Annotated in this window: 53 protein-coding genes (2 of these 53 running past the window's edge); 22 read left to right on the forward strand and 31 right to left on the reverse strand. The window is 71.2% G+C overall.

The genetic code is table 11. The features are described 5' to 3' along the window. The 3 genes in view from MUY14_RS05320 to MUY14_RS05330 are tightly spaced (at most 19 nt apart) and all read right to left on the reverse strand, a layout consistent with a single transcriptional unit that may run on beyond the window. A protein-coding gene (locus MUY14_RS05320; RefSeq protein ID WP_247021385.1) for an enoyl-CoA hydratase/isomerase family protein crosses the window boundary here: on the reverse strand, window positions 1-91 show its 5' end (the start). 650 nt of this gene lie to the left of the window's left edge; 91 of the gene's 741 nt are visible here — the first part of the coding sequence; the start codon lies at window positions 89-91; its stop codon lies beyond the left edge, outside the window. A gap of 19 nt (window positions 92-110) precedes the next feature. After that, window positions 111-1,037 (reverse strand): ABC transporter permease, encoded by a 927-nt coding sequence (locus MUY14_RS05325; protein WP_247021387.1) that lies wholly within the window; start codon window positions 1,035-1,037, stop codon window positions 111-113. Next, window positions 1,034-3,895, reverse strand: coding sequence for an alpha/beta fold hydrolase (locus tag MUY14_RS05330; RefSeq protein WP_247021389.1), 2,862 nt, complete (start codon window positions 3,893-3,895; stop codon window positions 1,034-1,036). The genes MUY14_RS05325 and MUY14_RS05330 overlap by 4 nt, the downstream gene beginning before the upstream one ends. A 305-nt stretch (window positions 3,896-4,200) precedes the next feature. Between MUY14_RS05330 and MUY14_RS05335 the strand changes: the two genes are divergently transcribed. The 3 genes from MUY14_RS05335 to MUY14_RS05345 are packed head-to-tail and all read left to right on the forward strand — an operon-like array spanning window position 4,201 to window position 7,776. Next, on the forward strand, window positions 4,201-5,163 hold the full coding sequence (locus tag MUY14_RS05335; protein ID WP_247021391.1) for a TerC family protein: 963 nt from the start codon (window positions 4,201-4,203) through the stop codon (window positions 5,161-5,163). Between the two features lie 40 nt (window positions 5,164-5,203). After that, window positions 5,204-7,144, forward strand: a complete 1,941-nt coding sequence (locus tag MUY14_RS05340) for a S9 family peptidase (protein WP_247021393.1) — start codon at window positions 5,204-5,206, stop codon at window positions 7,142-7,144. After that, window positions 7,144-7,776, forward strand: coding sequence for an HAD family phosphatase (locus tag MUY14_RS05345; protein WP_247021395.1), 633 nt, complete (start codon window positions 7,144-7,146; stop codon window positions 7,774-7,776). Before MUY14_RS05340 ends, MUY14_RS05345 begins: the two co-directional genes overlap by 1 nt. Here MUY14_RS05345 and MUY14_RS05350 read toward each other — a convergent pair. From MUY14_RS05350 to MUY14_RS46775, 4 genes are all read right to left on the reverse strand, one after another. Next, window positions 7,758-8,414: an RES family NAD+ phosphorylase gene (locus tag MUY14_RS05350; protein WP_086861703.1), complete on the reverse strand. Its 657-nt coding sequence runs from the start codon at window positions 8,412-8,414 to the stop codon at window positions 7,758-7,760. The genes MUY14_RS05345 and MUY14_RS05350 overlap by 19 nt on opposite strands. A gap of 51 nt (window positions 8,415-8,465) precedes the next feature. Continuing rightward, on the reverse strand, window positions 8,466-9,047 hold the full coding sequence (locus MUY14_RS05355) for a DNA-binding protein (protein WP_247021397.1): 582 nt from the start codon (window positions 9,045-9,047) through the stop codon (window positions 8,466-8,468). A gap of 355 nt (window positions 9,048-9,402) precedes the next feature. After that, window positions 9,403-10,380, reverse strand: coding sequence for a LacI family DNA-binding transcriptional regulator (locus MUY14_RS05360; RefSeq protein WP_247021399.1), 978 nt, complete (start codon window positions 10,378-10,380; stop codon window positions 9,403-9,405). 125 nt (window positions 10,381-10,505) lie between these two features. Then, window positions 10,506-11,663, reverse strand: coding sequence for a helix-turn-helix domain-containing protein (locus MUY14_RS46775; RefSeq protein ID WP_281506260.1), 1,158 nt, complete (start codon window positions 11,661-11,663; stop codon window positions 10,506-10,508). Window positions 11,664-11,820: 157 nt separating this feature from the next. Between MUY14_RS46775 and MUY14_RS05370 the strand changes: the two genes are divergently transcribed. After that, entirely contained in the window at window positions 11,821-12,279 is a 459-nt protein-coding gene (locus MUY14_RS05370) for an MmpS family transport accessory protein (protein ID WP_247021401.1), read from the forward strand. Window positions 12,280-12,321: 42 nt separating this feature from the next. Beyond that, window positions 12,322-13,068, forward strand: a complete 747-nt coding sequence (locus MUY14_RS05375) for an ABC transporter permease (RefSeq protein WP_247021403.1) — start codon at window positions 12,322-12,324, stop codon at window positions 13,066-13,068. Here MUY14_RS05375 and MUY14_RS05380 read toward each other — a convergent pair. The 3 genes from MUY14_RS05380 to MUY14_RS05390 are packed head-to-tail and all read right to left on the reverse strand — an operon-like array spanning window position 13,052 to window position 16,073. After that, on the reverse strand, window positions 13,052-13,738 hold the full coding sequence (locus tag MUY14_RS05380) for a histidine phosphatase family protein (RefSeq protein WP_247021405.1): 687 nt from the start codon (window positions 13,736-13,738) through the stop codon (window positions 13,052-13,054). The genes MUY14_RS05375 and MUY14_RS05380 overlap by 17 nt on opposite strands. Window positions 13,739-13,748: 10 nt before the next feature. Beyond that, complete coding sequence (locus MUY14_RS05385) at window positions 13,749-15,632, reverse strand: Na+/H+ antiporter (RefSeq protein ID WP_247021407.1); 1,884 nt, start codon at window positions 15,630-15,632, stop codon at window positions 13,749-13,751. A gap of 33 nt (window positions 15,633-15,665) precedes the next feature. After that, the gene (locus MUY14_RS05390; protein ID WP_247021409.1) at window positions 15,666-16,073 is read right to left on the reverse strand and encodes a nuclear transport factor 2 family protein; all 408 of its coding nucleotides are present in this window, start codon (window positions 16,071-16,073) and stop codon (window positions 15,666-15,668) included. Between the two features lie 55 nt (window positions 16,074-16,128). On the opposite strand from MUY14_RS05390, the gene MUY14_RS05395 reads away from it, so the two are divergent. Beyond that, entirely contained in the window at window positions 16,129-17,514 is a 1,386-nt protein-coding gene (locus MUY14_RS05395) for a carboxylesterase/lipase family protein (RefSeq protein WP_247021411.1), read from the forward strand. Between the two features lie 312 nt (window positions 17,515-17,826). Here MUY14_RS05395 and MUY14_RS05400 read toward each other — a convergent pair whose 3' ends face one another. The 5 genes from MUY14_RS05400 to MUY14_RS05420 form a co-directional block, all read right to left on the reverse strand. After that, the gene (locus MUY14_RS05400) at window positions 17,827-20,898 is read right to left on the reverse strand and encodes a glycosyl hydrolase 2 galactose-binding domain-containing protein (protein ID WP_247021414.1); all 3,072 of its coding nucleotides are present in this window, start codon (window positions 20,896-20,898) and stop codon (window positions 17,827-17,829) included. Window positions 20,899-21,016: 118 nt separating this feature from the next. Beyond that, on the reverse strand, window positions 21,017-22,249 hold the full coding sequence (locus tag MUY14_RS05405; protein ID WP_247021416.1) for a hypothetical protein: 1,233 nt from the start codon (window positions 22,247-22,249) through the stop codon (window positions 21,017-21,019). Window positions 22,250-22,293: 44 nt separating this feature from the next. Then, the gene (locus MUY14_RS05410) at window positions 22,294-22,674 is read right to left on the reverse strand and encodes a YchJ family protein (protein ID WP_247021418.1); all 381 of its coding nucleotides are present in this window, start codon (window positions 22,672-22,674) and stop codon (window positions 22,294-22,296) included. 67 nt (window positions 22,675-22,741) lie between these two features. Beyond that, complete coding sequence (locus tag MUY14_RS05415; RefSeq protein WP_247021420.1) at window positions 22,742-23,452, reverse strand: hypothetical protein; 711 nt, start codon at window positions 23,450-23,452, stop codon at window positions 22,742-22,744. Between the two features lie 53 nt (window positions 23,453-23,505). Continuing rightward, window positions 23,506-24,198 (reverse strand): hypothetical protein, encoded by a 693-nt coding sequence (locus MUY14_RS05420; RefSeq protein ID WP_247021422.1) that lies wholly within the window; start codon window positions 24,196-24,198, stop codon window positions 23,506-23,508. Between the two features lie 209 nt (window positions 24,199-24,407). Here MUY14_RS05420 and MUY14_RS05425 point away from each other — a divergent pair, with 209 nt between their 5' ends. Next, window positions 24,408-25,313 (forward strand): hypothetical protein, encoded by a 906-nt coding sequence (locus tag MUY14_RS05425; protein WP_247021424.1) that lies wholly within the window; start codon window positions 24,408-24,410, stop codon window positions 25,311-25,313. Window positions 25,314-25,356: 43 nt separating this feature from the next. Here MUY14_RS05425 and rnhA read toward each other — a convergent pair whose 3' ends face one another. Further along, window positions 25,357-25,818, reverse strand: coding sequence for a ribonuclease HI (gene rnhA, locus MUY14_RS05430; protein WP_247021426.1), 462 nt, complete (start codon window positions 25,816-25,818; stop codon window positions 25,357-25,359). 87 nt (window positions 25,819-25,905) lie between these two features. Between rnhA and MUY14_RS05435 the strand changes: the two genes are divergently transcribed. The 5 genes from MUY14_RS05435 (at window position 25,906) to MUY14_RS05455 (ending at window position 29,484) form a co-directional block, all read left to right on the forward strand. Further along, complete coding sequence (locus MUY14_RS05435) at window positions 25,906-26,613, forward strand: Crp/Fnr family transcriptional regulator (RefSeq protein ID WP_247021428.1); 708 nt, start codon at window positions 25,906-25,908, stop codon at window positions 26,611-26,613. 102 nt (window positions 26,614-26,715) lie between these two features. Continuing rightward, window positions 26,716-26,892: a hypothetical protein gene (locus tag MUY14_RS05440; protein ID WP_247021430.1), complete on the forward strand. Its 177-nt coding sequence runs from the start codon at window positions 26,716-26,718 to the stop codon at window positions 26,890-26,892. A gap of 210 nt (window positions 26,893-27,102) precedes the next feature. Beyond that, window positions 27,103-28,068, forward strand: a complete 966-nt coding sequence (locus MUY14_RS05445) for a hypothetical protein (protein WP_247021432.1) — start codon at window positions 27,103-27,105, stop codon at window positions 28,066-28,068. Window positions 28,069-28,075: 7 nt separating this feature from the next. Continuing rightward, complete coding sequence (locus MUY14_RS05450; protein WP_247021434.1) at window positions 28,076-28,681, forward strand: hypothetical protein; 606 nt, start codon at window positions 28,076-28,078, stop codon at window positions 28,679-28,681. A gap of 20 nt (window positions 28,682-28,701) precedes the next feature. Further along, window positions 28,702-29,484 (forward strand): DUF1684 domain-containing protein, encoded by a 783-nt coding sequence (locus MUY14_RS05455; RefSeq protein ID WP_247021436.1) that lies wholly within the window; start codon window positions 28,702-28,704, stop codon window positions 29,482-29,484. Here MUY14_RS05455 and MUY14_RS05460 read toward each other — a convergent pair. From MUY14_RS05460 to MUY14_RS05475, 4 genes are all read right to left on the reverse strand, one after another. After that, a complete protein-coding gene (locus MUY14_RS05460; RefSeq protein WP_247021438.1) occupies window positions 29,481-29,966 on the reverse strand; it encodes a hypothetical protein in 486 nt (161 codons plus the stop codon). The two genes, MUY14_RS05455 and MUY14_RS05460, sit on opposite strands and share 4 nt — an antisense overlap. Window positions 29,967-30,087: 121 nt before the next feature. Beyond that, a complete protein-coding gene (locus MUY14_RS05465; RefSeq protein WP_247021440.1) occupies window positions 30,088-31,317 on the reverse strand; it encodes a hypothetical protein in 1,230 nt (409 codons plus the stop codon). 25 nt (window positions 31,318-31,342) lie between these two features. Next, a complete protein-coding gene (locus MUY14_RS05470) occupies window positions 31,343-32,164 on the reverse strand; it encodes a restriction endonuclease (RefSeq protein ID WP_247021442.1) in 822 nt (273 codons plus the stop codon). Between the two features lie 3 nt (window positions 32,165-32,167). Beyond that, window positions 32,168-32,845: an MBL fold metallo-hydrolase gene (locus tag MUY14_RS05475; protein WP_247021444.1), complete on the reverse strand. Its 678-nt coding sequence runs from the start codon at window positions 32,843-32,845 to the stop codon at window positions 32,168-32,170. 110 nt (window positions 32,846-32,955) lie between these two features. Between MUY14_RS05475 and MUY14_RS05480 the strand changes: the two genes are divergently transcribed. Together MUY14_RS05480 and uvrA are read left to right on the forward strand one after the other, a co-directional pair. Beyond that, a complete protein-coding gene (locus MUY14_RS05480; protein WP_247021446.1) occupies window positions 32,956-34,161 on the forward strand; it encodes an acyltransferase in 1,206 nt (401 codons plus the stop codon). Between the two features lie 76 nt (window positions 34,162-34,237). Beyond that, complete coding sequence (gene uvrA / locus MUY14_RS05485; RefSeq protein ID WP_247021448.1) at window positions 34,238-37,099, forward strand: excinuclease ABC subunit UvrA; 2,862 nt, start codon at window positions 34,238-34,240, stop codon at window positions 37,097-37,099. 4 nt (window positions 37,100-37,103) lie between these two features. Here the strand turns inward: uvrA and MUY14_RS05490 are convergent, their stop codons facing one another. Next, entirely contained in the window at window positions 37,104-37,637 is a 534-nt protein-coding gene (locus tag MUY14_RS05490; RefSeq protein ID WP_247021450.1) for a fibronectin type III domain-containing protein, read from the reverse strand. 221 nt (window positions 37,638-37,858) lie between these two features. Here MUY14_RS05490 and MUY14_RS05495 point away from each other — a divergent pair, with 221 nt between their 5' ends. The 4 genes from MUY14_RS05495 (at window position 37,859) to MUY14_RS05510 (ending at window position 40,226) form a co-directional block, all read left to right on the forward strand. Further along, window positions 37,859-38,362, forward strand: coding sequence for a hypothetical protein (locus MUY14_RS05495; RefSeq protein WP_247021452.1), 504 nt, complete (start codon window positions 37,859-37,861; stop codon window positions 38,360-38,362). 147 nt (window positions 38,363-38,509) lie between these two features. Beyond that, window positions 38,510-39,061: a sigma-70 family RNA polymerase sigma factor gene (locus tag MUY14_RS05500; RefSeq protein WP_247025062.1), complete on the forward strand. Its 552-nt coding sequence runs from the start codon at window positions 38,510-38,512 to the stop codon at window positions 39,059-39,061. After that, window positions 39,058-39,777: an anti-sigma factor gene (locus tag MUY14_RS05505; protein ID WP_247021454.1), complete on the forward strand. Its 720-nt coding sequence runs from the start codon at window positions 39,058-39,060 to the stop codon at window positions 39,775-39,777. Before MUY14_RS05500 ends, MUY14_RS05505 begins: the two co-directional genes overlap by 4 nt. Next, window positions 39,774-40,226, forward strand: coding sequence for an SRPBCC family protein (locus MUY14_RS05510; protein WP_247021456.1), 453 nt, complete (start codon window positions 39,774-39,776; stop codon window positions 40,224-40,226). Before MUY14_RS05505 ends, MUY14_RS05510 begins: the two co-directional genes overlap by 4 nt. Window positions 40,227-40,232: 6 nt before the next feature. Here the strand turns inward: MUY14_RS05510 and MUY14_RS05515 are convergent, their stop codons facing one another. Further along, entirely contained in the window at window positions 40,233-41,657 is a 1,425-nt protein-coding gene (locus MUY14_RS05515; protein ID WP_247021458.1) for an MFS transporter, read from the reverse strand. A 105-nt stretch (window positions 41,658-41,762) separates the two neighbouring features. Here MUY14_RS05515 and MUY14_RS05520 point away from each other — a divergent pair, with 105 nt between their 5' ends. Further along, window positions 41,763-42,155, forward strand: coding sequence for a helix-turn-helix domain-containing protein (locus MUY14_RS05520; protein WP_247021460.1), 393 nt, complete (start codon window positions 41,763-41,765; stop codon window positions 42,153-42,155). A 99-nt stretch (window positions 42,156-42,254) separates the two neighbouring features. Here the strand turns inward: MUY14_RS05520 and MUY14_RS05525 are convergent, their stop codons facing one another. Then, window positions 42,255-43,601 (reverse strand): cation:dicarboxylate symporter family transporter, encoded by a 1,347-nt coding sequence (locus MUY14_RS05525; RefSeq protein WP_247021462.1) that lies wholly within the window; start codon window positions 43,599-43,601, stop codon window positions 42,255-42,257. A gap of 150 nt (window positions 43,602-43,751) precedes the next feature. Here MUY14_RS05525 and MUY14_RS05530 point away from each other — a divergent pair, with 150 nt between their 5' ends. The 3 genes from MUY14_RS05530 (at window position 43,752) to MUY14_RS05540 (ending at window position 48,099) form a co-directional block, all read left to right on the forward strand. Further along, window positions 43,752-45,326, forward strand: a complete 1,575-nt coding sequence (locus MUY14_RS05530) for a sensor histidine kinase (protein WP_247021464.1) — start codon at window positions 43,752-43,754, stop codon at window positions 45,324-45,326. Continuing rightward, on the forward strand, window positions 45,323-45,991 hold the full coding sequence (locus tag MUY14_RS05535) for a response regulator (protein ID WP_247021467.1): 669 nt from the start codon (window positions 45,323-45,325) through the stop codon (window positions 45,989-45,991). Before MUY14_RS05530 ends, MUY14_RS05535 begins: the two co-directional genes overlap by 4 nt. 359 nt (window positions 45,992-46,350) lie before the next feature. Then, a complete protein-coding gene (locus MUY14_RS05540) occupies window positions 46,351-48,099 on the forward strand; it encodes a M64 family metallopeptidase (RefSeq protein WP_247021469.1) in 1,749 nt (582 codons plus the stop codon). Here MUY14_RS05540 and MUY14_RS05545 read toward each other — a convergent pair whose 3' ends face one another. From MUY14_RS05545 to MUY14_RS05580, 8 genes are all read right to left on the reverse strand, one after another. Beyond that, complete coding sequence (locus MUY14_RS05545) at window positions 48,100-49,473, reverse strand: beta-N-acetylhexosaminidase (RefSeq protein WP_247021471.1); 1,374 nt, start codon at window positions 49,471-49,473, stop codon at window positions 48,100-48,102. A gap of 1 nt (window position 49,474) precedes the next feature. Then, window positions 49,475-50,329 (reverse strand): carbohydrate ABC transporter permease, encoded by an 855-nt coding sequence (locus MUY14_RS05550; protein ID WP_247021474.1) that lies wholly within the window; start codon window positions 50,327-50,329, stop codon window positions 49,475-49,477. Beyond that, entirely contained in the window at window positions 50,320-51,267 is a 948-nt protein-coding gene (locus tag MUY14_RS05555; RefSeq protein ID WP_396126752.1) for a carbohydrate ABC transporter permease, read from the reverse strand. Before MUY14_RS05555 ends, MUY14_RS05550 begins: the two co-directional genes overlap by 10 nt. Then, window positions 51,267-52,550, reverse strand: coding sequence for an extracellular solute-binding protein (locus MUY14_RS05560; RefSeq protein ID WP_247021476.1), 1,284 nt, complete (start codon window positions 52,548-52,550; stop codon window positions 51,267-51,269). The genes MUY14_RS05555 and MUY14_RS05560 overlap by 1 nt, the downstream gene beginning before the upstream one ends. 79 nt (window positions 52,551-52,629) lie before the next feature. Next, entirely contained in the window at window positions 52,630-53,757 is a 1,128-nt protein-coding gene (locus MUY14_RS05565; protein WP_247021479.1) for a lactonase family protein, read from the reverse strand. Between the two features lie 48 nt (window positions 53,758-53,805). Next, window positions 53,806-55,194: a GntP family permease gene (locus MUY14_RS05570; protein WP_247021481.1), complete on the reverse strand. Its 1,389-nt coding sequence runs from the start codon at window positions 55,192-55,194 to the stop codon at window positions 53,806-53,808. Continuing rightward, entirely contained in the window at window positions 55,191-56,786 is a 1,596-nt protein-coding gene (locus tag MUY14_RS05575; RefSeq protein WP_247021483.1) for an amidohydrolase family protein, read from the reverse strand. The genes MUY14_RS05570 and MUY14_RS05575 overlap by 4 nt, the downstream gene beginning before the upstream one ends. Continuing rightward, window positions 56,786-57,071, reverse strand: the final stretch of a protein-coding gene (locus MUY14_RS05580; protein WP_247021485.1) for an amino acid deaminase. 1,022 nt of this gene lie beyond the right edge of the window; 286 of the gene's 1,308 nt are visible here — the last part of the coding sequence; the start codon falls outside the window, past its right edge; the stop codon is at window positions 56,786-56,788. Before MUY14_RS05580 ends, MUY14_RS05575 begins: the two co-directional genes overlap by 1 nt.

Raw genomic sequence — 57,071 nt, forward strand, 5'->3', positions numbered from 1 at the left:
CGCGGCACGAGTCCGTGTCGAGGGTGTTGCCGCCGCCGTGGTCGATCCGCAGCACGGCGATGTCGTGGTGGCTCTCCAGCTTGATCGGCACGCGCCCGACCGTACCGGCTTCAGCTCGTGATGTCCTTCCGGGCGAACCGCCGTCCGGCGTAGAGGAAGAACACCGTTCCGTAGATGACCGCCGAAAGCAGGCCGCTCGCCAGGTTCGTCCAGTCGACGTCGGTGGAGATCAGGTCCATCCACGAGAACGCGTAGTGCGTCGGCAGGTAGTTGCGCAGGCCCTCCAGCGCCGTGATCTGGTCCAGGATCTGCGACAGGATCGCCACCAGCACCGCGCCGCCGACCGCGCCCAGTGGGGCGTCCGTCGACACGCTCAGCGCGAGCGCCAGGCCGGCCACCCAGGCCAGCTGCAGGATGATGTACACAGTGGACAGTGCGATGGCCAGCAGGCTGTCGCCGAACGAAACCGCGTCGCCGGTGGGGCTGATCGCGTCGCCCGCGCCGTACCAGAGCACGCCGACGCCCAGTGCTACCAAGGGCAGCAGCACCAGCGCGGACGCCGAAAGCAGCCCGGACACGATCGCCTTCTGCCGCAGCACGCGCCGCCGCGGCACCGGCACCGACAGCAGGTACTTCAGGCTCGACCACGACGCCTCGCTCGCGATCGTGTCGCCGAAGAACAGCGCCACGATCATCGGCAGCAGGAACGTCCCCGACACGAACAGCGCCAGCACGACGAAGTTCGGCGCGGACGCGGTGGCCAGGTCGACGAACCCGCCGCTGCGCCGGTTCGGGTTCGACTGCCCGGCCTCGAACGCGAGGACCAGGATGAACGGCAGGATCGCGACGAACCCGAGCAGGAACTGCGTGCGCCGCCGCTTGAGCTGGCGCCGCAGCTCGACGCCGAGCCGCAGCGTCCGCCGGGCGCTGTAGCCCTCGACGGCGCCGTCCGGCCCGACGCCGGCGTGTTCGGCCGAAGCGACGTCGCTCAGCTCGTCCAGCGCGTGCGGGTCGGTGTGCACCCCGGAATCACTCACGACTCTTCTCCGACCAGTTGCAGGAACGCGTCTTCCAGCCGGCGCCGGGGCCCGGCCTGCTCCACCGCGACGCCGGCGCGCACCAGCGCGGCGACGCCTTCGGCCCGCGGCAGCACGCCGAGGTTCGCGTGCACCAGCTCGCCCTCGACGTCGACGTCGGTGACGCCGCTGAGCGCCTTGAGCGCGGCCGCGGCGGCCGCCGGGTCGTCGACCCGGAACGTCGCCTCGCCACCGGCCGCGGCCAGCTCGCCGACCTCGCCCGAGGCCACCAGCGAACCGCGGTGCATGACCACGACGTGCGTGCAGGTCTGCTCGACCTCGGCCAGCAGGTGGCTGGACACCACCACCGTGCGGCCGGTCGCGGCGTACCGCTTCAGCACCTCGCGCATCTGGTGGATCTGGGGCGGGTCGAGCCCGTTGGTCGGTTCGTCGAGCACCATCAGCTCCGGCAGGCCGAGCATGGCCTGCGCGATCGCGAGCCGCTGCCGCATGCCCTGGCTGTAGGTCCGCACCCGGCGGTCGACGGCCGAGCCGAGCCCGGCGATCTCCAGCGCCTCCGCGAAGTGCGCCTTGTCGGCAGGCCGCCCGGTCGACGCCCAGTACAGCGCCAGGTTCTCCCGGCCGGACAGGTGCGGCAGGAAGCCGGAGCCCTCGACGAACGAGCCGATCCGCGAGAGCACCGGCGCGCCGCCGGTGATCTTGTGGCCGAAGACGCGGATGCTGCCTTCGGTCGGCGTGATCAGGCCCATCAGCATCCGCAGCGTGGTCGTCTTGCCCGCGCCGTTCGGCCCGAGCAGGCCGAGCACCTGGCCCGGTTCGACGCGGAAGGAGAGGTCCTTCACCGCGACGAACCCGCCCGGGTACTGCTTGCGCAGCCCTTCGATGACCAGCGGTGTCGTGGCCAGCTCGGGGTCGACGTCGGTGGCCCGGCGCCGGCGCAGCGCCGCGAAGAGCACCGCGGCCAGGCCGATCGCCAGTGTCACGCCGATGCCGGCCAGCTGCCCGACCGGGGCCGGCGAGCCGACCGACGTCCCGGGCACCACCGGCACGGCCAGCGCGGTGCCGCTCGCCAGCGCGATCCGGAACACCGCGGGCGAGGCCGGGGCCGCGAACGCCTGGTCCGTCGTGCCGACGACGAGCCGCAGCGAGTGGCCGCCTTCGATCGGGCGGACGACGCCCGGCAGCGTCACGGTGACGTCGACCGGCGTGCCGTCGGCGGGCAGCCCGCTCACCCGGAACGGGGCGATCGCGTTGGCGGGCAGCACCCGCGAACCGTCCTGCCCGACGTCGTAGAGCTTCGCGAACAGCACCGCGTCCGGCTGCGGGTGGGCCGGGTCCGCGGCGACCCGCAGCCGCACGGTGGACGAGCCGCTGACGACGACCTGGCTGTCGACCGGGGCCGTGGTGAACTGCGCGGCCTGGCCCGGCGGGTCGTTGCTGAAGAGCGCGCCGAGCCGGGCGGAGCTGCTCGCGACGCCGTTGAGGCCGGGGATGCCGCTCACCGCCGCCGGGTTCGCGCCGGCCGGGCGCACCACCGCCTGGGCGGGACCGGACATCGCCAGCAGCCGCCGCTCGGTCGCGGGGCCGGTCAGGCCGGGGTAGGTGCCGGCGTTGACCGTGCGGACCGACGGCGTCCCGTTGGCGCGCAACGTGCCCTGGACGTCGTAGCTGAAGCCGGTGCCCGGGTCGCCGCCGTTGACCGCGGTCCACAGGAAGTCGCCGATCTTGGCGCGCAGCTGCGGGCCGGGCTTGCCGCCGTCGTGGCCGCCGGTGTACCAGACCGTCTTGACCTTGCCGCCCGCCGCGGTGATCTGCCGGGCGCTGGCGTCGGACTGGTCGAGGCCGAACAGCGTGTCGCTTTCGCCCTGCACCAGCAGCGTCGGCACGGTGATCTTGTCCGTCACGGACGCGGGGGACACGCGGCGCAGCAGGTCGACGCTCGCCTGGCTCGCCTGCCCGGTGGTGCCGAGCTCGGTGTAGGCGCGGCAGACGGCGGCGGTGAAGCGGCCGCACGGGTCGGCCGGGCCGCCGCGGGGGCCGCCGCCCGCACCCGGGGGCGCCGCGGGGACGGCGGCCGCGGCTCCGGCGGCGCCGGCGGTGCTCGTGTCGGTCTCCTGCCCGGCTTCCGGCGCTTCGGCCGACGGCGACCCGCTCGACGCGGCGCCCGAGCCCGCCGAGAAGAAGATCCCGGCCCAGCTCTTCTTGAACACGCCGTCGGTGGCGAACGCACCGGCCGCCGGGGTGCCCGAAGCCGCCGGCCCCGGCGTGGCCGCGTTCGGGACCAGGCCCTGCGCTAGGTCGTTGTAGGTGATCACCGGGGCGATCGCGTCGACGCGCTTGTCCGTGCCGGCCAGCAGCAGCGAGAGCGCGCCGCCGTAGGAGGCACCGGTGACCGCGACCTTCGGGTCGCCGTTCGGATCGGTCGTCACCTGGTGCTGCGCGACGAGCCGGTCGATCAGGTGGCTCGCGTCGGCGACTTCGCCGTCCGGGTCGTTGAGCCCGATCTTGCCGGTGCTCTTGCCGAACCCGCGCGCGGACCACGTCATCACGACGAAGCCCTTCCGCGCGAGTTCGCGGGCGTCGTCGGCGACGCTGTTCTTGTCCCCGCCGAAGCCGTGCGCCAGCAGCACCGCGGGCGCGGGCACGGTGGCGGGGAGGTAGGTGGTCGTGTCGATCTTGACCTGCTCCGCCGAGCCGGGGGCGGCGGGCAGGTCGATCAGCGCGTCCTGCGTGGGCACCGGCGCGGGTGCCGCGGGCCGCGTGATCCAGAAGACCGCGCCGGCGGCCAGGACCACGACGACGGCGGCGAGCGCGGTGAGGCGGGCTCCGCGGGTGCGCGGGAGCGGGATTCGGGGCACGAAGAGAAACTATTCGAGGTTTGCTGAGAGTGCTCCGCGTGGTTCACAGCGATCACACGCCAGGAGACCACCTGGTGGACTGAAGTGACCGAAATTACAGGACCAACCCGGTGACGTGCGGCGTTCCGGCTGGCGTTCGGGTGGGGGTAACCGGCAGACTGGAACGGCTGTGAGGGGAGTATTCCTTCGCGGCGGTGTCGTCAGCACGGTGGCCCTGCGCCCCCGGCACCGTCGGCCGGTGTTTTCACCGGCGGGAGAGACCTCCGGTTAGTTGCTCATGCGCACTATCCGGAGGTTCTGGTTCCATGACTGTCCCCCTGTGGCTGTGGATCGCCACGATCGGTGGCCTGCTCGCGCTCATCGCGCTCGACCTGGTCATCGTCGATCGCAAGCCGCACGAAGTGACCACGGGGGAAGCCGCTCGCTGGGTCATCTTCTACGTCTCGTGCGCCGTGCTCTTCGGTGCGGGCGTGTGGATCTTCGCCGGGCACGACCCGGGCGTCGAGTTCTTCACCGGGTACATCACCGAGTACTCGCTGAGCGTCGACAACCTGTTCATCTTCATGATCATCATGGCGTCGTTCAAGGTGCCCGCCATCCACCAGCACCGCGTGCTGCTGGTCGGCATCCTGCTCGCGCTGGGCTTCCGCAGCATCTTCATCGCCATCGGCGCCGCGCTCATCGAGCAGTTCGTCTGGGTCTTCTTCCTCTTCGGCGCGGTGCTGGTCTGGACCGCGGTCAGCATGCTGCGCGGCAAGGGCGAGGACGAGGAGTACCACGAGAACGCCGTCACCCGGCAGGTCCGCAAGATCGCGCCGGTGACCGACGACTACCACGGCCACCACTACACGGTGAAGCTCAACGGCAAGCGGATGATCACGCCGATGCTGCTGGTGATCGTGGCGATCGGCTCCGCGGACCTGCTGTTCGCGGTCGATTCGATCCCGGCGATCTTCGGCATCACCCAGGAGGCGTTCCTCGTCTTCACCGCCAACGCGTTCGCGCTGATGGGGCTGCGGCAGCTGTACTTCCTGCTCGGCGGCCTGGTGACGAAGCTGGTCTACCTGACCTACGGCCTCGCGGTGATCCTCGCGTTCATCGGCGCGAAGCTGTTCCTGCACGCCCTGCACGAGTACCACGTCGTGCCGGACTGGCTGGACATCAACAACTGGATCTCCCTCGGCGTCATCATCGTGGTGCTGACGGTGACCACGGTGGCCAGCCTGGCCAAGGCCCGGCGCGACGAGCGCAAACAGGTCGCCGCCTAAGTCGTTCGCAGCGCTAAAGATTTCCGGTACGGTCGGGGGCGTGCGCCCTGCCGACATCGAAGACCTCGTCGTCCCCGGCCGTCCCGCCCTGCGCGGAAACCTGCTGCTCACCGCGCTGAGTCAGCCCGACCTGAAGGCGAACGCCGCCCGCGGCGAGCTGCGGCGGGTGTCGCTCGACGGCGGCGAGTCCGCGTGGACGCACGGGCCGCGCGACTCCGCCCCGGCGATTTCGCCGGACGGGCGCTGGGTGGCCTTCCTCCGCGCGGGGGAGGGCAAGGGCGCCGACGGCAGCCCGCAGCTGCACGTGATGCCGTCCGACGGCGGGGAGGCGCGGCGGCTGACGTCGCTGCACCTCGGGGCCGGTGAGCCGGTGTGGGCACCGGACTCGCGGCGGATCGCGTTCACCGCGCGCGTGCCCGACGCCGGCCGCTACGGGACCGAGGACGCCGACGGCGAGACCCCGGAGCCGGCCGCCGAAGCCCCGCGCCGGATCACGCGCATGGACTACCGGCTCGACGACGTCGGCTTCGTGCGCGATCGCCCGCAGCGGCTGTTCGTCGTCGACGCGGCCGGGCCCGCCGAGGCGCCCGAGCCGCTGACCGGCGCCGGGTTCGACGCGAGCAACCCGGTCTGGACGCCCGACGGCACGCGCGTCGTCTTCATCGCGCCGCCGGAGTGGGGTGCGGAGGAGACCGACTTCCGCGACGTCTACGCGATCTCCGCCGAGGGTGGCGAGCCCGAGGTCCTCGTGCGCGCCGACGGCTACTCCGAGCGCCCGGCGTTCGGCCCGGACGGCACGTTGTTCTACTTCGGACAGTCCTTTGCGGAGCACCGCGAAGCCGGGATGACCGGACTCTACGCGGCGAAGCCCGAGTTCGGCGCCGGCCCGGTGAAGGCCCGCCGGCTCACCGACATCGAGACGGTGGACTGCGAATCGTCGGCGGGAGCCCCCGCCCCGCGCGGTGCCGACGTGCTCGTGGCCGTCCGCAACCGCGGCGCGGTAGAGCTGCGCGCGGTCGCCGTCGACGCCGTCGACGCGCCGCTGGCCGACCTGCCGGTGGTCTACGCCGACCGGACGGCGCTGCGGTCGTTCGCGCTCGACGGTTCGGTGCTGGCCGCGGTGATCGCGACGCCGTCGACCTCGGGTGAGGTCGTGCTCCTCGGCGACGGCGGGCCTCGGGTGCTGACCGACTACTCGAAGCCGTTGCGGGACAAGGGCATCCGGCCGATGATCGAGCTGGAGACGACCGCGCCGGACGGCTACCCGGTGCACGGCTGGCTGGTGCTGCCCGAAGGCGAGGGCCCGCACCCGGTGCTGCGCGTGGTGCACGGCGGCCCCTTCACCCAGCAGGAGTGGGCGGTGTTCGACGAGGCCCAGGTGTACGCGGCGGCGGGCTACGCCGTGGTCGTCGGCAACCCCCGCGGTTCGGCGGGCTACGGCCAGACCCACGGCCACGCGATCACCCACGGCTTCGGCACGGTCGACGTCGACGACGTCCTGGCCCTGCTCGACAAGGCGCTGGAGCGCCCGGATCTGGACGCCTCCCGCGTCGGCGTGATGGGCGGGTCGTACGGCGGTTTCATGACGAGCTGGCTGGCCGCCCACCACGGCGAGCGCTTCAAGGCGGCGTGGAGCGAGCGCGCGGTCAACGCGTGGGACTCGATGGTCGGCAGTTCCGACATCGGCTACTTCTTCGTCGACGCGTACATCGGGTCCGATCCCGAGGTGCAGCGCGACCGGTCGCCGCTTTCGCACGCGGCGAAGATCGAGATCCCGTTCGCGGTGGTGCATTCGGAGCACGACTGGCGCTGCCCGCTGGAGCAGGCGGAACGGATGTTCGTGGCGCTGCGGCGCGCGGGCGCCCCGGCCGAAATGCTGCTGTTCCCGGGCGAAGGCCACGAGCTGACCCGGTCGGGCCGTCCGCGGCACCGGGTGCAGCGCTTCGAAGCGGTCCTGGAGTGGTGGGCCCGGCACCTGTAGTGCGCGGCCTGGTCTGCTTCGACGTCGACGGCACCCTCGTGCCCGGCACGACTTCGTGCGCGTGGGTGGCCGCGGTGCTCGGGCACGAGGCCGAGCTCCGCGCGGCCGAAGCGGCGTACGACGCGGGCCGGATGAGCAACCAGGAGGCGTCGGTGATCGACGCCCGCGGCTGGGCGGGGCACACCGAAGCCGAGGTCCTGGCTCGGCTCGAAACGCTGCCGCTGGTCGCCGGGATCGGCGAGACGGTGGCGTGGTGCCACGACCACGACCTCCGCCCGATCCTCACCACGCTCGCGTGGGCGCCGGTGGGCCGGATGCTGGCCCGGCGGTTCGGGTTCGACGCGTACTGCGGCCCGGTGCCCGAAGCGGTCGGCGGCCGCTACACCGGCGAGGTCGCCGAGCACCTGGACGAGTACGGCAAGCGGGACTTCGCGCTGGCCCAGGGCTTCGCGCCGGAGCTGTGCGCCGCCGTCGGGGACAGCCGGTCCGACCTGCCGCTGTTCGCCGCCGCCGGGCTGAGCATCGCCTTCAACGCGGCACCCGCGGCCCGGGCCGTCGCGACCCACGCCGTGGACTCCGGCGACCTGCGGGCGGTCGTGCCGCTGCTGGAGCGTCAGTTCAGCAGCGTGTAGTTCAGCTCTTCGCAGACCCGGCCCAGCGGGACGTCGAGACCCGGGTGGTCCAGCGGGAGCAGCACGTCCGGCGCGATCGGCAGGGCCGCGCCCGCCGGCGGGTCCCACAGGCAGATCGCCGGGTCGCCCGAGTCCATCGAGGAGCGGTACCAGAGGCCGTCGAGGTCGCTGAACGCGCCGCGGATCGCGCGGGCCCACGCCTGCGTGAGCTTCTTCGGGCCGCTCGAGATCTCCTGGGAGGCGCCCACCCGCGTGGGCCAGAGGCCGGTCAGGTCGAGCAGGCGCAGCGTGCGCGTCGGGCGGACGACGACCAGGCGGGGGCCGCGCGTGCGGCGGTCCACCGTCGAGCTGGTCTGGAAGACCTCGGCGATCGACGTGCGGACCGTGAGGCCGAAGTAGAGGACGCCGTTCGCGGGGTCGGTGACCGGCGCGCCGCCGCGGCCGGGCGGCTGCTGGTCGAACCGGCCGTGCGGGAGCGGGCCGGTGTAGCGGAACGAATTCCACTGCTGGGGGTGGTTGCCGTGCGCCGTGAAGATCCGCACCAGCCTGGTCGCGGGCTGGACCGTCACCACGTCGTCGGCGCGGTTCAGCTGCCGGACCAGGACGGATCGGGCGGGCGGCAGCGGTAGCCGGGCCATGGGTCGGGGGTGGTCCGTCCTTGTCGGTGATCTTGCTCGGGGAGGTCCAGCCTAGAGTGGCGAGCCGAGCGTGGCGATGAGGCGGGCGACGTGGTCCGGATCACCCCCGGACAGGAGCCACTGGCGAGGGGTCGCCGCGTGGTCGTTGATCACCAGGTCGGGTTGCGGTGTGCTCATGAAGGCGGCGACGACGAGCGCGGGCTGGTCCTCGGGCAGCGCCTTCAGCACGACCTCGAGGCCGGGGAGCACACCGGAGCCGGCGAACTGCCAGGCCGGGAGCTTCCAGCCGCCGTCCTTCCAGCCGGTCAGCCTGCCTTCCTTGAGGCGGTGCCGGATCCGGCTGTCGTCGACGCCGAGGGCCCTCGCGGCCTCGTTGACGCTCATCGCCCCTTCGGCGAGCACGGCGTGGGCGGCGACGGTGCGGGCCCGGAAGTCCGGTTCGTCCTCCCGCCGCGGCGAAAGGTCGAGGCCGACGTCGGCGAGCGCCGCGCGCTGGTCGGCCGAGAAGTAGTGCGAGGGATCCGGATTCGGCGGGGAGAGTCTGCGCGCCGCGTCTTCGACGAGCGTCAGGAACTCGTTCGCGTCGACCTTCAGGCCCGCCTTGGCGAGGATGTTCTCCAGCGCTACAGACATGGGGTTCAGCCTAACCCGAAACAGCGCGCGTGTGCGGGTTCGTGCGGTTTCTTGCCCTGTCTGTGGGTGAATTCACCAGAGATCGACACTTACCGCACATCACTCAACACGTTGAGTAGGCAACTTCCGGCTAGTCTGACCGCATCGGGCGAGCTTGTCCAGACCCGTGACGTCTTGACACTCCGGGCCCCGCGGTCCTACGTTCCCTGTCAGTAAACGATTTCCGCTCCGTGCTCACAGGATCCGGCGGATTCCGCGCCGGTCATGGGGGACACAGGGGGTGGGGCGTGCCTGGGGGGCCCGGCACGAGCCGGCCCCCCGGGCACGTCGCTCTCCGGTGTTCGTGTACCGCCGGTCAGCGGCGGGAGCTCTTCCGTTCGATCAGCCGGGCTTCGAGCGTCGTCGTGGTCGCTTCGCGGCCGCTGTCGGCGATCCGGGCCAGCAGGAGCTGCGCGGCCACCCGCCCGACCTCGTACGCCGGCTGCGCGACGACCGTGAGCGGCGGGTCGATCAACGTCGTCCAGGGCGCGTCGTCGAACGAGACGATGCCGACGTCCAGCCCGGGCCGCAGCCCCCGCGACGAGAGGGCTTCGAGCACGCCGATCGCCATGGTGCTGTTCGCGACCAGCAGCGCGTCCGGCGGCGACGGCTCGTCGAGCAGCTCGAGCGCGGCCAGCCGGGCGCCTTCGGCGCGGTACTCCGCCCGCCGGGACAGGACGTTCGTTTCGCCGACGACGTCGCCGTACCCGGCCAGGCGGTCGTCGGCCGTGCGGACCCCGGCGGGGCCGGTCAGGCACCCGACGCGCCGGTACCCGCCGGCGAGCAGGTGCCGGGTGGCCTCGGCGGCGGCGTGCCGGGTGTCGACGAGCACCTGGTCACCCGCGTCGGCGGGCAGCGGCCGGTCCACCGCGACCAGCGGAGTCCCTTGGCGGCGCAGGCCTTCGACGTTCGTCGACCGCCCGGTGGGGGACAGCACCACCCCGGCGACGCGCTCCTGCAGCGCGACCTCGATGTAGCGCCGTTCCTTGTCTTCGTTTTCGTCTGAGTTGCACAGCACGACCGAGTAGCCGGACCGCTGCGCGAGGTCTTCGACGCCGCGCGCGATGGCGGTGAAGAAGGGGTTCTCGACGTCGGAGATGATCAGCGCGAGGACGGCGGTCTCCTGCCGCCGCAGGTTCCGCGCCAGCCCGTTCGGGTGGTACCCGAGCTCGGCGGCCGCCGCCTGCACCCGCGCGGCCAGCGTGGGGTCCACAGTGGACTTCCCGTTGAGCGCGCGCGACACGGTCGCGGTGGAGACGCCGGCCCGCGCGGCGACGTCGCTGATGGTGGCCACACGCCCTCCCTGATCACTCGTCGAGGGGGAGGATAGCGCTCCTGGTAGTCGTTTACCGTCCGCTTACCTTGCCGGATGAAGCACCACTTCCGGTTGACCGCGCGGGTTACGCCGAATGGCGCCGATCACGCCCCGTGGTGTCCACAGTGGAGGTAGGCGCGCGGGGTGAGCCCGGTGAGCGCCCGGCAGTCCCGGCTCAGGTGAGCTTGATCGGAGTACCCGGCGGCGACGGCGAGCGCGGCGAGGTTCGGCACGTGCGGGGCGAGGGCGATGGCGCGCTGGAGGCGGGCGACGCGGAGGTAGGTGGCGGGCCCGTAGCCGACGGCTTGGACGAACCGGCGGCGCAGGCGCCGCTCGCCGACGGTGGCGGGCTCGGCGGAATCTTCGACAGACGCACCTCGCGGCGCAGGAGTGGTGGGGAGTGTTGGTGGGGCGACGGCTTGCGCCGCGTGGGTAGCGGGCAGTGCTGCTGGGTTGCCGGCTTGCGCCGCGCGGGTGGTGGGGAGTGCCGCTGGGTCGCCGGCTTGCGCCGAGCGGGTTGCGGGGAGTGCAGTCGGGTTACCGGTTCGCGCCATCCGCGCCTCTTGCGCTGCGCGGGTGGCGGGGAGTGCCGCTGGGTCGTCGGCTTGCGCCGAGCGGTTGGTGGGGAGTGCGATCGGGTCGCCGGCTCGCGTCATCCGCGCCTCTTGCGCCGCGCGGGTATCGGGGAGTGCCACCGCGTCGCCGGTTCGCGCCATCCACGCCTCTTGTGCCGCGCGGGTGCTGGGGAGACCCATCGCCGCGCCAGGCCGCGTCAACCGTGTGTCTCGTGCCGTGCCGGTACTGGGGCGCGCCACCGCGTCGGCGACCCGGGCCACTCCCGCTTCCAGCCGGGCCACCAGCTCCGCCACCGCCGGGTCCGCCGGGGGTGCCTCCGCCAGCCGGGACGCCACCACCGCCGCCGGTGTCACCTCGCCCGCCAGCAAGCGCTCCGCCAGCAGCTCCCCTTCCCGTCCCCAAAGGTCGCCGAGCGGTACCCGGCTGTCGCGCAGCTCGTCCGCCGCCACCCCGAGCACCGCGCCGGCCCGGCCGGGCACGAACCGCACCCCGTGCAATTCCGCTCCCGGGTGGGTCACCGACGACCAAGCCGTCGTGTCCGGGCCCGCCACGAACACCGAGCCGTCGCCCACCACCAGGTCGAGGCAGCCGTCGGGGACGATCCGCTTCGGGCCCGCCGATACCGATCGCCACACGCAGCGCGCCACGCCTGTCAGCAGTGCCGGTGGTGGCGCCTCTTCGTACACACCCCGATGATGCACCCGGGGACCGACAAAACCCGAGCCGCACCCGTTTGGGTGAAAGTTGGACATCTCGGCCACGGCGGCTAACGCGGAGTTAGGTCACGGCGAGATATAGGCGACGCACTCGACGGAAGTGCGCGCGACGAGAGAAGACCTCTCCATGGGTGTTCCCACCGCGACCCACGAGCACCGCGCCCGCACTGCCGGGAGCGTCGTCGTGGTCCTGGGTGTGCTCGCCGCGGCCTTCGCGGTGACGTCGTTCATCGTGCCGCGGTCCGCGCGCGGGCCCGCCAAGGAAGCGCCCGTGGCCGCGACGGTCGCGCCGGCCGCCGTGCGGACGGTCAGCCGGACCGTCGTCTACGAACTGCTCGGCCCGGACGGCGCCCGCAACGTCACCTACGCCGCCGCGGGCTCGGCGCTCGCGCAGCGGGCCCAGGTGACGACGCCGTGGTCGGTCACCTTCACCCGGACCGGCCCCGCCGACCGCACCGAGTTCTACAGCGTCGCCGCGCAGAACCCCGGGCCCGGCGAACTTCGCTGCCGGATCGTCGTCGACGGCGTCGTGGTCGCCGAGAAGGCCGTCGCCGAGGCGGGACGCCTCTTCAGCTGCGCCGTCTGAGCCCGGCCACCCGAGCCCCCGAAAAGAGGGAAGATCGGCGGCGTGCACGACGCCGCGATCACCTTCGGGCCCGCTTTGGTGGCGGTCCTGGTCCTGCTCGCCGTCGCCGGGGCCGCCGTCGTCCGCTGGGGTGAGCTCGGGCAGGGCCGCGCGGTGCTGGTCGCCGCCGCCCGGGCGGTCGCCCAGCTGGCGCTGGTGTCGCTGGTCATCACCGCGGTCCTCCGCTCGGCCCCGCTCACCGGCCTGTTCGTGCTGCTGATGTTCACCATCGCCGCGGTGACGTCGGCGCGGCGCGTCGGGACCTGGGCGAACCTGCCGTGGACCGCCGCGGCGATCGCCGCCGGGGTCGTGCCCGTGCTGGCGCTGGTCCTCGGCGCAGGCGTCGTCCCCCTGAAGCCGATCGCGGTAGTGCCGATCGCCGGCATCGTGATCGGCGGTGCGATGACCGCGACGTCACAAGCCGCGCGCCGGGCGCTCGACGAGCTCAAGTCCCGCCACGGCGAGTACGAAGCCGCGCTCGCCCTCGGCTTCCTGCCCCGCCCGGCCGCCCTCGAGATCTGCCGCCCGTCGGCCGGGCACGCGCTGATCCCGGCGCTCGACCAGACCCGCACGGTCGGCCTGGTGACGCTGCCGGGCGCCTACGTCGGCGTCCTGCTGGGCGGCGCCGGGCCGATCGAAGCGGGGTTGACGCAGGTGCTGGTGCTGATCGGGCTCCTCGCGGCCGAAGCCGTCTCGATCCTGGTGACCGTGCAGCTCGTCGCGGCCGGGAAGCTCAGCCGAGCGGCGTAGCCAGGTGCCCGGTGTCGTTGAAGCGCCGGATGATCCAGGTGTCGCCGTGCAGCACCAGGTGCGAGATCGAGCCGTTGTCCGCGCCGAGGAACGCGAACCGCTCGACCGAGCGGCCGGCCTGCGCGAACACCTCCCCGATCACGCCGCCGTGGGTGAACACGGCGACGCGCTGGTCCGGGTGCGCGGCCGCGATCCGCGTCAGCGCGCCGCGCAGGCGGGCGCCGAACCGCTCGTCGGATTCCGCGCCCGGGATGACGTCCCAGCGCTGCTCGCTCCACAGCCGGTCGACGATCGGGTGGCCTTCGGCGGTGTACTTCCGGAAGAGCCCGTTTTCCCAGTCGCCGAGGTGGATCTCGCGCAGGTCCGGCTCGACGACCGGGGTGATCCCGAGCTTCTCCGCCAGCGGTGCGGCGGTTTCGGCGGTGCGGCGCAGCGTCGTCACATAGATCGCGTCGATCCGCTCGCCCGCCAGCCGGTCGCCGACGCGCCGGGCGTGGTCGCGGCCGTCGGGGGCGAGCTCCGGGTCGGCCTGGCCGTCGACCAGCTCGAACGGGTTTTCGCCTCGGGCGGGAGCCGACTCGCCGTGCCGCACCAGGAAGATCTCCGTCGCGCCCGGCGGCGGGCTGAAGCGGTGCTGGCGGTACTCGATCTCCTGCTCAGGGGTGCTCATGGCCCCGACATTATCCGAGTTGCTTGTCCACGAAACACCACCGCCAGGTCTCCCCGGGTTCGAAGCTCCGCATCACCGGGTGCCGGCTTTCGTGGAAGTGCCGGGTGGCGTGCCGGCGCGGCGAGGAGTCGCAGCAGGCGACGTTGCCGCACTTCAGGCACATCCGCAGGTGCACCCAGGTGGTGCCCTCCTCGACGCAGGCCGCGCAGGTGTCCGGCGAGCTGGGCTCGCGCTCGACCCACTCGTGGGCCAGGTGCTTGCACGAGCCGGCCGTCGCGGCCGGTGTGCGCAGCTCGCGGCCTTCGACTTCGGGCTCTTCCTCGTCGCGGTCCAGCATGGACTCTTCGATGTCGAGCCGCTCCAGGACCTTCCGCAGGACGTCGTCGTCGGCGCTGCCGGCGTCACGGGCCTTCAGGAACTGCTCGCGTTCCACCTCGAGGAGCTGGATCCGCAGGCGGCGGTAGGCGTCGCTCGGCGTCTCGGCGAGCACGCTTTGGCGGCCGAGCTGTTCCCACGCGGAGTCGGAGCGGTTCTGCAGCCGGTCGCGGATGCGCTGGATGATCTCCGGCGGGTCGTCCGGCCGCTGGATCTCCTCGAGCTTCGCCAGCGCCGCCGTGGTCATGTCGTGCAGCACGGACGCTTCCTGCAGCGCGTCCTCCGCCGGGTCGGGCCGCGGCAGGCGCAGCCGCCGGATCAGCGGCGGCAGCGTCATGCCCTGCACGGCGAGCGTGCCGGCCACGACGACGAACGCGGCAAGCACCAGCACGGCCCGCTGCGGGGTGTCCGCCGGCAGCACGAAGGCCGCGGCGAGCGTGACGACCCCGCGCATGCCCGCCCAGGAGATCACCGCCGAGTAGCGCCACGGCCAGATCTTCGACCGGGTCTTGCCGGGCAGGAACCGCCGTTCCAGCCGTTTCACGGTGCCGATCCCGACCAGCCACAGCATCCGCGTGAAGATCGTCGCGGCGAGCACCGCCACGCAGATCCACGTCAGCATGCCCAGCGACAGCCCGGATTCGCCCACTTCGGACAGGATCCGCCGCAGCTGCAGGCCGATCAGCAGGAAGACCATGTTCTCCAGCAGGAACGCGATGGTCTGCCAGTTCAGCCTGCTGGCCAGCCGGGCCGAGCCGGAGAGGATCTTCGGTGCCTTGTGCCCCAGGATGAGCCCGGCGACGACCACGGCGAGCACGCCGGACCCGTGGATCGCCTCGGTCGGGATGTAGGCGATGAACGGCACCGCGAACGACAGCGCGGTGTCCAGCACCGGCTCGTTCAGCCGGGCGCGGATGAACGCGGCCACGAACCCGACGACCAGCCCGAGCACGATCCCGCCGATGGCCGCGCGCAGGAAGTCGGCGCCGACCTGCCAGAAGCTGACCGAGCCGGCCAGCGCGGCGATGGCCGTGCGCAGGGCGACCAGCGCGGCCGCGTCGTTGAAGAGGCTCTCGCCTTCGAGCAGCCGGATCAGCTTGCGGGGCATGCCGACCCGGCGGGCCACGACGCTGGCCGCGACCGCGTCCGGCGGCGCCACGATCGCCCCGAGCGCGATGCCGCCGGCCAGCGGGAGGCCGGGGATCACCGCCCAGGCGACCAGCCCGACCCCGAACGCGGTGAACACGACCAGCCCGACCGACATCAGCCCGATCGCGCCGCGGTTCTTCCGGAAGTCGACCAGCGACGTCTGGATGGCCGCCGAGTACAGCAGCGGGGGGAGCAGGCCGAGCAGCACGACCTCGGGGTCGAGGTGGTACTCGGGCACGCCGGGGACGTACGACGCCGCGACGCCGACGACGATCAGGCACAACGGGGCGGACCAGTCCAGCCGCCGCGCCACGGCGCTGACGACGAGGACCGTCACGACCAGCGCCACTATCTCTGCCGCTATGTGCACGGGGTAATCATTACCCGCCCGCCGCGGCGGGTGTCACCTGGCCAGCTCGGGGAGCACTTCGGCGACCAGCTGGGTGTCCATGTACTCGGTGATCTCGCGGATCCGGCCGCCCTCGAGCCGGAAGACGAAGCAGTACTGGTTGTCGTAGCGCTGCCCGGTCTTGGTGGCGACGCTGCCCCGCGTCTCGACCACGACGACGTCGTCCTCGGCCACGAACCGGCTCGCGGTGCTCGTGTAGACGCCGTCGAACTGCTCGCCGAGCGGCCCGAGCAGGTCCCGGCGGACGGAGTCCTTGCCGGCGAAGCTGCCGGACCAGCTGTTGTGCCCGCCGACGGTCCAGGTGACGTCGTCGGCCATGGCGGCGACCAGCGGCCGGATGTCGCCGGTGGCCCAGGCGTCGAAGGCGGTTCTCAGGAGTTCCTTGTTTTCGGCTGCGCTCATGGCTGGTAGTCAACACGCTGGAGCGCGCTCCAGGGCAAGTTCGTAGGCTGGGTTCGTGACGACGGTGGAGACCGCGGCCGGCGCTCTGCGCGGGTCCGAGCGGGACGGGGTCAGGACCTTCCTCGGCGTGCCCTACGCCGAGCCGCCGGTGGGGGAGCTGCGGTTCCGCGCGCCCCGGCCGGCGCCGCCCTGGTCCGGGCTCCGCGACGCCGTCGAGTGGGCATCCCGGGCACCGCAGCCGGAGCTGACCGGGCGCGGCATCACCGGCGACGAGGACTGCCTCTACCTGAACGTCTACGCGCCGGCGGCGCCCGGCTCGTACCCCGTGCTCGTCTGGATCCACGGTGGCGGCGGCGTGATGGGCGCGCCGCACCAGTTCGACGCCTCCGCGTACGCCCGCGCCGGCGTGGTGGTCGTGACCGTCGCCTACCGGCTCGGCGTGCTCGGGATGCTGCACCTGCCCGGCGTCGCCGACTCGAACCTGTCCCTGCGCGACCAGGTCGCGGCGCTCGGGTGGGTGCGCGACAACGTCGGCGCGTTCGGGGGTGACCCGGGCCGGGTGACGCTCGCCGGGCAGTCCAACGGCGGCCGCACGGTCGGGACGCTGCTCGCCGTGCCCGCCACGCGCGGGCTGGTCCACCAGGCGATCGTGCAGAGCGGCACCGGCGTCGGCTCGGTCGTGCACACCCCGGCCGAGGGCGCGGCGATCGCTTCGGCGGTCCTCGCCGAGCTGGACGTCTCGCCGGAGGACCTCGCGACTCTGCCCGTGACGCGGATTCTCGCGGCGCAGCAACGGGTTTCGGCGGTGTCCGGCACGAAGGTGACCTACCGCGTGGTCGTCGGGGACGAGCTGCTGCCGGAACGCCCGCTGGACGCCGTCCGCGAGGTCCCGCTGCTCATCGGGACGACGGCCGACGAGGAGGACCTGTTCAGCTGGCTGCAGTCGGGTGGCGCGAAGCTCCTGGGCGTCGGGTCGACGATGCTGGACGCCACCGAGGTCGAGAAGGCCGTCTCGGCGTACGGCGAGTTGCTCGACTGGCCCGAAGAGCAGATCCGCAACCGCGCGCTGACCGCGGGTGACTGGTGGATCCCGGCGATCCGGTTCGCCGAGAGGCAGCCGGCCGCCTGGATGTACCGGCTCGACTGGCGGATCGCCCCGCGCGGCAAGGGCCTCGGCGCGCCGCACGGGCTGGATCTGCCGTTGACGTTCGACGACATCCGCAACAAGAACTGGCGGTTCCTCTTCGCCGGCCGGACGTTCCCGGCCGAGCGCATGCAGGCGATGGCGACGGAGATGTTCGGCGCCTGGGTCCGGTTCATCGCGACCGGCGACCCGGGCTGGCCCCGCTACACGGGCGACGACCGCGTGACGCATCTCTTCGACGACGTCTCGACGACGGTCTCGGACCCCGACCGCGCCCAGCGCCTCCTCTGGGAATGACCGAGGCGGCCGGCGGCGTGCATCGGCCCGTGTGTAGCAGAAGGGCGAGTGGCTGCGACCTGGTACTCGTCCCCGATGCCCACGCGAACCGGAGACAGCTGGATGAGCTCAGATGCCCGTCCGGATCTGGCTCGACAACCCTCGTTCGGTCTTGCGCTCGGTGACGCGGCCATGGCAGCTCCTGACCCGGAAGCAGGACGCCTGGCCGCGGTGAAGAGCCGGGACCATCGGCCGGGAGCCGGTTGACAGCGCCTCCTCCGGACCTGACCGAGGGCGGCACTTTCACGTGAAAGTGCCGCCCTCGGTCAGGTGCTAGACGGTGATCTTGTCGACGTTCGGGCCGCCGTTGGCGGTCGTCGCGGTCGCCTTGATCTTGTTCGTCCCCGCGGTCAAGGTGACCGGGATCGTGACCGTCTGCCACGTGTCCCAGTTGCCCGTGCCGCCGAAGGCCACCGCGGACGCCACCTTCGTACCGTTCACCGTGAGGTCCATCGGCCGGTTCACCGTGGTGCCGTTGGCGTACCGCAGGACGACGTTCGCGGGGCCGGCCGAAGCCGCGTTGACGGTGAACTCCACCGCGCTGCCCGTCGCGTTGTCGTAGTTGACGAAGCCGGTGCCGGTGAAGCCGGCGTGGTTCGACTCCGCGACGCCGTTGGTGATCGTGGCGTTCTCGGCCTGGTAGTCGGCGGGGTTGCCGGGGGTGACCGTGCCGTCCGCCGGGATCGTCTTCGTCCCGGTGTTCCAGCCCGCGACCCGCACGGACGGCTTGGCGCCCTTGAGGTCCGCGGTCCGGTACGTCGCCGTCAGCGTCGTCGACTCGCCGGGCCAGAGGGTGACCTGGTTGTCGGTCCACCGCACCGGCAGCACCGGCGCGCCCGCCGCGCCGACCACGTGCGCGTCGACGAAGAACGCCGGCACCTTGCCGGCCGCCGGGTTCGTCAGCGTCACCTTGGTCGTGGTGGTGCCGTCGCCGTTCGTCGTCGTGCTGGCGGTCGAGCCCAGCGGAACCTGGGCCAGGCCGTTCAGGCCGGACAGGTCCGCGTAGGCCGACTGAGGCGTGTAGTACCAGTCGCTGTTGCCCCAGTCGAGCGTGTCGGCCTTGGTGGACAGCCAGTACACGTTCCGGCTGACCTCCTTGCCCGACGAGTCGGTGAGCACCAGCTTCGCCAGGTACGTCGTCGACAGCCCGCTCACCGAGCCGATGGTCAGCGCGGTCGTCTTCGCGCCGTCACCGCCCACCGAAACGGCCTTGGACTGGTCGTACTTCGCCGTCCCGTCCAGGTTGAACAGCTGCACGCGCGCGGTGAGGCCCGACGCCGCGTCGTGGTTGTGGTTCACCACGACCACCGACTTGGTGTCGTACGAGTACTGGATGTGCAGCGGCTCGTTCGCCTTCTTGGCCCCGAAGTAGGAGCCGTTCTGGTCGAGGTAGGCGTCGAACAGCTGCCAGTGCAGCGACGTCCAGCCGCTGTTGAGCATCCAGTAGATGATCCCGGTGGCCGGGTTCGAGCCGTCGCTGAAGTTGCGCGAGTGCGACTCGAACTCGGCGCGGACGTTCTCGTACTGCGCCAGCTGCGCCTTCCGGACGTAGTCGTCGAGGTTCGCCGGCTTGCCGTAGCGGCCGGCCAGCGCGTCGCCGAACAGCTTCAGGTTGCCGAACGTCGAGGACGAGGACCGGTGGTACTGCGTGGCCGACGGGTTCTTCCACAGCGTGTCGAGCTCGCTCGAGGACATCATCCGCTTGAGCGTGTCCATGGTCGGGATGTCCGGCCCGGCACTGGTTTCGGAGTTGAAGCTCCACGCGCCGCCGAGGTCGGTGTGCGCCTTGTCGTACCAGTAGTTCGGCGGGACGTAGTCGTACGGCCCGTTCATCTTCATGCCGGACGACCCGAGCTGCGGCGACGACTTCGCCGACGCGGCCGGGACCACCGGGGTGGGCCAGTCCGCGGCGCTCAGCGCGTCGAGGTAGTTCTTCTCGATGGTCGCGTCCGGGGCGAAGTCGCTGCCGATGAGGAACGAGATGACGCTCGGGTGGTCGCGCAGGCGCTCGGCCTCCGCGGTCATCGACGCCTTCGCGACCGGGTAGTCCGCGGCGGTCCACGGGTCACCCTTCTCGTCGCCGTTGACCTGGCCCTCCCACTTGTCGCAGCACTCCCAGCCGGGCAGCGTCAGCACGCCCATCCGGTCGGCGAGGTCGAAGAACTCGTCCGGCTCGATGTGCCCTTCCAGGCGCACGGTGTTGAGCCCGAGGTCCTTGACGTAGGCGAGCTTGTCCGCCGCGTACTGCTCGTTCCAGCGCAGGAACAGGTCCGGCGAGTAGCCGCCGCCCTTGATCAGCAGCGGGCGCCCGTTGATCGTGTACGCCCGGCCGCCGCTCGCGTTCTTGTTCGCCGTCACCTGGCGGACGCCGAAGCTCGAGTGCGAGGTGTCCGACGCGGTTCCGCCGACGGCCGCGGTCAGGTCGAGGTCGTAGAGCGGCTGCCCGCCCATCCCGGCCGGCCACCAGACCTGCGGGTTGTCGATCCCGACCACGCCGAACGTGACGGTCTTCTTTTCTTTGGCGGCCAGGGAAACGGTCTGGGTGATCGGTTTGCCGGCGACCGTGCCGGACACCGTCGCCGAGACCGCGGCCGCGGAGTCGTTGCGGACGTCGGCCTTCACCGTGAGGTCGGCGTGGCTCAGCCCGGTCAGCTTCGTCACGACGTGGCCGCCGCGCAGCGCCACCGGGCCGCTGCGCCGGACGAGGACGTCCCGCACGATGCCCATGTTCTGGTCCGGCGGGGTCTGGGCCCAGTCGATCCAGCCCATCGACAGGTCCTTGTTCGGGTCGTTCGGGTAGACCTTGAACGCGATGCTGTTCGTGCCCGCCTTCACCTGCGCGGTGATATCCAGGTCGTGGCGGGTGTAGGCGCCGTTGACCTGGGACTTGTCCGCGATCCGCGTCCCGTTGACCCAGACGTCGGCCTTGGACAGCACGCCGCTGAAGTCGAGGTACGTCCGCTGCGTGGTGTCGGTGACGGTGAGGTCGGTGCGGTACCACCAAGGGACCTGAAAGTCCCCGGTCGGCACGTTCTTCATGTTGGTGGAGTAGAACGGGTCAGCGTACTTGCCGTTGGCCAGCAGGCCGGCGTAGACGGTCGAGCGCGGGCCGACCGGGTACCAGCCCGAGGTGTTGTACCCCGGCTTGGACACCGCCGAGTCGTCGCTCACCTGCGCCGACGTCTGGATCAGGAAGCCGGGGACGGCGGTGGCCGGGGCCGCGGCCGCGACGACCGCTCGCACCGGGACCTGCCCGGTGGCCGACGCGACGGTGGCTCCGCTCACCGCGACGGCCAGCGAGGCCGCCACGAGGAGAGTCCGGGTTCTTTTCTGCCGATAGCTCACTAGCGCGCCTCCTAGGCACCCACGGCGGCGGGGGACTGCGGACTTTCGTTAGGGAACTTTCCTAACAATTGCGGACGATGGTAGCGGTCCGATCACGCGGAGAACAGGGGCGTTCCCGTCAAACCCGGGCGGTCCGCCACGCCGCGGCGGCGCGCAGGGCCAGCAGGAGCGGCAGGGAACCGTCTTCCCAGAGCCGTTGCGGCAGTGCCTCGCTGAGCGGTACACCGGCGGCCAGTGCGGTGCCGATCGCGGCGAGGTCGACGTCGAAGAGCGTCAGGCCGGCGCTGTAGAGCCGTTCGCCGCTGACCGGGCGGCGCCGGGCGACCTCCGCGCTGTCGGCCGCGAGCTCGGTCAGCCCGAAGAACTCCGGCTTGGCGCCGCGGTCCATCCAGCGCGCGAAGCCCGTCACCTTCGTCGAGCGGATGTCGGCGGGGGTGAGGCCGCTTTCCTCGCACAGCTCGCGTTCCATCCCGGCGCGGACCGCGGTGTGCAGGGCCTGCCGCGCGCCCCCGTCCGGCGTGCGCAGGTCGCGGGGTTCGAGCGAGCCGCTGCCCGACGGCGCGAGCAGCAGCCCGCTCACGGCGTTGAGCGTCGACTGCCGGACGGTGACGAGCTTGCCGTCGGTGGTGAAGGCGACCGTGGAGACGCCGACGTGGTCGGCCAGCGCGCTGCCGCTCAGCTCGCGCAACGCGCCCGCGGAGTCGGTGAGCTCGGCCTTGCGCAGGTCGTACTCCTCGCCGGTGTCGGTGCGCGTGATGCGGAGCGTGCCGAGTTCGTTCGAGCAGACGGCGTCGAAGAACCGCGCCCGGTGCAGCCGGATCGGCGCGGGCCGCGCTCCGGTGGCGGGCAGCGGGTCGCCGCGCATGCCGACGACGGGACCGTTGAACAGCAGGCGGCCGCGGGCCCGCAGCGGGAGGACGTGCGGCGCGGTCGCCTTGAGGGACGGCGGCAGCCGGTAGGGCTCCTCGGCCACGTCGATCGTGTGCCGCTCTTCCCACAGTTCGCGGTCGATCGCGGCGCTGACCAGCGCGGTTCCCCGGGCGGGCACGGCGAGGTACGCCGCTTCCGGGTACGCCGGCGGCGGCGGCAGCTCTGCGGTCGGGAACGGCGCCGCGATGGCGGTGAACTCGAACCCGGCCCACCGGCGGCGCAGCAGCCGCACGTCCCGGGTGAAGGTGGTGACGCCGAGGGCGAGCGCGATGATCGAGAGCACCACGCCGATCGCGCTCGGCAGGATCGTGACGACCCCGAGCAGCACCCCGAGACCGGACGCGGCGAGCGGCCACTCGCGGGCGCCGAGGAAGCCGAGGTAGTCCGCCCTCGCCCGGGCGCGGCGCGTCAGTTTTCCCATCGCCGCACTGTTTAGCACGGCGGAGGTGGTGCGCGGGACGGGTTTCAGGCTTCGGCGTCGAGGTAGACCCAGTGGCCGTCGTCACGCCGGAAGCGGCTGTTCTCCTCCTGGAAGCCGTCGCGTCCCCGAAGCCGGTAGTGCGCCCGGAACTCGACGGTGCCTTCGGTGTGCAGCAGGCCCCCGCCGGTGCGCCCCAGGATTTCCAGCCGCGTCCACTCCTGCGCGGGGTCGAGCGCGAGCCGCCGGGGCCGGGTGCGCGGGTGCCATGTCCGCAGCAGGTACCCGGTGTCGCCCACGGCGAACGCGCTGAACCGCGACCGCATCAGCAGTTCGGCCGTCGGCGCGGCAAGCGCGCCGTCGTGGAACCGGCCGCAGCAGGCGGCGTAGGACTCGGCGAGACCGCACGGGCACGGGACGGGAGGCATCGGGGAATTGTGCCACGACCGTCCACTCCGGACCGGCGGAGATCGCTGCGAGCCGTGCGGTACCAGCTCAACAGCCGTCGAAGTCGAGCAACTTTCGTGATTCGACCAGATGCTCTCCTGCTCGGGTGATCAGGACCTCGTTGCCTTCGAGATGCACCAGGGCTTTGTCGTCCAGTGTTCGTACCGTCCGGCGCAGGTTGGATCGCATCGAGTCCGCGACCCATCCCGTGAGTTCGGCCAGTGTCGTAGGTGTCCCTCCTTGGTGGTAGAGAAGAACCAGCACTGTGTCGCTCGCGCGAAGGTCGGCCCTCAGGACTTTGGGTCGTTCGCCGAACATCTGCACGACCGGATACCTGCGCGTGACCAGGTCGGTGACTAGCCGCTGGGCGGTGTCCGCATCGACGCGTCGGCTCAACCTGACGAACTCGGCCATCACCCAGTCCAGCACGGCCGTTACCAAGGTGGCGTCCTGAAGGTTCGGGTCGATTCCGTCGGCCAGGTGCGCGACGTCTCGACTGTTGCGGATGTCGTAAACGACGCGCAATGCGCGGGGTAGGTAGATGCGTACGGCCTTCGGAAAATCGGCGGCTCGCAGTGATTCCAGCCCTTTGGTGACTTTCTCGGAGTCCAGCATCGACCCAATGGGCGTGTGGCGTCCTCCCGTCATGTTCTCAAGAATTCGATATGCGGCTTCGCAGAATCTGCCGCCTTCCACGGCGCTGAGGCGATGTCCGCCGAGGAAGTAGTTGCGCTTCGCTTCTTCGTATGCCTCGATCAACTCTCCGGCGAGAGCGTGATCGTAGGATGATTCGAGTACGCCTCGAGCAGTAATCACTTATCGCTCGCCTCATCCGTTGAACTCTTTTTGGTGCTGGTCCGCTTCAGTCGGTATGGGTGGTCGCGTACTGCGGCCTTCACTGCCTCGCGATCCGGGAGGGCCGCAACAACTGCCTCTCCGCGGACGGTGACCTGTTTCGCCCCCTGTCCAGCTGACACCACGTAACCGCTTTGGCGGTCTGCGTTGTCCAGGTCTCTCGGCAGGTTGCCAAATTTCTGCCCGGCTGCCTCGAGGTTGAGGCCGGCGATGTCCGATGATTTGAAATGTGGCGTGTTGCGATAATGGGTGAGATAGTATGCTAGGCAGGCGATTCGCTCCACTTGAGATTGCGGCTTCTTCTGGCTCATGAAATCGCGAGCGTTGATATTTCTCTGCTCGGTGCTCGCGGGGTCCTCGGCCGGCGGACTCTCGGGTGACGGCTTGGTGATTGAACCGGCCAGCGTGACGTCGGCAAGTCCCAGCGACTCGACCAGCCACGACAGTGCACGCCTGCGGGCATCCTCGGTGAGCGCACTGAGTGCTTCGTAGGCCGTCTGCATGGCTTTGAGCTCCGCCAGTCCGTTCTCGACGGAATCGGTTGTCTTCTTGTCCCTTGGCTCGAAATCCGTACGTACGACGTTATTCGGAGCTTCATCGACAGGGTTGTGCTCAGGGTCTGCTGGAGTCGTCGGTGTCTCGTCGTCCACGATGATCCTTTCCGAGCGAGTCGGCGGGTGTGCTCCAAAGCTAGCGTCAAGTCGTCGCCTCTTTGTCGCACCTATGTCGCACAGGGCTCCGTACTCTGCGCAGGAGTGGCGTTGCTGCAGGTCGCGATTCCTAGGGGTCACCCGGAAGTGTGTTTCCCTGAGCTCCGATGCCACTACAATCGTCGCCGTGCAGCGTGGAGGTGCCTGTGGTGGCTCAGTCTGACTTCAACGTTCGAGCAGCCGGCGATCTTCTAGGTCGGCTTCTTGCTGAATCCCCCGCCTACCGGGCGAGGTGGCGTGCCTTGTCCTCGCGCGTCACGGGGGAACTGAACCAGTCTGCGATCGCAAAGGTGATCGAACACTATTTGTGGGTACAAGACCCCACGGCGGCCGAACCTACTGCGCGCATGCTCAAGGACCGCGTAGGTCGCGCCCTGACCGGACGAAATCTCTCGCTCGAGACGCTGACGTGGTTCATGGAAGCATTCGAGATGACGAAGACGGACCGGACGCATCTTCGAGAAATCTACGACGGCCGGCATGGGCCGGCCAGTGAAATCGCTCATACCCTGTGCAGCAGGCGGGAGATGATCCGAGGGCAACGGCATCGCACGGTCAACCTGGTTGAACGGTACGACGTCAGAGATGGGTGGCTGCGCAGGCGTCGCACGGTTCACACCATTCGGGCGATCGAGGACGGTGTCGACATCTACCTCTTCAACCACGAACCCGAGGCGTCGCGTATCGAGGTCGCCTACGGCGGGCGGCTCGGGCCAGGCCACGAGTACGGCGGAGGGCTGAGGAGCGTCGAGATCGAGCTCGATCGACCGTTGCAGAAGGACGAGACAGCGGCGCTTGAGTACTCGGCTGTCTTCGATCGACGATCCGTCGGGTTGACGGAAGTGCGGAGGGCGGTGTTCGCCAGGGCCGAGAACGTCGACATCGCTGTCGAATTCAGCGGCAGGATTCCACAGCGGGCCTGGTGGTGTCTGTGGGCGGACCATCTTGAAGGCTCGCCGGTCGATGAGGGACCGGTTGTGCTGATCAATTCCGCGATGAGGAAGTTCGTTCGGTCGATGGAAGACACCGTCGTGGGATTCCGATGGGAATGGTGACGGCGACGGTTCGCACAGTGACTGGCGACTGGTTTACCTAAGACTAACCGGCGTTGACGGGTTTCCCGCTCTCGCGCGCCTCTTGCGCGCCGCGGACCGCGAGCCGGTCGGCGCGCTCGTTCTCCGGGTGGCCCGCGTGGCCCTTGACCCACAGCCATTCGACCTCGTGCCCGCCGATCGCCGCGTCGAGGCGCTGCCAGAGGTCCGCGTTCTTGACCGGTTCGCGCGCCGCCGTCTGCCAGCCGTTGTTCTTCCAGCGGGGCAGCCACTGCGTGATCCCGTTGCGCACGTAGGTGCTGTCGGTGAACACGCGCACCTGCGACGGCCGCGTCAACGTCTCCAGGGCCCGGATCGGCGCGGTCAGCTCCATCCGGTTGTTCGTCGTCGGCGTGGCTTCGCCGCCGTACAGCTCGCGCTCGTGCTTGCCGTAGCGCAGCACCGCGCCCCAGCCGCCCGGTCCGGGGTTCCCGCTGCACGCGCCGTCGGTGTAGATCTCCACGTCCACGCGGCGACCCTATCGGTTCCGGCTCTCGCCCAACGCCGCCACGCCGGGTTACGGTGGGCATCCGGAGCGGAGCGGGAGTTCGGGGCGATGAACGGGCACGACGACACGGCCGAGGGGGCGCTCCTGGCCTACCTCGCCGACGCCGATCGCGAGTACCTGCTCTCCCGCGGCACCCGCCGCCGGTTCCGGGCGAACGACGTCGTGCTCATGGAGGGCGACCCGTCCGACCACGTCCACGTGCTGGTCGCCGGCTGGGTGCGGGTGTCCGCGATCGTCGAGGACGGCCGCGAGGTCCTCTTCGGCCTGCGCGGCCCCGGCGAGGTGCTCGGCGACCTCGCCGCCGTGACCGGGCGCCCGCGGACGGCGTCGGTCCGCGCGATCGAGCCCTGCACCGTCTTCCAGCTGACCGGGGCGCAATTCATCGACGTGCTGCACGCCCGGCCCGAGATCGCCATCGCGACGATCAAGACCGTCGCCGCCCGGCTCCGCAACGCCGAGTCCGCCCGGGTCGACTCGGCGGCCCTCGACGTCACCCGGCGGGTCGCGGTGCACCTGCTCCGGCTCGCCGAGGAGCACGGGCGGTCGGTCCCGGAGGGCGTGGTCATCGAGGCCGCGCTCTCGCAGACCGACATCGCCGCGCAGGTCGGCGCCGCCCGGCGGACCGTCGCCCGGGCGCTGCGCGTGCTGCGCGAGCGCGAGATCGTCGAGACCGGCCGCCGCCGGATCCTCATCCGGAAGCTGCGTGTGCTCCAGGCCTTCGCCCGTTCTGAGCCAAACGGCACACAAGGGCCGTGACAGCGGGCATCTGAGGACCGCTCCGACCCGGCGATGCTGGAACCCGGCCGGTAAAGAAATGCGATGCCACCGGCTGAATTTCATTTCGAGCGAGGTCGGGGAGTGCTCGTCGTGAACGTCCACTGCAAGATTTCGACCCTGGTGAAATCGGTCTTCGCCGCGTTCGTGGCCGGTGCTGTCGCGGGTTTCCTCGCGGCGGCCGGAAACGCGGTGGAACCCGCCAGTCCGGCGTTCCACGACTCCGCGCGGCTTCCCGCCTCGGCCTGGGTGCAGCGATGAGGAGGTGTGTGTGATGGAGAGCCACTCGATCTGGGCCCTGATCTTCGGGGCCAACTGACCCGCGGAGGGAACCCGGCCGGCCGGCACGCGGGGGGCCGGCCGGCCGGGCATTCCGCGAATGCGCGTGTCCGTGATTTGTCACGTCACCGCCGCCGACGGCCGCTGGTAATGTCAACAGCTCTTTCCACCGGCGGCGCGGAAGGAGGTGGGATGACGTCGGAGAACTCGTTCCCGTTCGTGCGCGAACTGAACGAACTGCGCCGCGGCCGCGGCCTGGACGCGGCCGACCTGCACCAGCGGATCGGCCCCTGCCTGCGGGCCGCCTGCGAGATCGCCGACGACGACCCGCCCGCCGCCGCGCGGCACAAGGTCGTGCTGCGGCTGACGGAGCTGTGCGGGCGGCTGCCCGCGGACCTGCGGCTGGCCGCGCTGGCGGCGCTGGGCCTGCACGAGGAGGCGGCGGGGGAGTTCCTCGACCGGCGCATCTCGTGGCTGGCCAGCGTCCTGGACCGCGACCCGCGCACCGCGCGCCGCCGCATCGACCTCGCGTTCCGCCGGCTCGACGAGCTGCTCGGCGCGCCGCCGCGCGAGCGTGACCTGCACCCGCTGGCCGGCTGGTACGTCGAGTCGATGAAGGCGATGCTCCGGCTCGACCGCGACCCGCCGGACCTGCAGGAGGAACGCCGGATCGTCGCGGAGGTCGACGAGCTCGACGAGCTGGTGCTCTCGTTCAGCGCACCCGCCGACCCGGGCCTCGACCCGGTGCCGGCCATCACCGCGGACGTGCTGTTCGGCGGCGAAATCGTCGAGGCGCGCCAGGTTTCGGCGAGCCACGCCCAGTTCGTCATGCGGCTGCCGAGCCCGCTGCGGCTCGGGCAGCGGCACGAATACGGCATCCGCTTCGCGCCGCAGCGCACGTCGCTGCGGCCGTACTACGTCATGACCCCGTTGCGGCGCTGCGAGAAGTTCTCGGTGCGGGTGCGGTTCGACCGCGACGGCCCGCCCTCGAAGGTGTGGCGGCTCAACGGCGTGCCCGGCCGCGTGATCGACGACGGCACCGACTCGGGCGACGCGCTGACGGTCAACAGCCTCGGCGAGGTCGGGCTCGAGTTCCACGACCTGCACCAGGGGCTGAGCTACGGCCTGCAGTGGTCGGCCGAGCCCGGGGCGGGTTGAGCGGGCCGTGCGCACCGATCCGGTGACCGCGACCGTCGTCCGGCTCGGGATCGTCGCACCGAGCCGGGGGCGGACGGCGCGCGCGGTGCACCTCGGCGCCACCCTCGACGGGGTGCTGGACGAGGTGTTCGAGGGCGTCCCGGTGCCTCACCGCACGCCGACGTGGTTCCGGCGGGCCGAGGGCGACGCCACGACGGTGATCATCCCGCCGACGGTGCCGCACGGCTGGGTCGCGACGGAGCTCGTCGCGCTGCTGGCCGGGGCGCTGGGCCGCCGCAACCGCCACCTCAACGAGTTCGGCAGGCTCCGGCTGCGGGTGGCGGCCGACCACGGCGACGTCGTGCTGCGCCCGCCCCACTTCGGCGGCGCGGCGGTGGCGCTGGCGACGTGGCTGTGCGCGGCCGAGGAGCTGAAGGCGGCGATCGCGGCGGCGCCGGAGCTGGACCTGCTGCTGGTCGTCTCGGACCGGTTCCACACCGCCCTCGCCGGCGACGAGGGCTACCGGCGGATCGTCGTCCCGGCGGGCGGCGAGCGCGAAATCGCGTGGCTGCGGACGGGTCCGGATACTGGGACGCGGAATACCGGCGCAGGTGGCGGGTTGGCACCGTCGTAGCCGATGGGAAGGGGCTCGCGATGAGCACGTTCACGCAGGAGTGGCAGGACTGGAAGACGCGGCGCGAGGAGGACCTCGCCGCTCCGCACGGCTGGCTGGCGCTGGTGTCGCTGGACTGGCTGACCGAGTCCCCGCGCGAGTACCCCGGCATCCCGGGCCGCTGGTGGCAGGACGCCGACGCGGCCTACGTCGACCCGGCCGGCGCTTCGCTGACGTACGAGGGCGCACCGATCACGGACGTACAGCGGTTCGAGCTGGTCAACAGCGGCGCGGGCACGCGGGTGCTGGCGGGCGACGTCGAGATCGAGGTGGCCCGCCGCTCCGGTTACCTGATCCGCGTGCACGACCCGAAGGCCGAGGTGCTGCGCGGGTTCCACGGCATCCCGGCGTACGAACCTTCGCCCTCCTGGGTGCTTCCGGGGCGGTTCGAGGCCTTCGACGAGCCGCGGCCGACGACCGTGGGCGCGGTCGTGGAGGGGCTCAGCCACGTGTACACGGCGCCGGGCGTGGTCCGTTTTTCCCGCGACGGGCAGTCGCACACGCTGACGGCGTTCAACGGCAAGGACGGCGGCTTCAGCATCCTGTTCACCGACGGGACGAGCGGCGTGACGACGTACGCGGCGAACCGCTCGCTGCCGGTCGGCGCGCCGGCAGCGGACGGTTCGGTGACGCTGGACTTCAACCGCGCGGTGAACCTCCCGTGCGCGTTCACGGACTTCGCGACGTGCCCCCTCCCGCCGGCGGGCAACAACCTGCCGTTCGCGGTCGAGGCGGGGGAGAAGACGCCGTACGAGCGTGGTTAGTGCGCTACGTCGATGACGACGCGGTTGGGCGAGGTGAGCGTGAAGACGTTCACCGCGCTCCGCGCCCGCACCCCGACCCCGACGGTGAGGTGCGCCTCGAAGTCCCCGGTGACGGCGACGGCCATGACGTTGGCGAGGTTCCGCGTCCGGAACTTCTGCGGCCCGGTGTAGGTGGGCTGCCCGGCGGCGTTGTGCGCGGCGGCGGGCGTGGCGGAGACGTTGATGAAGTATTCGCCGGTCAGCCAGACGATTTCCCCGCTCGGGTCGGCGGTGAGCTCGTCGACGAGCTGGTAGCTGACGGTGGGCGCTGGTCCCGAGCTGAGGTCGAGCACGATCCGGTCGAAGCCGGGGTTGAGCCCGGTCCGGATGTTCGTCATGGCCGGGATCACGGGATCGGCGGCTTGAGCGGGCGCGGCGGCGGCGAGGGTGCCGGCGATCAGGACGACGGCACCGGCGAGCGCGCGGCGGGTGGTGGTGGACATGGTGGGCCTCCTGGCGGAGCGAACCGGTGGAAGCCCCAGCGCTGGGGTCTTGGGGGGACGTCCGATTCGTCCGGGAAGTTGCCCGCGTGTCCGCGATCGTTACCCGGCTGCTCCGAACGTGTCAGCGGCGGACCAGGGAGAAGATCGTCCCGTCGGCCGTGGTGGAGACCACCTCGGGTGACTCGGGTGCCCGACGCTCGCTGTCCCGCCCGAGCCGGTCGGTGAACGCTCGTTGCGCCGCCATCACGTCGCCGGCGTCCCCGTCGGTGAGCTGGTCGTCGACCGACTCGTCGATGCCGTACCGGACGGTGAGCCGTTCGCTGCCGAAGCCGAACTCGAGGCTGGTGCCGCGCGCGGTTCCGACCGGGGTCTCGAACGTCACCCGGTCTCGTGGCTGCCGTTCGATCCGGCTCCGCATCACCTGGGGTGCCCACCGCTCGATCGCGCCGAGGTTGCCGCCGAAGTCGGCGAGCACGGCCCAGGAGGCTCGGACGGCGGCATTGGCGATCTCGGCCGCCGAGACGTCCACGCGGTCGGACTCGAGGCGAAAGCTCCGGCCGCGGTCGATCGATTCCCCGTCCACGCGGTAAGAAGGTTCGTCGTCGTCACCCGGATCCACCGCCAGGTACGACGTGCGGCTTTCTCCGGTGACCACGGCGGTGGCCAGCCCCTGCGGTACCCGGCCGCCGACGGTGACCCCGTCGAGCTGGCCGACGGCGCGAGCGAGCTGGGACACCGCGTTGCCGGCGTTCTTCGTCCCCTTGCATTCGAGCACGCGCAGGACGTAACGACCGCTGTCGCGCCGGTCGGCACCGATGAGGAGGTAGTCGGCGCGCCGGGTGCCGATGTGCTGGACCGCCGAGCTCGGCCCGAAGACGAAGCGGGCGTCGAGGGCCACATCGATGTCGACCACGCTGCGCAGGGTCGCGGCGCTGGTGCTGCCGAACCAGCGCGCGGCCAGCGCGGCACCGAAGCCGATCCCCATCTCTTCGGAGGTGACGCGCCGCTGGTTGCCGGAAATGCGGCGCCCCGCCGCGCTCAGCGCGAGGTTCGGCAAGTGCGAGTGCGAGTAGTCGTGGGCGAAGAAGCCCAGGTAGCGCAGCAGGCCCCACCACAGGTACCGGTCGAGCACGTCGTCGTGGTACCGCGGCCGCGTCACGTAGGACAACCAGTGCAGGGCTTCGATCGGACGGAGGGTTATGCCGCCCTCCAGGCCGGCCGCGGGGGAAAGAGCCTTCCGGGGCGGGCTGAACTCTTTGCGCTTCCGCAGCTGCCGGATCAGGGCGTCGTCGCTTTGCCCCGGCAGGTGCACCGCCGTATCGACGACGCTGAACGCGTCTTCGAGGTTCATTCCCGTCCTCCCCCTTCGCCGGGCGCTATCCGGCTGCCCCCACCGGCTCCCGCGTCAGGTGCTCCAGCCGCAGCGGCCAGTCCGCCCCGAGGTGCTCGTCCAGCGTGCGCACGAGCCTCGACCCGTCGACGAGCTCCACCCGCCCGCTCTTCGCCGCCAGCTCCTCGGCCGCCCGCGTGAAGGTGCTCGCCGTGACGACGACGCACCCGCCCGAAGTCGTCCCGAGCACCGACCGCACGACGTCGACGCCGACCCGCTGGTGGTGGCACTCGACCGCCTCGCCGGAACACACCGACCCGGCCAGCCGCTCGAACCCCGCTGGACCCAGCGTGAAAAGCAGCTCCCGCCGCGCCTCCGCCGAAGCCGGCAAACCGAGGTACCGAGCCCGGATCAGCGCTTCGGCATCGTCAGTCGCGTGCGCCACCGCGGCCGGCATCGAGCGGGCGTGGGCCACGAAGTACGCCTCCGTCGCCTGCAACGCCGAGTGCGGGTGGTCCGGCAGGAGATCCAGCACCCACCGGATCCCGGCCCACGGCGGCTGGTCCGTGCGGTTCGCGTAGAAAGCCTCGATCCGCCTGAAGTGGGGATCGCCGTTCGTGGCGCCCGTAGCCCGCGCCGCTGCCAGCCTCGAGTGGTCGTCCGGCGTCGCGCACGCAGGCATCAGCAGGTGCCGGAGCACCAGGTCGAACTCGGCGTCCGGACGCTCCTCGACCGACGCGACGAACTCGTCCCTCGTCGCGTCGTCCGGGAAGCTCCAGGTCCGCTTCAGCACCGCGCCGGCCGGGCTGTCCGCGTACGCCGACAACTCGGCCAGCCAGCCCGCCAGCCTCGGTGAGTCACCTCTCATGGGTCACCAGCCGCGCTCGCGCCATTCCGCCAGCTTGGCCCGCTCCGCGCCCAGCGTCGAGTCGTCGCCGTGGCCCGGGTAGAACCACGTCTCGTCCGGGAGCTCGTCGAAGATCCGGGACGACACGTCTCCGAGCAGCGACTGGAAGTCCTCCGGGGACGTCGTCCGCCCGATGCCGCCCGGGAAGAGCGAGTCTCCCGTGAACAGGTGCGGGTGGCCGGCCGGGTCGCGATACAGCAGGGCGATCGAACCCGGTGTGTGCCCCCGGAGGTGGATCACCGAAAGGGTGACCTGGCCCACCGAGAGGGTGTCGCCGTGCTCGACCAGGAAGTCCGGTGGCACCGGCAACGGCGCGGCGTCCAGCGGGTGGGCCGCCGTGTTGGCGCCGTTCGCGCCGGCCACCGCGCCCAGTGCCTGCCAGTGGTCCTGGTGCTGGTGGGTCGTCACGACCGTCTTCAGCGCCGGCCGGTCGGGGCCGTGGCCGATCAGGTCGGAGATGCGCTCCGGGTCGTTCGCCGCGTCGATGAGCAGGGCTTCGTTGTCCGCCCGGCACACCAGCAGGTACGTGTTGTTGTCCATCGGGCCGACGGACAGCTTGGTGATGGTCAGCTCGTCCAGCGTGCGCCGGGTGGCGTCGCCGCCCGGCTCGACGTGCCCGGTGTAGGTGTCCACGATGTTCACCGTGCACACGGTAGTCGTTTCACTCCAACCGGTTCCACCCGCACAAGCGCGCGGCCGCCCCGCCACGTAGGCTCACGGCGACCCCCAGCCAGCCCGACCTCAGGACGACCGTGCCCACCTCCCCGACGCCGCGCCGGATCAGCTGGGACCTCCTCCGCGTCGTCGCCGTTCTCGCGGTCATCCTCGGGCACGTCACCCACCAGGGCGCCCTGCTGCACCCCGAACTCACGGGGTACCCCTTCCGGGTGACAGCGCAGTTCGGCGCCGCGATCCTCCTGGTGATCTCCGCCTTCTTCGTTTGCGCCAGCCTCCGCAAGGGCAATCCGCGCCGGTGGCTGTGGAATCGCGTCGCGCGCCTCGTACCCGCGTACCTGGTCGCCGTCCTCGTGACCTACGTCGTGACGCGGTGGGCGGCCATCTCCTTCAGCGGCCTGCCCTACCCGCCCGGCGTCACCGGCTTCCTGTTCGGCGTGCCGCAGGGCCCGCCGTCGAACCCGTCGCCCTGGTACATCCCCACCGGGCTGGACCTGGTCACCAACCTCGGCATGGTGCAGGAGTGGGGCATCCGCTCGGGTGCGTTCTACTACCTCGACGGCTCCTACTGGACGCTGCCGGTCCAGCTCATGGCCTTCACCGGCGCGGCCCTGCTGTGGCCGCGGTCGTGGCGCACCCACCGGCTGACCGTCGCCCTGCTCTGGACGCTGATCCTGGTGCCGCTCGCGCTGCGCTTCGCGGTCTTCCCGCCGGGGACGGCGAGCCCGGTCGTCGAGACCTTCTTCTACGGCCTCGGCCTGCACCGGCTGCACGTCTTCGCCATCGGCGTCGCGATCTGGCTGTGGTCGCGGCGCCGGCTGAAGAACTGGCACGCCGCGCTGTTCGTCTTCGCCGCCGTCGCCGCGCAGGACCTGCAGGTCTTCCCGTTCCACGTCGCGCTGCCGCAGGACGCCCTGCGCTGGCCGTCCACGATCGGGTTCGCCGTGCTCCTGCTGCTGGTCTGCGTGGCCGCCCGCGGCCCGGACTGGCGGTTCCCCGGGCTGGCCCGGATCGCCCCGGCCGTCACCTGGCTCGCGGGCATCTCGTATGGTCTTTACCTGGTGCACCAGGAACTGGGCTACATCCTGGCCCGCGCCCTGCTCGACCTCGGGCTCCCCGGCTGGCTGCGGCTCCCCGCGGTTGTCGGCGCCGCCGTGCTGGCCGGCTGGGCGGTCACCGCAGGGGTCGAACGCCCGGCCCACCGGTGGCTCACCGCCCGCCGGAAGCCCGCAAAACCGCAGGTGGAAGACGCGGAGCCAGTTTCTGTCGGTGGTGGCTCGTAGCATGGATCGCGGCCACCCGTGCAGCCTGACACCGGGTCGGCGACCGCAACTGAGAATGACTTGAGAGGACCCTGGCGTGGCTGATCGCCTCGTTGTTCGCGGTGCCCGCGAGCACAACCTCCGCGGCGTGGATCTCGACCTGCCCCGCGACAGCCTGATCGTGTTCACCGGCCTGTCCGGGTCGGGGAAGTCGAGCCTCGCCTTCGACACCATCTTCGCCGAGGGGCAGCGCCGCTACGTCGAGTCGCTCTCGGCGTACGCCCGGCAGTTCCTCGGGCAGATGGACAAGCCGGACGTCGACTTCATCGAGGGCCTCTCGCCCGCGGTGTCGATCGACCAGAAGTCCACGTCGCGCAACCCGCGTTCGACCGTCGGCACGATCACCGAGGTCTACGACTACCTGCGCCTGCTCTACGCCCGCGCCGGCAAGGCGCACTGCCCGAAGTGCGGCGAGGCGATCAGCAAGCAGACCCCGCAGCAGATCGTCGACCAGGTGCTGGAGATGGACGAAGGCGTCCGCTTCCAGGTGCTCGCGCCGGTGGTGCGCGGGCGCAAGGGCGAGTACGTCGACCTGTTCGAGAACCTGCAGCAGCAGGGCTACGCGCGCGTGGTCGTCGACGGCACGGTCCACGCCCTCACCGACCCGCCGAAGCTGAAGAAGCAGGAAAAGCACCAGATCGGCGTGGTCATCGACCGCCTGAGCGTGAAGTCGTCTTCGCGCCAGCGGCTCACCGACTCGGTCGAGACGGCGCTGCGCCTGGCCGACGGGCTGATCGAGCTCGAGTTCGTCGACCTGCCGGAGAACGACCCGCACCGCATCCGCGGCTTCTCCGAGAACCTCGCCTGCCCCAACGGCCACCCGCTGGCCATCGAAGACCTCGAGCCCCGCTCGTTCTCCTTCAACTCGCCCTACGGCGCCTGCCCCGAGTGCACCGGCATCGGCATCCGCAAGGAGGTCGACCCGGAGCTGGTGGTCCCGGACGACGAGCTGTCGCTGGCCGAGGGCGCGATCGCGCCGTGGTCGGGCGGGCAGAGCGCGGACTACTTCATCCGCCTGCTCGAGTCGCTGTCGGAGACCATCGGTTTCCGGATGGACATGCCGTGGCGACGGCTGCCCGCGCGGGCCCAGAAGGCGGTGCTGCACGGCGTCGACGAGCAGGTCCACGTCCGCTACAAGAACCGCTACGGCCGCCAGCGCTCGTACTACGCGGCCTTCGAGGGCGTCATCCCGTTCCTCGAGCGGCGCCAGGAGCAGACCGAGTCCGAGTACATGCGCGAGCGGTACGAGGGCTACATGCGCGAGGTGCCGTGCCCCGCGTGCCAGGGCACCCGGCTCAAGCCGGAGATCCTCGCGGTGACGCTGGCGCACAAGACCCGCGGCGACATGTCGATCGCCGAGGTCTGCGCGCTGTCCATCGCCGAGGCGTCGCAGTTCCTCGACGAGCTGGAGCTCGGGCAGCGCGAGTCGATGATCGCCGGCGCGGTGCTCAAGGAGATCCAGGCGCGGCTGCGCTTCCTGCTCGACGTCGGCCTGACGTACCTCTCGCTCGACCGCGCGTCGGCCACCCTTTCGGGTGGAGAAGCGCAGCGGATCCGGCTCGCGACGCAGATCGGTTCGGGCCTCGTCGGCGTGCTCTACGTGCTGGACGAGCCGTCGATCGGCCTGCACCAGCGCGACAACCACCGCCTGATCGAGACGCTGACCCGGCTGCGGAACCTGGGCAACACGCTGATCGTCGTGGAGCACGACGAAGACACGATCCGCTCGAGCGACTGGGTGGTCGACATCGGCCCGGGCGCGGGCGAGCACGGCGGCCACATCGTCCACAGTGGACCGTACAAGAAGCTGCTGAAGAGCAAGGAATCGCTGACCGGGCAGTACCTGTCCGGCCGCCGGAAGATCGACATCCCGGCGATCCGGCGCCCGATCGACAAGAAGCGGCAGCTGACCGTCGTCGGCGCGCGCGAGCACAACCTGCGCGGGCTGGACGTCTCGTTCCCGCTCGGCTGCCTGGTCTCGGTCACCGGCGTGTCCGGCTCGGGCAAGTCGACGCTGGTCAACGACATCCTCGCGACGGTGCTGGCGAACAAGCTCAACGGCGCCCGCCAGGTGCCGGGCCGGCACACCCGCGTGAACGGCCTCGGCCACGTCGACAAGCTGGTGCGCGTCGACCAGTCGCCGATCGGGCGGACCCCGCGGTCCAACCCGGCCACCTACACCGGCGTCTGGGACCACGTCCGCAAGCTCTTCGCCGCGACCACCGAGGCGAAGGTCCGCGGCTACCAGCAGGGCCGGTTCTCCTTCAACGTCAAGGGCGGGCGCTGCGAGGCGTGCGCGGGCGACGGCACGATCAAGATCGAGATGAACTTCCTCCCGGACGTCTACGTCCCCTGCGAGGTCTGCAAGGGCGCGCGGTACAACCGGGAAACCCTCGAGGTGCACTACAAGGGCAAGACCGTCTCCGACGTGCTCGACATGCCCATCGAGGAGGCCGCGGAGTTCTTCGAGCCGATCAAGGCCATCCACCGCCACCTGCAGACCCTGGTGGACGTCGGACTCGGCTACGTCCGGCTCGGCCAGCCCGCGCCGACGCTGTCGGGCGGTGAGGCGCAGCGCGTCAAGCTGGCCAGCGAACTGCAGAAGCGCTCGACCGGCAAGACGGTGTACATCCTCGACGAGCCGACCACCGGCCTGCACTTCGAGGACATCAACAAGCTGATCGGCGTGATCAACGGGCTGGTGGACAAGGGCAACTCGGTCATCGTGATCGAGCACAACCTCGACGTGATCAAGACGTCCGACTGGATCATCGACATGGGTCCCGAGGGCGGCTCGGGCGGTGGCACGGTGATCGCCGAGGGCACGCCGGAGCACGTCGCCGGGGTCGAGGCCAGCTACACGGGCGAGTTCCTGCGGACCGTCCTCACGGCGGAGTAGCGGCTCACCGCTCCTTCCCGGTGGTCCGGTGGACCACCGGGGAGAGCGGGCCGTAGTGCAGCGTCCGGAGCCGGTAGGCCGACCGCTCCTCGCCGGGCAGCAGCGAAAGCGCGCACGTCGTCTCGTCCGGGCCGGTCACCTCGACCGGGTCGAAGTCCGGCGCGCCCGGCCGCCGCACCTCCAGCAGGAAGCCGGCTTCGTCCGGCGTGCGGTCGGCCCAGGTGAACGTCACCGTGTCGCCCGACGTCACCGCCTTCAGGTCCGTCGAGACCGGGCCGGTGAACGGCTGCACCCGGTAGTAGAACGGCGTCTCCGGGATCAGGTCCGGGTGGTGGTAGCTCGTCGTGTGCGCGGGCAGGAACCGCAGCGTCGTCCACGGGCCCGCCGGGTCGTTCGCGTACTCGACGCGGTGCCCGGCGCCGTCGTCCGGCCAGCTGAGCACCACGTCGGTGGGCGAAGTCAGCGATGCCGTGAAAGCGGGAGCCGGCGAGCAGCCCGCCAGCAGCAAGGCGACCAGCAGGAGGGGTTTCACGCGCACGGCGGCTCCCGGGACGGCGGGGGCGGCGGCGGACCCGCTCAGCTTAGGAACCGCGCCCGCACGCCGACAAGATCGTGCCGATCACCGGGACGCACCAATCCGCCCGCGCCGCGGCGCCGAAAGGGGCGAAACCCGGCTGAACCGTTCTTCGCGACCGTCCGTGTTCCCAGGTGTCGAGGTCCGCCGGACGGCGGTGCCGCCCTCACCGAGGAGAGAACGTCATGAACCGTATCCGGCCGGTCGTCGTCAGCGCGGTCGCGCTCGTCGCCGTCGCCACGTTGTCCGCCTGCGGTGAAATGGCCGACGGTGCCCAAGGGCCGCAACACGGGGAGCCGGGGCACAAGATGCTGGCGGTCGCCACGATCAACGGTGTCGGCGCGGTCGTGACCGACGCCGACGGCAAGACGCTCTACCGGTTCGACAAGGACCTCTCGCAGCCGCCGACGTCCAACTGCGACGGGGAGTGCGCGACCTCCTGGCCGCCGCTGCTCGCCGGGGTGGCCACGCCGATGCTCAAGGGCATCCAGGACACCCAGGTCGGCACGACGACCCGCAAGGACGGCAGCAAGCAGATCACGCTCAACGGCTGGCCGCTGTACGAGTTCTCCGGCGACAAGACCGCGGGCGACCTGAACGGCCAGGGTGCCAACGGCACGTGGTTCGCGGTCGCCCCGGACGGCAGCAAGATCACCGCGGGCGGCAAGGCCGGCGGGTCCGGGTACTGACCACCGACGGGTTTTCCGGGCAGAACGAGGAAGGACGGGCAGCCGATGAACACCATGGTCGCGCTGCGCTCGACGCACGCACCGCCGGTGGAGCTGAGGGTTGCACTACTGTCCTCGACGACTCAGAACACCGTCGGGAGGACGAGGGTGGCCATAGGAGGCAGGCGGCCTAAGAAGGCCAAAGGCGAAGACCTGATTCGGCAGCTGTACACCGAACACGGGCGAAGCCTGCTGGCCTACGCGACGAGGCTGACCGGGGATCGTGCGGCGGCCGAGGACGTGGTCCAGGAGACGCTGGTCCGAGCGTGGAAACACGCGGACGACTTGCAGAACGACGGGAAGGGCTCGGTGCGCGGCTGGTTGCTGACCGTCGCGCGCAACCTGGTCACCGACCGGGCACGGGCCCGGGCGGCCCGGCCCCAAGAGGTGGCCGAACCGGCCGAAGGCGTGCCGACCCCGGCTGTCGAGCGCGATCACGCCCAGGGCGTGGTCGACTCGATGACCGTGCTCGGCGCGATGGACGGGCTGTCCAACGAGCACCGAGAGGTCCTGGTGGAGATCTACTACCGGGGACGGACGGTGGCCGAAGCGGCGAGAACACTGGGCGTCGCACCGGGTACCGTGAAGTCAAGGTCCTACTACGCACTGAGAGCACTGAGAGCAGCGATGATTTCGAGCGGAACGGAGGTGGCGCGATGAACTCGGTCGACGAGAGTCACACGCAGCTCGGCGCGTACGCCCTCGGCGCGCTCGATCCCGGGGAGGCGGCCGACTTCGAGCGGCGGCACCTGCAGACCTGCGCACAGTGCCGGTTCGACCTGAACGAGCTCGTGGCTCTGCGCGAGTCACTCGACGAGGTACCGCCCGAGGCGTTCCTCGACGGGCCGCCCGAAGGCGGGGACCTGCTGCTGCAGAAGACCCTGCGCCGGGTGCGCGACGAGGAAGAGGCGGCGCCGGCGCGCTCGGGCCGCTCGTCGTCCCGGCGGGGCCTGGCCCTGGTGGCGGCGGCGGTGCTGGTGGTGGCCGCGCTCGGCGGCGGCGTCCTGGTCGGACGGCAGACGAGTTCCACGCCCGACCTCGCGATCCCCATGCCGCAGACGGACGTCCCCGGCACGAAGAGCGTCGAAGGCCGGGATCCGACGACCGGCGTGCAGCTGGCCGCTTCGGTGAGCCCGTTCCAGGGCTGGGTCCGGGTGAACGTCGCCGTGAAGGGCGTCCAGGCCGGGGAGAAGTGCCTGCTGCAGGTCACCACGAAGGGCGGCCAGTCGGTGACCGCCGGCAGCTGGCAGGTGTCGGAGAAGTGGGAGAGCCAGGGCTTCTCGCTCGACGGGTCCGCGCTGGTCGCGCCCGACGACGTCAAGTCGGTCGACATCGTCACGGTGGACGGCCGGAAGCTGGTCTCGGCCCAGGTGTGACGGCTTCGGCGGGCGCGAGCTACCGGTTCCGCAGCACGTGGCTGCTGCCGGGAAGCGAGCCCGAGCGGGTGTTCGGCGTGGTCACCGACCTCGCCGGCTACCCGCGGTGGTGGTCGGACGTCCGCGCGGTGCGCCGCGTGGACGACGACACCGCCGAACTGGTCTGCCGGTCCCGGCTGCCGTTCCGGCTCGTCGTCCGGATGCACCGCGACCACCAGGACGAGCGCACGGGCCTGATGCGGGTCAGGCTCAGCGGCGACCTCGACGGGGTACTGGCCGGTGCGGTCCGCGCGGCGGGCGCGGGCACACTGCTGGAGATCACCCAGGACGTCCAGGCCCGCAAGGAGTTGCTGCGGCGCCTCGACGTGGTGGCCCGGCCGCTGTTCCGCGCGAACCACGCGCTGATGATGCGGCGGGGCCACCGCGGCCTTTCGTCCTACTTGGCCTGAGGCGGGTCAGGCGTGACCGGCGGTGCAGACCGCGGGCTCCGCGGTGGAAGCCGGCGGAGCGGGAACCGTGCGGCGGGCCAGTACCAGCGCTCCCAGTGCCACCGCGGCCACCAGGAAGCCCGCGCTCACCCCGTACGCCAGCCGGAACCCGGCCGCCAAGGCCTCGCGGTGGTCGGCGCCGCCGAGGGAAGCCGTCCGGGACGCCGCCACCGAAGCCAGCACCGCCGTGCCGATCGCCGCGCCCACCTGCTGGGTCGTGGTGATCAGGCCGGACGCCACTCCCGCGTCCGGCGCCGGGACGTCCGACATCGCCAGTCCCATCAGCGCCGGGATCGCCGCGCCCGCGCCGAGACCCATCACGAGCAGCGGCGGCAGCACGCCGGTGAAGTAGTTCCCGCCGACCTGCGTCAGCAGCAGCAGGCCCGCGATCACCAGGCCCAGGCCGGACAGCAGCACCGTCCGCGGCCCGAACCGCGCCGACAGCTTGTCCGCGAAGCCCAGCGACGCCACCGCGATCACCAGCGGCACCGGCAGGAACGCGACGCCGGTGCGCAGCGCGTCGAGGCCCAGCACCTGTTGCAGGTACAGCGCCGTCACGAACTGGAAGCCGAGCATGCCGGCGACCATCAGCACCATCACCAGGTTCGCGCCGGTCACCGCGCGGATCCGGAACAGCCGCAGCGGCAGCAGCGGCGTGCGCGCCTTCGCCTGCCGCACCACGAACGCGGCCAGCAGGCCGGCCGCCGCGGCCAGCGCGCCCCACGCCGCCGACGAAACCGCGTACACGCCGAGCATCACGGCGCCGGTGACCAGGACCGCGCCGAGCAGGTCCAAGCCCGCCCGGAGGCCGGTGCCGCGATCCGGGGCAACCACGCGGACGGCCAGCAGCAGCGCGGCGACGCCGATCGGCAGGTTGACGTAGAACGTCCAGTGCCAGTTCAGCGCCTGCGTCAGCGCGCCGCCCGCGATCAGCCCGATCGACGCGCCCGCCGCCTGCGTGAAGCTGTAGACGCCGATCGCCTTCGCCCGGGCCCGCGGCTCCGGGTACATCGTCACGATCATCCCGAGCACCACGGCCGACGCGAGCGCCCCGCCGATGCCCTGGACGAACCGCGAGACGACGAGCACGCCCGCGTCCGCCGAGAGCCCGGCCACCAGGGACGCGGCGGTGAACAGCGCCAGCCCGCCGAGGAAGACGCGGCGGCGGCCGAGCAGGTCGCCGAGCCGCCCGGAGATCAGGAGCAGACCGCCGAAGGCGACCAGGTAGGCGGTGACCACCCAGGCCAGCCCGGCGGGCGTGAACCCCAGGTCGGCCTGGATGGCGGGCAGCGCCACCGCGACGATGCTGCTGTCGAGCACGACCATCAGCGAGGCGGCGCACAGCACCGCCAAGGCGAGGCCGCGCGAGCGGGTGGGGTGGTTCTCGGCCATGTCGGGCCCCTCCAGTTGAGCGTTCCCCCTGGTCGTCGCCAGGGCACTTCTTGTAACAGTGCCCATCATGTGTGACCATGGGTGACCGCGTAAGGAGGCACTTCCATGTCCCAGGGGAACATCGGTGTACCTGTCGAGGTCACGGAGATCGACCCGGAAAAACTCGATGTCTGCACCGTGCTGGAGGTCATCAACCGGATCAGCGGGAAGTGGGCGATCGGCATCCTGCTCGAGGCGATCCGCGGACCGGTGCGGTTCACCGAGCTGGAACGCGCGGTCAACGGGATCAGCCGCCGGATGCTGACCCTGACGCTGCGCAACCTCGAGCGCGACGGCCTGCTGAAGCGCACGATCTACCCGACGGTCCCGCCGCGCGTGGAGTACGAAGCCACGCCGATGGCGAAGGAGCTGTACCAGTCGCTCAACGGCCTGCTCGGCTGGGCGGAGCGGCACCGCGACGACATCGCCGAAGCGCGCGTCGCCTACGACGCGGCCTGAAAACGTGGAAACGGGCCGCTGCGCGAGGTCGGGGAGACTCGCGCAGCGGCCCGTCGTGGCTCGTGCTCAGCGGGGGCGTGAGCACGAACGTCGGGGGTGCTACCGCACCGTGGCTTCCGCAGGCTCCGGCTCCCGCTCTTCGTCGACCATCGTGGATTCGTCGAAGGGTGCCTGCCCGGCGAACACGCGCCGGGCCTGTTCGCGGTCGAACTCCTTCGTCCAGTTTCCGATGAGGACGGTCGCGACGGCGTTGCCCGCGAAGTTCGTCAGCGCGCGGGCCTCGGACATGAACCGGTCGATGCCCAGGATGAAGCCGACGCCGTTGACCAGTTCCGGCCGGTGCGACTGCAGACCGCTGGCCAGGGTCGCGATGCCGGAGCCGGACACGCCCGCGGCGCCCTTCGACGCGATGATCATGAAGACCAGCAGGCCGATCTGCGCGCCGATCGACAGCGGCTCGTCCTGCGCCGCGGCGATGAACAGCGTCGCCATGGTCAGGTAGATCGCGGTGCCGTCGAGGTTGAACGAGTAGCCGGTGGGCACGGTGATGCCGACGACGGACTTGTCGACGCCGAGGTGCTCCATCTTCGCGATCAGCCGCGGCAGCGCCGACTCCGACGAAGACGTCGAGAGGATCAGCAGGAACTCGCGGCCGAGGTAGCGCAGCAGCTTCAGGATGCTGACGCGGGCGCCCAGCCACAGCACCAGCCCGAGGACCACGAACACGAACACCAGGCAGGTCGCGTAGAACCCGATCATGATCACCGCGAGGCTCTTCAACGCGGCCCAGCCGGTCGCGCCGACCACCGCCGCGATGGCGCCGAACGCGCCGATCGGGGCGGCCCACATGATCATCGCCAGGATCCGGAAGACCAGCTTCTGCAGGTGCTCGACACCGCGCAGGATCGGAGCGCCCTTCGGGCCCAGCTTCTGCAGCGCGAACCCGACGAGCAGCGCGACGAGCAGCGTCTGCAGCACTTCGCCTTCGGTGAAGGCGGAAACGAGCGTCTTCGGGATGATGCCGAGCAGGAAGTCGACCGGGCCTTCGGCGCCACCGGCGGACTTCTGGACGCTCTTCACGTCGGCCGGGTTCAGGTGCAGTCCGGTGCCGGGGTGCAGCAGGTTGCCCACGACCAGCCCGATGGCGAGGGCGAACGTCGACATGATGATGAAGTAGAACAACGCCATCACCCCGACCTTGCCGACCTTGGCCGCCTTCGCGACCGAGCCGACGCCGATGACGATGGTGCAGAAGATGATCGGCGTGATCATCATCTTGATCAGGTTGACGAAGCCGTCGCCGAGGGGCTTGAGGCCCTTGGCGAAGCCCGGGAAGAGGAAGCCCACCAGGATCCCGAGCAGGACCGCGACGATCACGGCCAGGTACAGGTAGTGGGTCTTGTCCCGCTTGCGCGGGGTCTCCTCGGTGGTCGGTGGGGTCGGCACCGTTGCCTCCAGCTCAGGGGTGTTCCAGGTTGCGGCACACTGTAGGCGCACTTCGGTGACCCGGCTCACTTGTGTTCATTGAGTTCGCGCGCACCGTCCCGTTCGGACACCGGGGCGCGCGTGTGCTGGTATGAGGAGGTGCCCCCGACGATGCGGTCCCGCTGGAGCCTGGCCCGTCAGCTGCTCGTGCTGCAGCTGGTGGTGCTGTGCGTGCTGGCCGGCGCCGGGATCACGTTCGCCTACCTCGACGCGTCTCGCGCGGTCGACGAAAACGCGCGCGACCAGGTCCGCGCGATCGCCTCGACGGTGGCCGACGCGCCGACCGTCGTCGCCGCGGTCAGCACGCCGGACCCGAGCGCGACGCTGCAGCCGTTCGCGCTGCGCGTGCAGGGCGACACCCACGTCGACTTCATCACGATCATGAGCCCGGCCGGGATCCGGTACACGCACCCGAATCCGGCGCTGATCGGCCAGCACTACATCGGCACCATCGACCAGGCGCAGCGGGGCGAAGAGCTCACCGAGACCTACACCGGCTCGCTCGGCCCGTCGGTGCGCACGGTCGTGCCGGTCTTCGACGCCGGCCACCGGGTGGTGGCGCTGGTCGCGGCCGGGATCACCGTCGCGGCCATCTCGGCCGAGCTGCGCGAACGGCTGTGGCCGCTGTTCGGCGTGGCCGGCGCGGTGCTGCTGGTGGGCGCGCTCGGCGGCTGGCTGATCAGCGCCCGGCTGCGGCGCCAGACCCGCGGCGTCGCGCCGGACGAGCTGAGCAACCTGTTCGAGTACCACGAAGCCGTGCTGCACTCGGTGCGCGAAGGCGTGCTGCTGGTGGGCCGCGACGGGCGGATCGGGCTGTGCAACGACGGCGCGCGCACGCTGCTGGGCCTCGACAGCGACCCGGTCGGGCGCGAGCTGGCCGCGCTGGGCCTGCCCGCCGAACTCGCCGAAGCCTTCAGCTCTTCGGAAAACCGCGCGGAAGAACTGCACCTGACCGACGCCCGCGTCCTGCTGGTCAGCACGACCGCCGTCCGCTCGGGCGGCCGCGCGCAGGGCACCGTCGTCGTGCTGCGCGACCACACGGAACTGCAGACGCTGACCGGGGAACTGACCACCGCGCGCGGCCTCGCGGAGGCGTTGCGGTCGCAGGCGCACGAGGCGGCGAACCGGCTGCACACGGTCGTTTCCCTGGTGGAGATCGGCAAACCCGAGCAGGCGGTGGAGTTCGCGACCGCGGAGCTCGCGCTGGCGCAGGAGCTGACCGACCGGGTCGTCGGCGCCGTCGCCGAGCCGGTGCTTGCCGCGCTGCTGCTGGGAAAGGCGGCCGAGGCGAGCGAGCGCGGGGTCGAGCTGACCGTCACCCCGGACACCGTGATCGACGACCTCTCGCTCGGCGTCGCGGCCCGCGACCTGGTGACCATCCTCGGCAACCTGATCGACAACGGCCTCGACGCGGCGGTGCGCGGCAACGGGCACCCGAAGGTCGTCGTCACGGCGCGCACCGAGGAGGACGGCTTGCTGCTGCGCGTGGCCGACACCGGGCCCGGCGTCCCCGACGACGCCGACGTGTTCCGCCGCGGCTGGTCGACGAAGGCGGAGGACGGCCACGGCCTCGGCCTGGCACTGGTCGGGCAGGCGGTCCGCCGCTACGGCGGTACGGTCGAGGTCGGACGGGACGGCGGCGCGGTGTTCACCGTGCGCCTCCCGCGGCAGGAGGCGGACCGGTGATCCGGGTGCTGGTGGTGGAGGACGAGCCGGTCGCGGCCGAAGCGCACCGCGTGTACGTCGAACGGCTCCCCGGCTTTTCGGTGGCCGGCGTGGTCCATTCCGGCGGCGACGCCCTGCGCTTCTGCGAGCGCGAGCCGGTCGACCTGGTGCTGCTGGACTTCTACCTCCCGGACACGCACGGCTTGGCGGTGTGCCGATCGCTGCGCGCGGCCGGCCTCCCGATCGACGTCATCGCGGTGACGTCGGCCCGCGACCTCGCCTTGGTGAAGGCGGCGGTGTCGGTCGGGGTGGTGCAGTACCTGCTCAAGCCGTTCACGTTCGCGACCCTGCGCGAGAAGCTGGAGCGCTACGCGGAGTTCCGCGATGCGTCCGGCGAGGTGACCGGCCAGGCGGAGATCGACCGCGCGCTGGGCGCGTTGCGCACGACGGAGCAGCCCCCGCTGCCGAAGGGCATGAGCGTCCAGACCCTGGAGGCGATCCAGGACGCGCTCTCCGGAGCGGCGGAGGGCCTTTCGGCAGGAGCGGCGGCGAGCGCGATCGGCGCTTCGCGCGTGACGGCCCGGCGGTACCTGGAGTACTTGGCGGACAACGGAATGGCCCACCGCGAGCCCCACTACGGCCAGGTCGGGCGCCCGGAGGTCTGGTACCGCCTGACGAGGGTGTGAGCTACCGCCGGCCGGCCAGGTCTCGGATCACCCGAGCCGACCGCCGTTCGACCTCCGCACGCCTGACCCGCCTGACGAGCGCGAGGGGAGCGCGGCGGGCGCGACGGGTGCCCAGCTGTCGCGCCGACCCGCCCGGAGCTGGTAGCGCACGAACTCCGCCGAGACCTCGTCGGGCCACGTCGTAGTTGGCGAACACCACCACCTAGTCGGCGGTGACGACCACCGTCCCCCTCGAAACCCCATACCCGTCAGCCCCGTCGCGTATAACGACCTATACCGCGAGCCTCCGACTTCCGGCGGTTCCGGCGGCGCGGTCCGTGCGGTAGACCGGGAAGATCACCGACCAGGGGAGTGCCGCCATGCGGAAGTGGGCCGGGATCGTCGCAGCCGCGATCATGGTGCTGGGGATCGCCACTCCGGCAGAGGCCGGCGAACCCGCCGGCAGCGTCACCGACGTCCAGGTGACCGGGCCGGTCTCGCAGCGGTTCAACCTCGTCGTCCTCGGGGACGGCTACACCGCCGCCGAACAGCCCAAGTTCTTCGCCGACGTCCAGCGGCACGTCAGCACGCTCTGGTCGCTCGAGCCGTTCAAGTCCTACCGCAGCTACTTCAACGTCTTCGCCGTCTCCATCGCCTCGCCCGAGTCCGGTGTGGACTGTGACCCCTCGCTCGACGCGCCGAAGAAGAACACCCCGCTGGACATGGGTTTCTGGGGCGGGTGCAACGCGCAGAGCGTGCAGCGCCTGCTCACCGTCGACGACGCCGCCGCGCAGCGGTACGCCGACCTCGTGCCCGGCACCGGCCCGGCGAACCGGCAGATCCTGGCGCTGGGCAACAGCAGCACCTACGGCGGCGCGGGTGGTTCGTACGCGACGGCGTCGGGCGGGAACGCCTTGTCCGCGCTCATCTCGCCGCACGAACTGGGCCACTCGCTCGGCGGCCTCGACGACGAGTACGACTACTACGCCCGCAACGTCCCGGGCGGCGCGTACGAAGGCGGCGAGCCCGACTCGGTCCACCACACCCTGCTGACCGAAAAGCAGCTGCGCGACCAGCACGCGAAGTGGTGGCGCTGGCTCGGCGAACCGAGCGAGTCCGGCGGCTCGATCGGCCGCTTCGAAGGCGGCCTGTACACGCAGACCGGCGTGTGGCGCCCGAGCAAGCACTCAATGATGAAGACCCTCGGCTACAACTTCGACCAGGTCGGCCGCGAGCGGATGACGCAGCGGATCGCGGCGAAGGTCCCGCTCGTCAGCGGCGGTACGCCGGCCGGGACGATCGGCGCCGACCGGGTCGTGTGGCTGCGGACGATGCACCCCGTCGACCACCGCCTCGACGTCCGCTGGACCCTCGACGGCGTCGCGCTGCGGGCCCGCGAAGCGGTCGACCTCCGGCAGGCGCACGTGAAGCCGGGCAAGCACACGCTGACGGCGACGGTCACCGATCCGACGCCGTTCGTCCGCGACCCGGCCGCTCGGCCCTCGGCCACGCGCACCTGGACGGTGGACACCAGCGTGGTCACCCCGCCCGCGGGCGGCCCGGCGGTGGTCGCGTCGACCGCCACCGCGCAGCCGGTCGGCGGGCACGACGTCGTCTACGTCGAAACGGGCGAGCCGACCGGGGCGGTTCCCCAGGTCCGCTGGGCCCTCGACGGCAAGCCGGTCGCGACCGGGCCCGACTACGCGCTGAAGGAATCCCGTGGGACGCACCAGCTGACCGCGACGACCGGCGGCACGACGCTGACCTGGACGGTCGACGCGGCGGGCCCGACGACGACGGCCGAAGCACCGGCGGGCCAGGCGGTCCACGGCTCGTTCACGATGCGGCTGACGGCGTCCGACGGGATGCCGGAGTTCCGCGTCGACGGCGACGGCTGGCACAAGTACTACGGCTGGCCGACCGACCCGGACGCGCCGTACCTGTTCACCCCGCGTGGCACGGAAATCGACGGCCTGGCGTACGGCAACCTCGGCCCGGACGGCCTCACGGTGTCGCCGTTCACCGAACGCAAGCCGGGCTACGGCCGCCACCGCGTCGAGTACCGCTCGATCGACGCGGCGGGCAACACCGGCCCGACGCGCTCGTTCGAGGTGACGCTGCTGCCGTGATCAGCGGAGCCGGCCCGGCACCCCGGGCCGGGTCTGCCACGGGTGCGGTCCGGCGAGCGGCCGGTACTCGACGCCGAGCGCGTCGAGCCGGGGCAGGTGGTGGTCGCGCAGCCGCGGCAGGAATTCGGCGTAGTCCCGGGCCCCGGAGCTCCACGCGACCTCCGCGAACGCCGACAGCCGCGGGAACGCCATGTAGTCCACGCGCCGGACGGTGTCGAGGTGCTCGCTCCACACCTGCGCCTGCACGCCGCGCAGGCGCGGGCCGGTGAGGGCCGGCTCGTACGCGTACACGTCCTCCAGCGTGTGCACCGCGCCGACCGGGATCGGCTCGTCCGGGTGCTCGGCCTGGCGGTGGTCGAGGTAGACGTGCTGCTCCGGGCACATCACGACGTCGTGGCCGGCTTCGGCCGCGCGCAGGCCCGCGGCCTCGTGCTGCCACGAGCCGATCACCATCGGGGGGAGGCCGTCGATGTCGAGGACCTCGTCCCAGCCCATCGGCGTCCGGCCGCGAGCCGTCAGGTGCTCGGCCAGCAGGCGGACGAACTCGCGGTGCTCGTCGGTCGCGCCCGGCGTCTCGTCGCCGCCCAGCGCGATCACCGGGGACGGGAAGACCTCCAGCAGGTAGTCGAACACTGTCCGGAAGAAGTCCAAAGTGGACTCCGATGGCGACAGCAGCGAAGTGCTGATGCCCCAGGAGGTCCAGATCTCGTACGACGACTCGGTGCCCAGCGCCGGATACGCGGCCAGCGCCGCCCGCGCGTGGCCCGGGATGTCGATCTCGGGCACCACCGTGATGGCTCGCGCGGCCGCGTAGGCGACGATCTCCCGCAGGTCGTCGCCGGTGTAGAAGCCGCCGTGCGGACGCCCGTCCTGCGGGCCTCCGCTGCCCTGCATCGACGACGGCCGCCAGCCGCCCACCGACGTCAGCTCCGGGTACTCCGGCACCTCGAAGCGCCAGCCCTGGTCGTCGGTGAGGTGCAGGTTCAGCACGTTCAGCTTGTGCGCGGCCAGCAGGTCGACGAACCGGAGCACCTCGGCCTTGGTCCGGAAGTGCCGGGCGACGTCGAGCAGGCAGCCGCGCCAGCCGAACCGCGGGTGGTCTTCCACCACCCCGCACGGCAGGGAAAGCCCGGTTTCCAGCGAAGCGGCGCGGAACGCGTCCGGCCCGGCGAGCTGGCGCAGGGTTTGGCGTCCGTAGAACTCCCCGGCCGCGTCGGCGCACGACAGCACGACGCCGGACGGCGAGATCTCCAGCCGGTAGCCCTCCGCCGGCAGGTCGGTGCCGCGAACGTCCACAGGGGACGGCCAAGGGCACGAACCGGGAGCGGGCGTCACCGAAACCGGCCGGGGGAGCAGTGTGTCGAAGGAAGACATGTCAGCCCTTCACGGCGCCGGCCATGCCGGACACCAGCCGTCGCTGGACGAGGACGAAGAACACGAGCACCGGGATGGTCATCAACGTCGAGGAAGCCATCACCGCGCCCCAGTCGGTGTCCTCCGGCTTGAAAAACACCAGGATCGCCTGCGGCAGCGTCTGGTTCTCGGTCTTGGAGATGATGAACGTCTTGGCGAACAGGAAGTCGTTCCAGGCGTGGATGAACGCGAGCACGCTCACCGCGACCAGCCCGGGCGCCACCAGGGGGAACAGGATCTGCCAGGTGAACCGCACCCGCGACGCGCCGTCGAGCTTCGCCGCCTCTTCGAGCTCCACCGGTACGGCGGCCACGAACCCGCGCAGCATCCAGATCGCGAACGGCAGGCTGAACGCCAGGTGCACCAGCACCAGCGAACCCAGCTCGTTGAGCCCGAACGCCGGCACCACGCCGCCGATCTGGCGCATCAGGAAGAACAGCGGGATGGTCAGCGCCTCCACCGGCACCATCTGCGCGACGAGCGTCATCACCAGCAGCACGGTCCGGCCCTTGAACGAGAACCGCGTCAGCGCGACCGCCGAAAGGAACGACAGCAGCAGCGACAGCACCACGACGACCAGGGCCACGAGCAGGCTGTTGAGGAAGAAGCGCCCGAAGCCCGAAACCGTGAGCACGCGCGAGAAGCTGTCGAACGACGGGCTGAACGTCCACGGCTTCGGGTTCGCCGACTGGATCTCGCCCGGCGGCTTCACCGCCGAGAGCAGCATCCAGTACAGCGGGAACGCGATCAGCCCGGCGATGACGATCGTGACGGCTTCGGCGATCAGCCTGCCGGGGCGGCGAACGGCTAGAGCCATGCCGCGCTCCGGCGCTGCGACCGGACGTACAGCCCGGTGATCGACAGCAGCAACACCGTCATCACGACTCCGATCGCCGACCCGAGGCCGTATTCCTGCCCGGCGAAGGCCTGTTGGTAGGCATAGACGTTGAGCACGAGGTTGCGCCCGGCCACGCCGCCGCCGTTGGTCATCACGTAGATCTGGGTGAAAACCTTGAAGTCCCAGATGATCGACTGGACGGTCGCGATCATCAGCAGCGGCCGCACCATCGGCAGCACGATCGACCAGCTGGTGCGCCACACCGACGCGCCGTCGAGCGACGCGGCTTCGAGCACCTCGTCCGGCACGCCCTTGATCCCCGCGTACATCGTGACCAGCACGAACGGGAACGAGCACCAGACGACCTCGGCGGCGACCAGGCCGAACGCGCCCAGCGTGCCGAACGTCCACGAGTGGTGCTCGAACGGCAGCCCGAGCCCGGTCAGCACCTCGTTGACCAGGCCGAAGTCGGTGTCGAAGAGGAACAGCCAGACGTAGGAGCCCGCGATCGCCGGCGTCGACCACGCGCCCAGCGCGGCCAGGAACAGCAGCGTCCGGGGCAGCGAGCGCACGCGGCTCGCCAGCACCGCGAGCCCGGTGCCGACGACGAGCGAACCGGCGACGCAGGCCGCGGCGAACCCGACCGTCTTGCCCAGTACGGTCCAGAACTGCGCCTGGGACAGCAGGTCCGCGTAGTTCGCGAAGCCCAGGAACACCAGCGGCGCGTTGCCCGCGGCCTGCGGCTGGCCGTAGTCGTAGAACGAGATCAGGATCAGCTGGTAGATCGGGTAGGCCAGCATCGCGGCGAGCAGGATGCCCGCCGGGGCGAGGTAGAGCGCGGCGGCCCGGCCGTCCCCCTTCCGCCGCGGCTTGCGCGCGGGCGCCGTGACGGGAGGGGCGTCTTGGACGACCACCACTAGCCGAAGGCCTTGTCCATCGCGGCCGCGGCATCGGTGAGCGCCGCGGCCGGGTCCTTGCCGCCGGTCGCGATCTGCTGCACGGCGGTGGGCAGGACGTTCTGGCTGTCGATCTTCGACCACGCCGGCGTCGCCGGGACGAACTTGGTGCCCGACTTCAGGGTTTCGACGAACGGCTTGAGGAACGGGTCGTTCGCGGCGAGCTTCTGCTGCACGGTGCTCAGCGTCGGCAGGTTCCCCATCGCGGTGTACATCTTCTCCTGGTACTTCGCGCCGCCGAGCAGCTCGATGAACTCCAGCGCCAGCCCGCGGTGCTTGCTCGCGTTGAAGACGCCCAGCAGGTTGCCGCCGGCGAACGCGGGGGCGATGCTGCCCGCCGTGGCGCCCGGCAGCGGGACGACGGCGTACTTGCCCTTCGCCACGCCCTGGTCGACGGCCTTGCGGTTGAAGTCGCCGCCGATGGTCATGCCGGCCTTGCCACCCGCGAACGCCGTGACGCTCTGCGTGCCGGTGAGGTTCGCGCACTGCGCGGGCGGGCAGACGTCGTCCTTGAGCAGGCTCGCGTACTGCGCGACGCCGGTCTTCGCCTTCTCCTCGGTCACGGCCGACTTCCACTTGCCGCCGTCGTCCTTCGCGAGCTCGCCGCCGTTGGCCCAGAGGAACGGCAGCATCGCGTAGGTGTACTTGCCACCGACGGAGATGCCGTAGAGGTCCGGCTTGGCGGCGCGGATCCGGCGCGCGGTGTCGGTCAGCTCGGCCAGCGTCGCGGGCGGCTTCAGGCCCAGCTCGGTGAAGACGTCCGTGCGGTAGTACAACGCGCGGATGCCGGTGTACCAGGGCAGGCCGTAGGTCTTGCCGCCGGACTTCGCGGTGTCGAGCACGGTCGGGATGAGGTCCTTGCCCTCGCCCCACGACGCGAGGTCGCCGGTCAGGTCGGCGAGCGCGCCGGTGGCGGCGTAGCTGGAGACGTCGGTGTTGCCGAACTCGGCGACGTCGGGCGCGTTGTTCGGGTCGTTGAAGGCGCCGGAGAACTTGTCCGCGCGGCCTTCGACCGGCACCCACTGGACGTCGACCTCGACGCCTTGGTGCGCGGCCTTGAACTCCGTGATGGCTTCCTCGACCGCGGCCTCCTTCGGCGCGCGGTTGGCCTCGTCGAACAGCCAGACGCGGACGGTGCCGGTCTTTTCGTCCCCGCCGCTGCCCGCGGGCGCGGACTGGGTGGGCGCGCAGCCGGCCAGCAGGGCGACCGCGGCGAAAACGGGCAGGGTGCGGCGCAGTCTCATGAGGATCCTCCAGTGGGTACCCCTCGTGAGTGTTCAGGGCGGTTGGAACCGCCCTGAACACTCACGACCGGGGTGGGGCTCAGGCGAAGTGGACCGAGTTGACGTCGGGGACCGCGAGCGACCCCGCGACCGCGCCGGGCAGGCCGGTGGCCGGGTCGCGCGGCAGCCAGGTGACGGTGCCGGAACGCTGGTTCGAGACGTAGAACCAGTTTTCGCCGGGGTCGAGGGCCACGTGCCGCGGCCAGTTGCCGCCACTGGGCACGGTGGACACCAGCTTCAGCGTCTCGCCGGCGACGGAGAACGTCGCTAGGGTGTTCGGGCCGCGGACGGTGGCGTAGGCGAACTTGCCGTCCTTCGACAGGGTGATCTCGCCGGGGTAGCGGTCGCCGGTGCTGCCCGGCGGCACGGCCGGGAAGACGGAAAGGGCCTTCAGCGTGCCGGTTTCGGCGTCCCAGCTCGTCACCGTGACCTCCGGGCGCAGCTCCTGCAGGACGTAGGCGAACTTCCCGGTCCGGTCGAACGCGAGGTGCCGCGGCCCGGCGCCGGCGGGCAGCTTCAGCTGCTGGTGCAGGGAAAGCTTCCCGGTGGCGACGTCGAGGGAGTAGACGTACACGGAGTCCGCGCCGAGGTCGACCGACAGCACCCAGCGGCCGGTCGGGTCGTTGACGACCTGGTGCGCGTGCGCCTGCCCGGAATCGGCCTGGTGCGTCACGAGATCCGTGGCCGCGCCGAGCTTCCCGCCGGCCAGGACCGGCAGCACGACGACGCTGCCCGAGCTGTAGTTCGCGGCCAGCACGTACTTCTGGCTCGCATGCACGCTCAGGTGCGTCGGCGCGCCGCCCTTGGACGAAACCTTGTTGAGCAGCTTGGGTTTCGTGGCGTCGGCGACGCTCAGCGCCGAGACGTACCCGGCCGGGTCGCCTTCGTTGGTGACGTACAGCGTCTTGCCGTCGGCACTGCGGTCGAACCACGACGTGTCGGTGATCCCGGGGATCGTGCGGACGGGCCCGAGCGCGGCGCCCGTCCGGCTCGAGACGTCGAGGCCGTGCCCGTTCGCCCCGCTGGTGTAGCTGCCGATGTACACGGTCCCCCCGACGATGCAGCCCTTCGAAGTGGTGGCCGCGGCGGCGAACTGCGCACCGAGAACGGTCGCGGCACTCGCCCCCGCGGCGGCGCCGAGGAACGTACGACGGGAAAGTCCGGTCATCGTCTTTGTCTCCCAACGGTTCGGGCGGCGGCTTTCCTCCAGTATGGTCTAGACCACGGCCATGAGCAATGCCGAAACCGCGAAACCGGAAACGGAAAGCACGGTTTCCAGTGCGGTCCACGACTTCAGCGTCTGCACCACGCTCATGTTGAAGTAGCGCGAAACGATCCAGAACCCGCCGTCGTTGACGTGCGAGGCGATGATCGACCCGGCGGAGATCGCCATGACGAGCAGGGCCAGCTGGACCTGCGAATACCCGAGCTGGGCGACGGTGGGGGCGATGATCCCGCTCGTGGTCACGATCGCGACCGTCGCCGAACCCTGCGCGATGCGCATGCCGCAGCTGATGACGTACGCCGCGAGCAGCACCGGCAGGCCCGCGTCGTGCAGCGAGTCGGCGACGGCCTTGCCGATCCCGGTGGCCGAGAGCACCGCGCCGAAGAACGCGCCCGCGCCGACGACCAGCAGGATCATCGCGACCGGCCGCAGCGACTTCGACGCCAGCTCGTTGAGGTCCTTGCCGGTGAACCCGCGCCGCAGCCCGAGCAGCCAGGACGCGAGCAGCACGGCGACGGTCAGCGCGACGGCGGGCGTGCCGATGAACGCGGCGACCCCGGCGAGCGCGGAGCCCTTCGGCAGCCAGATGCTCCCGAAGGTGCCGGCGAGGATCAGCACCAGCGGCACCGCGATGATCGAGCCGACCAGCGCCAGCGACGGCGCGTCTTCCTCTTCTTCGCCTTCCTCTTCGGCGACGATCATTTCGGCGGGCACCCCGACGTCGATGCGCTTGCCGATCCAGGTCGCGTAGAGCACGCCGCCGATGAGGAACGCGGGGATGCCGCAGGCCAGGCCCATGAGGATGATCCAGCCCAGCTCGACGTGCAGCAGCCCGGCCGCCGCCACCGGGCCCGGGTGCGGCGGCAGGAAGGCGTGCGTGATCGACAGGCCGGCGATCAGCGGCATCGCGTAGAGCACCAGCGAGCGCTTTCCCTGCTTCGCGGCGACGTACACCAGCGGCGCCAGCACGAAGATGCCGATGTCGAAGAACACCGGGATGCCGAAGATGAACCCGGCGACACCCATCGCCAGCGGCGCCCGCTTTTCGCCGAAGCCCCGCAGCAGGGCCCCGGTGAGCACCTTCGCGCCGCCGGAGCGTTCCAGGATCGATCCGAGCAGCGTGCCGAGCCCGATGATCGCCGTGATGTGCCCGAGGATGCTGCCGAAACCCTTTTCCAGCAAGGAGTCCGACGACTTCTGCGCGGTGCCGACGATCGTGCCGACCGGCAGGCCCGCGGCCAGCGCGGTGAGCAGGCCGACCACGATCAGCGCGATGAACGGCTCGATCTTGAGCTTGACGATCAGCAGCAGCAGGACGGCGATCGAGACGGCGGCGAGCGTCAGCAGGCCGCCCGTGGTGTGTTGCAGCCAGTGGATCATCGGGCTCTCCGGGGGTTGCGCAGGGAGTGTCCGGCGAGGGCGCCGGTGGGACGGCCGTCGTCGAGGGCGGCGACGCCGTTGACGTACACGTGCGTGAGGCCCGCGGCGGCCTGCCGCGGGTCGTCGAAGGTGGCGGTGTCGGTGATCGTTTCGGGGTCGAACAGCACCAGGTCGGCGGCGTACCCGGCGCGGACCAGCCCGCGGTCGGTCAGCCGCAGCCGGCGCGCGGCCCGCCCGGTCAGGTGGGCAACGCACTCGGCGAGGTCGAGCACGCCCAGTTCGCGGACGTAGCGGGCGAGGTAGCGGGGGAACGTGCCCCACGCGCGCGGGTGCGGCCGCGCGCCGACGAGGAGGCCGTCGCTGCCGCCGGTGTGCGTGCGGTGCCGCATGATCGCCTGGACGTTCTCCTCGTGCCCGACGTGCATCAGGCACGACGTCCCGAGTTTCTCGTCCAGCAGCGTGTCGAAGTACAGCTTCGCCGGTTCGGTGCCCTGGGCGCGGGCGGAGGCGGCGACGCTGTGCCCGACCAGGTGGGCGTTGTGCTCGTTGCGGACGCCGTTGACTTCGATGGCGTCCCAGTCGATCGGGACGCCGTGCGCACCGTCCGAACCGGACTCCTCGATCTCGGCGCGGATCCGCTCGCGTTCATCCACATCGGACAACCGGGCCAGGGTGGCGTCGAGCCCGCCTTCGGTGGCCCAGCTCGGCAGCAGCGCGCTCAGGTACGTCGCGCCGGGGAGGTACGGATAGGTGTCGAGGCTGATGTCGCAGCCGTCGTCGAGCGCGTCGTCCAGGAGCTTCAGCAGGTCGGGTGCCTTGCCCTTGTTGACCGAGAAGTTCATCGTCGCGTGCGCGAGGTGCAGCGGGCAGCCGGAGCGGCGCGAGACGTCGATCATCTCGGCGAACGCCGCCAGCGCGCCCTTGCCGTAGCTGCGGTGGTGCGGGCTGTAGAACCCGCCCAGCTCGCCGACCACCCGGCACAGCTCGATCAGCTCGCTCGTCTCGGCGTACATGCCCGGCGTGTAGGTCAGCCCGGAGGACATCCCCATCGCGCCCTCGGCCAGGCCGGTGGCGACGAGCTCCTTCATCCGGGCCAGTTCGGCGTCGGTGGCGGGCCGGTCGGCCCAGCCGACGGCGAGCATCCGGACCGTGCCCTGCGGCACGAGGTAGGCGGCGTTGACGGCGATGCCCCGGTCGAGCCGGTCGAGGTATTCGCCGACCGAGCGCCAGTTCCAGTCGAACCCCGCCGGGTCGTCGTTCCAGCCCGCGAGCTGCTGCCGGAGCGCTTCGAGCACGGCGTCGTCGACGGGCGCGTAGGAGAGCCCGTCCTGGCCGAGCACCTCGGTCGTGACGCCCTGGGTGATCTTCGCCGGGTGCTCGGGGTTGGCCAGCAGCTGCAGGTCGGAGTGCGAATGCATGTCGATGAAGCCGGGCGCGAGCACGAGCCCGTCGGCGTCGATGTTCCGGCGTCCGGCCAGGGAGCCCGCCTCGGCGACGCTCGCGATCTTGCCGCCGGTCAGCCCGACGTCGTGGCGGGTGAGCGGGTCGCCGGTGCCGTCGGCGACCAGCGCGTTCTTGATGACGACGTCCATCAGAACCACGTCCGGACGAGGTCGACGACGGTTTCGCCGTCGGCCGCCGTCACCGGCAGCAGCGGCCACTTGTCGAACACCGTGCACGGGTGCGAGAGGCCGAGCCCGATCCAGTCGCCGACCTCGACCGGCGACCCCGGCGGCAGCGTGAGGAACGCGTGCTGGTCGTTCATCTTCGCGACGACGTGCCCGTCGAGGGGCTCGGCCGGGCCGTCGGGCGTCCGGCGCAGCTGCGGCTCGGGCATGCCCTCGTCGAAGGACGCGTCGCGCTTGCCGATGGTGAGC

The sequence above is a fragment of the Amycolatopsis sp. FBCC-B4732 genome (genome assembly GCF_023008405.1).
Lineage (GTDB): Bacteria > Actinomycetota > Actinomycetes > Mycobacteriales > Pseudonocardiaceae > Amycolatopsis > Amycolatopsis pretoriensis_A.

Excerpts from the sequence above, each read along its gene's own strand:
- MUY14_RS05545 (WP_247021471.1), bottom strand. The coding sequence starts at position 49,473 with ATGTCTTCCTTCGACACACTGCTCCCCCGGCCGGTTTCGGTGACGCCC.
- MUY14_RS05470 (WP_247021442.1), bottom strand. The coding sequence starts at position 32,164 with ATGAGAGGTGACTCACCGAGGCTGGCGGGCTGGCTGGCCGAGTTGTCG.
- MUY14_RS05460 (WP_247021438.1), bottom strand. The coding sequence starts at position 29,966 with ATGTCCACCACCACCCGCCGCGCGCTCGCCGGTGCCGTCGTCCTGATC.
- MUY14_RS05540 (WP_247021469.1), top strand. The coding sequence starts at position 46,351 with ATGCGGAAGTGGGCCGGGATCGTCGCAGCCGCGATCATGGTGCTGGGG.
- MUY14_RS05495 (WP_247021452.1), top strand. The coding sequence starts at position 37,859 with ATGAACCGTATCCGGCCGGTCGTCGTCAGCGCGGTCGCGCTCGTCGCC.
- MUY14_RS05505 (WP_247021454.1), top strand. The coding sequence starts at position 39,058 with ATGAACTCGGTCGACGAGAGTCACACGCAGCTCGGCGCGTACGCCCTC.
- MUY14_RS05520 (WP_247021460.1), top strand. The coding sequence starts at position 41,763 with ATGTCCCAGGGGAACATCGGTGTACCTGTCGAGGTCACGGAGATCGAC.
- MUY14_RS05445 (WP_247021432.1), top strand. The coding sequence starts at position 27,103 with ATGACGTCGGAGAACTCGTTCCCGTTCGTGCGCGAACTGAACGAACTG.
- MUY14_RS05380 (WP_247021405.1), bottom strand. The coding sequence starts at position 13,738 with ATGAGCACCCCTGAGCAGGAGATCGAGTACCGCCAGCACCGCTTCAGC.
- MUY14_RS05575 (WP_247021483.1), bottom strand. The coding sequence starts at position 56,786 with ATGGACGTCGTCATCAAGAACGCGCTGGTCGCCGACGGCACCGGCGAC.
- MUY14_RS05390 (WP_247021409.1), bottom strand. The coding sequence starts at position 16,073 with ATGAGCGCAGCCGAAAACAAGGAACTCCTGAGAACCGCCTTCGACGCC.
- MUY14_RS05350 (WP_086861703.1), bottom strand. The coding sequence starts at position 8,414 with ATGGCCCGGCTACCGCTGCCGCCCGCCCGATCCGTCCTGGTCCGGCAG.
- MUY14_RS05410 (WP_247021418.1), bottom strand. The coding sequence starts at position 22,674 with ATGCCTCCCGTCCCGTGCCCGTGCGGTCTCGCCGAGTCCTACGCCGCC.
- MUY14_RS05455 (WP_247021436.1), top strand. The coding sequence starts at position 28,702 with ATGAGCACGTTCACGCAGGAGTGGCAGGACTGGAAGACGCGGCGCGAG.
- MUY14_RS05560 (WP_247021476.1), bottom strand. The coding sequence starts at position 52,550 with ATGAGACTGCGCCGCACCCTGCCCGTTTTCGCCGCGGTCGCCCTGCTG.
- MUY14_RS05565 (WP_247021479.1), bottom strand. The coding sequence starts at position 53,757 with ATGACCGGACTTTCCCGTCGTACGTTCCTCGGCGCCGCCGCGGGGGCG.
- MUY14_RS05530 (WP_247021464.1), top strand. The coding sequence starts at position 43,752 with ATGCGGTCCCGCTGGAGCCTGGCCCGTCAGCTGCTCGTGCTGCAGCTG.
- MUY14_RS05335 (WP_247021391.1), top strand. The coding sequence starts at position 4,201 with ATGACTGTCCCCCTGTGGCTGTGGATCGCCACGATCGGTGGCCTGCTC.
- MUY14_RS05550 (WP_247021474.1), bottom strand. The coding sequence starts at position 50,329 with ATGGCTCTAGCCGTTCGCCGCCCCGGCAGGCTGATCGCCGAAGCCGTC.
- MUY14_RS05405 (WP_247021416.1), bottom strand. The coding sequence starts at position 22,249 with ATGGGAAAACTGACGCGCCGCGCCCGGGCGAGGGCGGACTACCTCGGC.
- MUY14_RS05570 (WP_247021481.1), bottom strand. The coding sequence starts at position 55,194 with ATGATCCACTGGCTGCAACACACCACGGGCGGCCTGCTGACGCTCGCC.
- MUY14_RS05355 (WP_247021397.1), bottom strand. The coding sequence starts at position 9,047 with ATGTCTGTAGCGCTGGAGAACATCCTCGCCAAGGCGGGCCTGAAGGTC.
- MUY14_RS05515 (WP_247021458.1), bottom strand. The coding sequence starts at position 41,657 with ATGGCCGAGAACCACCCCACCCGCTCGCGCGGCCTCGCCTTGGCGGTG.
- MUY14_RS05465 (WP_247021440.1), bottom strand. The coding sequence starts at position 31,317 with ATGAACCTCGAAGACGCGTTCAGCGTCGTCGATACGGCGGTGCACCTG.
- MUY14_RS05370 (WP_247021401.1), top strand. The coding sequence starts at position 11,821 with ATGGGTGTTCCCACCGCGACCCACGAGCACCGCGCCCGCACTGCCGGG.
- MUY14_RS05435 (WP_247021428.1), top strand. The coding sequence starts at position 25,906 with ATGAACGGGCACGACGACACGGCCGAGGGGGCGCTCCTGGCCTACCTC.